The following is a 57,505-nucleotide window of genomic DNA, read 5'->3' as shown; positions in this document are numbered from 1 at the left end:
CTCGCCCTTGAGGTCACCAGCCCGTCGTAGCAGCGCGACATCAGACGTCGACATGCCACCAACCTATGAGCTGCCAGAGTCAGATCGTCACGGGGTGCCTCGTTTGGGTGATCAGTCGGTCAGATGTCGAGCGAGGCGTTCGGCGTTGAGTCCCCGCATCGCGTCCTCGACGGCTTCCGAGTCGGAGAGACCGACACCACGGGCCGCCAACTCCACGGCGATCTGCTTGGCCGGACCCCACGCCGCCGTGTCGTCGAACGCCTCCTCGAACGCCGGAAGGAACGTGTCGACAGCCTCGACCACCGGGCCGATCCACTCCAGATTGACCGCACGGCGTTCTAGGGCGTACCGGATCCAGCGTCGCAACACCTCCGGCAGCGCGGCACGCTGCTCGGCGTCCAGCGCCGCCTTGCGCGGTAGCCAGTCGGCCAGGAACAAGCCGACCTGCCCCGGGCTCCAGCACAGCGGGCCACTGGTCATGTAGCCGTCGCCGTAGTCCAGGAACATGTCGGCTAGCGACCTGGCGACCGTGTCGTCCGCCGGCGCGAACCCGTCCAGCAGCCGTTCCCGTTCCTCATCGCCCATCGGCTGCCAGTCACGGAAGTCCGGCAGGTACGGCCGGCACCGCGCCCAGGCCAGTGCCCGTAAGTCGAGGAAATCCTCGTCATCGTGACGGGGCCACGTCATGTCCGTGCTCCGCAGCGCATCCGCCAGTTCCGCCAGCACGACCTCGACCGGGCACTCGACGGCCGGCATCGGCACCTCGCCGGGCTCACGCAGCCGATCCCAGGTCTCCGCGGCCTCAGGCTGCAGCACAGCTAGCTTGTCCACCAGCACACCGCCGGCGAGGGAGATCTGCGCCATCAACGTGTGCGGCCTCTGCCCGGCGAATTCAACGAACAGCACGTGCTCGCTGTCCCAGACATCCACCGCCCGCCACGCCCGAACCGGCTCGATGGCAGGTACCTCGAACCATGGCGGCGTCGGCTGGATCTCCGACAGGATCTCCAGGGTGCCGTCCAGCAGCGGCAACTCTCCCGGGGCGGCGACACGGCGCAGCGCCGCCACCGCGGCCAGCCCGTGCGGCGACTGCCGGGTCGAGGCCCGCCCCGCGACCTCCAGATGGAAGATCTTCTCCGGCTCGCGCTCGCCGAGCCCCGCGGCCGACCATGCCGCGCCGAGCCAGCCACTGGCCCACCGCTCGACCTCAAGCGCACTGTCCTCGGACACGATCGTCATCGCGTCACGCATTAGCCGATCCGACAACCGCAACTCATGCACCGGGCGCTGCGGGCGCCTCGGCTTACCTCGTCCCGCGGGACGACCACGACTCTTGGGCATGTACCCGTGTACCACATCGAGCCTGTCTCCAGGCTCGAGCGACCTGAGGTTCGCGCAATGCCACATTCGACAGCATGAACACGCAGGCCAGGCATGAAGTGGGCCTGCGGCATCAGAATGCGAAATCTGTGCTGACGGTCGCCAGTGACCCGTTACCGGTACGAACAGCTCGGTCGCGGGCGTCGAGCTGATCAGCTGGCCTCCGTCTCGGCGTCAGGCCGAGCATGGCGGGCTGTTCGCGCCACATCGAGCTGGATGCTCTATGGCCGGGTCGAGTGGCCGCCATGAACCCGGTGGCCGCGTCGTGGACGTTGCCGCCATGCCGGACGCCGGCAGCGGGCCGCCTCGCCGAGGCCGATCGCGCAACAACGGCCTGAGCCTGCGCCACACTGCCTGGCGCCCCAGGGAGCCGTGACGTTCCGCCGTTGCGCTCGTGGTGGCCTGGCGGGAGGCTTTCGCCCTCCTGCCGAATGTCAGAAGTCTGCCATGTTCGTCGCCCCCGCCGGGAGGGTGGCAGAACTTTGACATCGCCTCTCCACGAAGATCGGCGTATTTCCAGGGCTCTCACACTTCGACCAGTCCGGTAGCTACAGAGTTGGAACATTCAAGAAATGTCAGAGTAATGACTTTGGGCCAATCTGCTCTCACCTGCAGCAGCCGGCTGAACCTTGCTGGCGGCACGGGGCGGGGAGCTCGGGACGCCGGCGGCTCGCCCTGGACATCTACATCCGCACGATCCGCCGTGCCGCGACCCCGGCGTCACGCCCCCTTCACCAGGAACGGAGTTCTCATATATGTCCACCACCAGCAAGCGGCTGCGCACGCTTACGGCTATGGGCGCCATCGGGACGACCGTGGTCCTCGTACTCGCCGGCTGTGGCGCCCGAGCCGGCGACGAAACGGCCGGCAGCGGGACGTCAGCGGCACCCAGCTGCGTCGACACCTCCGGCGACACCATCAAGCTCGGCTTCCTCAACTCCCTCACCGGCGGCATGGCGATCTCTGAGAAGACCGTCTCCAACGTGCTGCACATGGCCGCCGACGAGATCAACAACGGCGGCGGCATCCTCGGCAAGAAGATCGCGTACGTCCAGGAAGACGGCGCTACCGACTGGCCCACCTTCGCGGAGAAGACCGAGAAGCTGCTCACCCAGGACTGCGTCGCCGCGATCTTCGGCGGCTGGACCTCGTCCTCTCGCAAGGCCGTCAAGCCGGTCGTCGAGAAGCACAACGGCCTCTTCTTCTACCCGGTGCAGTACGAGGGCCTCGAGTCGTCGCCGAACATCTACTACACCGGGGCGACGACCAACCAGCAGATCATCCCGGCGATGGACTTCCTCGCCGGCCGGGGGGTGAAGAAGCTGTTCCTCGCCGGCAGCGACTACGTCTTCCCGCGCACCGCGAACGCGATCATCAAGCTGTATGCGGCCAAGCTCGGCATCCAGATCGTCGGGGAGGAATACGTACCCCTCGACAAGGACGATTGGACCAGCCAGGTGGCGAAGATCGTGGCGGCCAAGCCCGACTTCATCTTCAACACCATCAACGGCTCGTCGAACGTCGGCTTCATCAAGGCGTACTACGACGCCGGCCTCACCGCCAAGACGACGCCGATCATCTCGGTGTCGATCGCCGAGGAGGAGGCGCCGGCGATGGGCCACGAGGTCACCGGCCACTACGCGTCCTGGAACTACTTCCAGTCGCTCAAGACCGACACCAACCCGAAGTTCATCGAGAGCTGGAAGGCCTACCCCAACAGCAGCGGTGTCACCTCCGACCCGATGGAGGCCGCCTACATCTCGCTGTACCTGTACAAGGCCCTCGTCGAGGCGGCCGGCTCGTTCGACGTCGACGCGGTGAACGCCGCAGCGAAGAAGAACCCCATCACGTTCGACGCGCCGGAGGGCAAGGTCACGCTCGACGGCGACAACCACCACATCTCGAAGCCGGGCCACATCGGCCAGATCAACTCCAACAACCAGTTCGACATCGCCTGGGCCTCCGACAAGTTCATCGAGCCCGACCCGTACCTCGAGGGCTACGACTGGTTCCCGGCCGACATCCGCAAGCAGCTCGTGGACGCAGCGGGCTGATCGCCCGACCCCCACGCGGACGCGGGGTTGCGTGTCGCCTGCGGCATGCAACCCCGCGCACCCGGACCGCGAACATCAGGCAAGCCCCTCCCCCGCCATAGAGAGCGAGAGCACGTGGACGCACTGATAGCACCGCTGCTGAACGGCAGCGCACAAGGTGCGCTGCTCCTGCTCGCCGCGCTGGGCCTCTCGCTCACCTTCGGCCAGATGGGCGTGATCAATATGGCCCACGGCGAGTTCCTCATGATCGGCGCCTTCACCGCCTACCTCGTCCAGCAGGTCATCGCCTACAGCGACCTGTCGATCCCGGTCGCGCTGCCGGTCGCGTTCGTCGTCGCGGGCCTGTTCGGCCTCCTGCTGGAGGTCACCGTCATCCAGTGGATGTACCGCCGGCCCCTCGACACCCTGCTCGTCACGGTCGGTGTCAGCCTGATCCTGCAGCAGGCGGCACTGCAGATCTTCCCGTCCCAGGGCGTCCCGGTGGAGAAGCCCGGCTGGCTCGACGGGCAGCTGAACATCCTCGGCTACGAATGGCCCCTTCGGCAGCTGTTCACCATCCTGCTCGCGGCCGTCTGCGTCGCCGCACTGGCAGCCTGGCTCAAGTACACCTCGTTCGGCCGCCGCATCCGGGCGACAGTGCACAACCGGGACCTCGCCGAGACCTCGGGGATCTCCACACGCACCGTCGACCGCCTCACCTTCTTCGCCGGGTCGGGTCTGGCCGGGGTCGCCGGCGTGGCCGCCTCGCTCATCGGCGGCACGAACTCCCAGATGGGCGTGCAGTACATCATCGCGGCTTTCCTCGTCGTCGCCGCCGGTGGCATCGGCCAGCTCAAGGGCACCATCGTCGCCGCGTGGACGGTGGGCGTCGCTCTCTCGTACTTCGCCTACTGGACGACCGGCAGCTTGGCGCAGGTGCTCGCCTTCATCCTCGTGATCGTCTTCCTGCAGCTCCGCCCGCAGGGCCTGTTCACGGTGCGAACCAGGAGTCTGGTATGACCAAGTTGAAGCCATGGATCTCCCTCAGCGGCATCGGCGTGTTCGCCGTCCTGCTCCTCGCGGTCGCTCCCCTTGTGCTCACCGACCACTGGCTCAACAACCTCGGCAAGTACTGCTGCTGGGCCATCGCCGCCGTCGGCATCGGCCTGGCGTGGGGCCGAGGCGGGATGCTCGTGATGGGGCAGGGGGTGTTCTTCGCCCTCGGCGCCTACTCGATGGCCATGCACCTCACGCTGGAGACCGCCGGCGACCGGATCCCGGGGTTCATGGTGCTCTACGACCCGCTCGCGCCGCTTCCGGTGTTCTGGGAGCCGTTCCGCAGCGCAGGGTTCACCCTGCTGGCGATCGTGCTGCTCCCAGTGCTCCTGGCCGGCAGCCTCGGCTACGCGCTGTTCAAGCGCCGCGTGAAGGGCGCGTATTTCGCGATCCTGACGCAGGCGCTCGCCGTCGCGCTGGCCACCCTGATCAGCTCCACGATCCGCGAGACCGGGGGCGACACCGGGCTCAGCGACTTCAAGTACTTCTTCGGCTTCGTACTGAACGACCCGGCGAACAAGCACATGGTGTATCTCATCGCGGCCGCGCTTCTCATCGTGTGCCTGCTCGCGGTGTGGCAGCTCTACCGCAGCCGCTTCGGTGAGCTCCTTGTCGCCACCCGGGACGCCGAGGAGCGTGTGCGCTTCCTCGGCTACGACCCGGCCAACGTCAAGCTCGTCGCCTTCGTCGTCTCCGCGCTGATGGCAAGCATCGGCGGAGCGATGTTCGTGCCCATCGTCGGCATCATCACTCCGGCCGAGATCGGCGCCGCCGCCTCGATCCTCATGATCGCGGGCGTAGCCTTCGGCGGCCGTGCATCGCTCTTCGGCCCCGCGCTCGGCGCGATAGCGGTCGGATGGGGGCAGTCGAGCCTCGGCTCGACCTGGCCCGACGGCTGGACCTACATCCTCGGTCTGCTGTTCATCGTCGTGATCCTCTTCCTGCCGAACGGGCTGTCGTCGCTGTCGGCCAGATTCACCGCAGCGCGCCCGAGCCCCGACCGACAGCCCGCCCCGGCGATCGTTGCCGCAGAGCTCGAAGAGGTGAGGTCATGACCGACGCTTCGCTTGTTGTCACGGACCTGCACGTCGAGTTCTCGGGCTTCGTCGCGGTCGGCGGCGTCTCCTTCGACGCGTACCCCGGCGAGGTCCGGTTCCTCATCGGCCCGAACGGCGCCGGCAAGACCACGTGCATCGACGCCATCACGGGGCTGACCGGGGCCACCGGGTCGGCGAGACTCGGCGAGAAAGAGCTGCTCGGCAGGCCAGTGCACAAGATCGTCCGCCTCGGGGTCGGCCGCACGTTCCAGACCGCGAGCGTCTTCGACGAGCTCACCGTGTTGCAGAACCTCGACATCGCCGCCGGACGCCACCGTCCCTCGGCCTCGCTGCTGCGGGCCCGGCGGGGCACCGACGCGTCGATCGAGCAGACGCTGGAGGAGACCGGACTCGCCGGCGAGCTCGCCACGCCGGCCGGCATCCTGTCGCACGGCCAGAAGCAGTGGCTGGAGATCGCGATGCTGCTCGTGCAGGACGCGAAGGTGCTGCTGCTCGACGAGCCCGTGGCCGGCATGAGCCAGGACGAGCGCACCGCGACCGGCGAGCTTCTTCAGCGCATCGCGGCAAAGCGGATCGTGCTCGTGGTCGAGCACGACATGGACTTCATGCGCCGCTTCGCCACGCGCGTGACAGTGCTGCATCAGGGCAGGGTGCTCTCGCAGGGCACGGTGGCCGAGGTTCAGGCCGATCCCAAGGTGCAGGAGGTCTACCTCGGCACCGCGGGCGCCCCCACCACGGCCGCCATGTCGGTCGTGCCCGAACCGGCGGCCGGGACGCAGAAGTGGGAGGAGGACTGACATGCTGGAGCTCACCGACATCGAGGCCGGTTACGGGCGCACGCGGGTGCTACACGGCGTGACGGTGCCGTCCGGCAAGGTTGTGGCCGTGCTCGGCCACAACGGCGCCGGCAAGTCGACCCTGCTGCGTCTCGCGATCGGCCTCATCAAGCCGTCGAAGGGCCGCGTGGTGTTCGACCGCGAGGACATCACGTCGCTCGCTCCCAACCAGCGCGTTGCTCGCGGCATGGCGTACGTGCCGCAGGGTCAGCAGTCGTTCGGCCAGCTGACGACGCTGGAGAATCTGCAGCTCGTCGCCGACGGGCGCCGCGGCGGCAAGACCCTCATCGACGCGCAGCTGGCTCGCTTCCCCGCACTGGAGCAGTTCGCCGCCCGGAAGGCGGGCCTGCTCTCCGGCGGGCAGCGCCAGCAGCTCGCGATCGCCCGCGCCCTCATCACCGAGCCGAAGCTGCTCATCCTCGACGAGCCGACCGAGGGCATCCAGCCCACGATCGTCGCCGAGATCGAGCAGACCATCATGCAGCTGGCCGAGGAGGGCATCAACGTGCTGCTCGTCGAGCAGCACATCGGCTTCGCCCTCGAGGCCGCCGAGCGCTACGTCGTACTCGCCTCGGGCCACGTCACACAGACCGGAGAGGGTGGCAAGGCAGCCACCTCCACCGTGCGAGCCGCCATGGCGATCTGAGCCGGCATGACCCACGCCCGCAATGCCGTCGTAACACTGGACAGCGACGATGCCCCAACGCAAGGTGCCTTAGGGGATGCCACTGTGTCGACGGACAACGCGCGCGCGGCCGCAGAGGACAGCCTGGAGGACTACGCCTTCCGCTATGTGCCGCGCACCTTCCGGCGCTGGAGCGCGGCCTCCGTCGGAGCGACCGCCCTCGGGTCCATCGCGTTCCTCGCCGACTTCTCGATCGGCGCGAGCATCGGCATTGACCACGGCACCGCCAATGCCATGCTCGGCATCGTGCTCGCGTCGGTCATCATCGTCATCGTGGGCGTGCCCGTCGCCTACTACGCCGCCCGCTACAACCTGGACCTCGACCTCATCGCCCGTGGCTCGGGATTCGGCTACTACGGCTCCATCATCACGACCGTGATCTTCGCGGGCTTCACCTGCATCTTCTTCGCTCTGGAAGGCGCCATCATGGCGCAGGGTCTCCGGGTGGCGACGGGGATGCCGCTGTGGCTCGGCTATCTCATCTCGACAGTCGTCGTGATCCCGATTGTCGTCCGCGGCATGCGTGCACTGGAGCGCCTGCAGTCATGGACCACGCCCCTGTGGCTCGCCCTCGCCCTGCTGCCGTTGCTGTGGATCGTCGTCTCCGACCCCGAGGCGGTACCCGCCTTCACGTCGTTCACCGGCAACTCCGACGGCTCGATCAGCTTCGGCGCCGTGGTCTCGAGTGCGGCGGTGTGCTTCGCCCTCACCCCGCAGCTGGCGGAGCAGATCGACTACATCCGCGCCATGCCGCCGCGCACGCCGTCGAACGCCCGCTCGTGGTGGACGTCGTTCGCGTTCGCCGGCCCGGGATGGGTCATCTTCAGCGGCACCAAGCAGGTGATCGGGGTGTTTCTCGCCGTCTACCTCCTCGTGAAGGTCGAACCCACTCTCGGGAACCAGGCGACCGAACCGGTCAAGCAATTCGTCGTGATGTACCAGACCCTCCTCCCAGACTGGCTCGCCATCGTTCTCGCCCTGGTGCTCATCGTGGTCGCGCAGGTGAAGATCAACGTGACGAACGCGTACTCGGGCTCGCTCGCGTGGTCGAACGTCTTCACCCGGGTGGCGAAGCACTACCCGGGCCGCACGATCTTCGTGCTGTTCAACCTCGTGATCGCATACGTGCTCATGATGCTGGACGTCTTCACCCTCATCTCCTTCGTGTTGAGCCTTTACGCGAACGTCGTCATGGCATGGCTCGTGACGATCGCCACCGATATCGCGATCAACAAGTGGGTGCTGCGCATCTCGCCGCGTTTCCCCGAGTTCCGCCGCGGCATGCTGCACGACTGGAACCCCGTCGGGCTCGTGTCGGTAGGGCTCGCCTCGGCGCTTTCGCTGCTCGCCTTCGCCGGGGTATTCGGCGCCGCCGTCAAGCCGTTCTCGGTGCTCATCGCTATCGGCGTCGCGGTCGTGGCCACGCCGGCCATGGCTCTCGCCACGCGGGGGCGCTACTACCTGCGCCGCCGCTCCGACGGCATCGACTCCCCCCGGTTCGACGACAACGGCAACCCCTCGGGCGAGCGGCTCCGCTGCCATGTCACCGGGTACACCTTCGAGCGGCCGGATATGCTGGCCTCGGCCGAGAGAGGACCGCACGGCGAAGTGCAGTACGTCTCGTCGCTGGCGCTCACGCTCGACGATTCCGATCACTACGTGCTCCCGCCGGAAGTCACCGGACCCCCGCACCGGGCGGCCGCCCGAAAGAGGGAGACGTGATGGAGGAGTCGGTCGACACCGCGACCGCAATTCTCGCGAGCGCCGCGGTGCTGCTGCGCGAGCGCACGTTCGACGACATCTCCTATCGTGTCCTCGCCGACGAGGTCGGCATCTCGGAGCGCACGATCTACCGCCAGTACCCCACGCGCGCGCACCTGCTCGCCGCACTCTCGAACTGGATCGAGCAGACCTGCTTCCCGCTGCCGCCGTTCGTGACCGTGCCCGATTTCTGCGCCGCCGTGCATGAGCGCTTCCGCGCCTTCGACGCGTCGCCCGCGTACGCGTACGTCGGCGCGCGGGCGTCCGCGATCTCGCCGACACTCGACACCGAGCCGGCCTACATCACGCGTGCGATCGAGGCGATGCTCGACGTGGCGGCGCCGACGCTCAACCGACGGGACCGGCGGCGGGTCGCGGCATCCCTGCGATACTTCTCGTCGGCGATGTTCTGGGCTCGGCTGCGCGCGGGCTTCGACCTGGATGCCGGCGAGATCTGCGACGCGTTCGACCGCGCTGTTGGCACCGTGCTCGCGAGGCTGCCCGACGCGACGTGGGCGGAGCCGTGACCGAGCGTAGCGAGGAAACCAGGAAGCTCAGACTCGAAAGGTCACGACGCCGGGGGAGCGAAGCGGAGGAGGCGGCGTGACCGGGTCGACGGCAGTCCCGGCGCTGAGCGGCACGCAGCGGGCGATCCTCGCCGCCTACACCGAACTGATCGAGGAGCTCGGCAGCGACGACGTGTCGTACCGGGTCATCGCGCGCCGAGCCGGCATCGCCGAGCGCACGGTGTTCCGCAACTATCCCACACGCGTCGACCTGCTGCTGGCGACCGCAGCCTGGATCGAGGCGACGCTGTTCGCCCGCGAGGAGTCGGACTCGATCTTCGACATCCCCCTCGCGATCCGAGACGCGATGCAGCGGTACGACGCGCGGCCGGAGCTCGCACACGTCGTCGCCGAGACGGCGATGCGCGGCGTGAACGGCGCGGCGCCGTCGCCGGGCCGGGCGCAGCTCGAGCGGCTGCTGGATGCCGAGGTGCCATCCCTCGACGCGGCACAGCGCAGGGCGGTCATCGCGGCGCTGTCGCACCTCGACTCCGTCGGGACCTGGGTGACGTTCCGCCGCGAGTTCGGTATGGACCGGCGAGACATCGCCGACGCCGCCGCGTGGGCGGCGGAGGCGGTGCTCGACAGCATCCGCGACCGCGTCGCCCCGTAGCGGGGCGCATAAGCCCAGCTCGCGGGCGGGTTCCGAGCGTAGACGTCTAGTTGGCCGGTGTTTCTCGATCGGTTCTGGACAGTTCGGGCGGAACTGGTCTTGGGTGCCTGTTCATGCCGGCCACCCGTGCTTGGAGAGCCTGGATGAGGACGGGGATCCCGGCGGCGCCGAGCGTCTCTGCTGTAGCGACGAGGCCGGGGATCCCGAGGCTGGCGCCAATGCTGTGATCATCGATCCGGGAGGCTGGGCTGTCGTCCATCAACGTGCGAGCAGCGGACCACACCGAGAGCGGGTGTTGTCCGAACCGCTTACCGATGCGGTCGCCGGTATCAAATCTCCGCGAAATCGGGCGAATCTCGACAATAACCCCCCGGATCGACCGGAGACTGCAACGTGCCAATTGTTGATCTTGCGCCAAAATGTACAAGATCTTTCGTGGGGCGGGCGGGACTCGAACCCGCGACCGAGGGATTATGAGTCCCTCATACACCCCCATCCCCAGCAGGTAATACACCCATTTGGGCCGGTTCATTGGGTGCATGTTGTACGCGCAGTGACGTCGTTTAGCCCCGATTTGCTTCGGATCTGTCCCCCGGGGGACAGGTAGGCTGGCGATCATGGCAGGAAGCATCGAGCCGAAGAACAGCGGCTGGCGGGTGGTGTGGCGCTTCAACGGCCAGAAGCAGCACACCGTGCCTTGGCCCGAAGAGGACATTGCCAAGAAGGCCTTGGGGATCGTGCAAGCCTTCGGCGGCAAGATCACGAAGCAAGATGTCGAGACCGCAATATTGGGCTCGGACCCACGACAGGACGAATCCACCGCTCCAACCCTCCGGGTGTGGTGTGCAAGGTGGTTGCCGGCGAAGACCCGCATCACACCGGGGACGCGGCGCAGGTACGGCCGGCAGTTGGAGTTGCGGATCCTTCCCGCTCTTGGCGATCTTCTGGTCGACCAAATTATGCCAACAGATATTGGCAAATTCCTAAATGATCTGCGAGCCGATGGACTAAGCAACGCAACTTTGACCCGGTACTACTCCGTGCTCCACGGCGCTTTAGAAGCGGCGATCAAAGAAGACCTACTCGAGGAAAACCCGTGCGATGGCACCGACTTCGTGCGTGATCAGATCGCGGATGACGATACCGGCGTCGAGCACCGCGTGTATCTGACTCCCGAAGAGTTTCAGCTGACATTGAAGGCATTTGACAAAGATGCTCGGCTGGTCGTGGAAGTCCTCGCCGAAACCGGGTGTCGGTGGTCAGAAGGCACCGCGCTGGGCGTGCAGCATCTAGTTGCTCCCAGCAAAAACCGCGGGCCACGCATTCGTATCTGGCGCGCGTGGAAGCAGGACGAAAACAATCGCTGGTACCTCGGCTCAACCAAAGGACGACAGAGACGCACTGTTGGAGTTAGCTACGGCCTGTATCAAAAACTAGTAAAGGCCGTCGCGGGACGCTCGAAAGACGCGTTCATCCTCACCGCTCCGAAAGGGGGACATGTCGTCTATGGAAACTTCTACCATCGCCGCTGGCTTCCGGCTATAGCACGCGCTCAGCGTTGCAAAGTACACCCCCCGGCACCCGAGGGAAAGCCGATGGACAGCGCGACCGGACTCTGCTCCGACTTCGGTGGACGCAGGTCCAACGGCAAGCCCTGCGGAGCAAAGGTCGTGCCTGGCTTCACCCGTTGCCGCAGCCACAGCGGACCTGCGCGCGATGCGGTATCAACATGCGACTGCGCCGATGTGCTACACGTTCGGCCCACTCCACACGACCTTCGGCACACGCACGCATCTTGGTTGTTCGCGGATCCCAACGTTGCCCCTTTGGCAATATCGAGGCGCCTCGGCCACGCCAATCTGCAGACCACCAGCGAGATCTACGGTGGCCTGATGCCAGAGGCAGAGGAAGCGGCAGTGAAGGCGATCTCAAGTGCGGTCGGCAGGCGAGAGAGGGCTGAGAAGAATGCATCGCGTCGCACGGAGGTGGGACCGCACCGACCTGACCCGGTGCGGGCACATGCATCGCTGGCCCGGCGACATGTCCGGCGTTCGGTGGTGTTTCGTCAACCTGTCACACAGGCGGCGTAGGCGCGAAGGGCTTGCTAGTCGGACGGAGGGGGTGAGGAGCACCGGCACGCATGGACCTGGCGGAACAGACACACCGCACCGCACAGTCGTTCATGCCGCTCGCGGTCAAGCGGGGTATACATTCCGAAAGCCAATGGGAAACAGCGACCGCTCGGCATTCCCGTCATCTCGGACCGCGTCCAGCAGGCGCGGCACCGTAACGCACTGGAACCCGAATGGGAGGCCCGTTTCGAACCCAAGAGCTTCGGGTTCCGGCCGGGGCGCAGCCGCCAGGACGCTATCCAAGTCATTCACGTGACGGCATGCGGCGCGACCGCGCAACGTCTGTGGGTCCGCCAGCAGGACCGCGAAGCGGCGACGTGGTCGGCCCGGCGCCGATTGATCAACTGGACTGACCAGAGATCGTGTTAGGAGCCTTTAATCACGTGACCTTTGCGCAATGAACTTGCAGTTATGAGGATCGCCGATTCTGTCCGCCGACTGCGGCGAATCTTCGAGACTGATGTGACCCCCCTCCCCGGCGGTGACTGGGGAGAGGGGTCAGCAAAGCATCTAAAGGTCAGGTGATGGGTCGAATGTTCCAGTGCTCGTTAGCGGTGTAGAAGTCCTGATAAGACATCAGGTGGTATCCCGTTTCCTCTTCATAGCCGCCACCACTGACGATTCCTACGGCTTTAACTGTAGGGCCATCGGTTGTGAAAACCGGTCCGCCACTATCCCCCTTTACGGTGCTCTTCTTCTTGTTTTCCGCGAGGATGAGGTCGGAGTAGCATTCCTTCTTGCCACTGTACGTGTCTGGCCTATTCGGCGGGGTGCAGTATCTGGTTTGGAGGTTCCGCCTGTTCCTCCAATTGCAGGATGCTCTCTCGCTCAAGGATCCCGATACGCACACGAGTTGACCCGCTTTCGCCTTCCTCCATCCGGTGACGGGTTTTGTGAATGACTTAAGGTCATCGGTGTATTCGTCCCTGCCGCCATCCCACATGAATCGGTTGGCGTCAGTGCGGATCAACGCCAGGTCCATTTTCGACCATTCATGCGATACCTTGCCGATGGTGCGGCTTCCGTTGCCGTTTTTCCATGTCTGGCCGGGGTATACGCAGTGCGCTGCGGTGAGGATGAACTCCTCGTTGCCATTGGTAACACCGAAGCCTGTCGTGCACTGCACGATATCGTTTTTCCAGTCGGCGTACATGCGACCTCCGCCCGCGAAGGAACTGTGTTTCGTCCCATTCCATCCGTCGTTGTATCGAGTGGAGGGGCCGGATCCCGCCGTGGGGGACGGTGGGTTAGCCACGATCACTTCGATGGGAATGCTGGAGGATGATGCAATGTGGTAGGCGGACGATCGCGGGGCGGCCCCGTCGCTGGTTCCTACAACGATCTTGTTTCCTTCGACGGGGATTTCGATGGTTTGCATGTTCGTGGCAGCATCTCGTTCCATCTCCGAGAAGAGTTGGTCTGCTCGTGCCTTCAGTTCAGTACCTGAGTAGGTGGCTTGGTTGACGACGACTGGCGCGATTGTGCGCGCGTCATCAATGGCTTGCTGGACGTTGCTCGGAACCACGCCCTTCCACCACACAGTCACGGCGCTGTCGCTGAGTTCGATGCTGGTGTACCCTGCCGGATTTTGAGTGTCGACAACGTCCGAGATCTTGTCGGCCGCCTGAATGAACCTCTCTTGTGCCTTCATTGCAGCCGACTCTTCATCGGTGGTATCCGACTGAGCTACGGCAAACGGATACGCGGATATTCCCGAAGGGTTTCCATTGCTGTCCACGGACTGCACATAAAGGGTGTGTTTTCCTGCGGTGGCTGGCGCGATGGAGACCTGGGCCTGCCCCGTGGGGGCGGATTCGGCGTTCACCACGTTTGCGGGAGGGGCGGCGTCGAGTCCGTACTTGTAGTACGCAACGTTTGACATGCCGGCGGGACTGAAGGTGAAGGTTCCACTCAATCCCGGAGATCCGGAAGTCGAATTGCTGACGTAGGTATCCGATGAGATCGAAGGTGCTGTCGTATCGATGGTGAACTCGCACCACGGTGACCACGGCGAAACGCGTATGCCGTCGGACGCCTTGACACGCCACTTGTACGATGCGGCGTTCGTCATGTGGCCAGCTGGCACCAAGGCGCTGGCGGTGTCTTCCACAGCAGTCGAGTAGGTTACGGTGCTGATACTCGAACTGCCGGCAAGGGTCCACCACTCGAACGTGATACTGACGGTCGTGGAATCGATGTCGTAGTAAGACGCCGACAGTTTCGGTGTGGTGGTGTTGATCGACGGACGGCTAGCGCCGGTGGCGCAGGTGCCAGTGGAGTCCTGGATCAACGATGTCGCGGGTTCGGTAAAGGCCCTGGCGAGGTTGGGAGTGGTCGCGCCAGTGACGTCAACGGTGAACTCGCACCAGTTGCTGGGGGCGGCGGAGACTGTGCCGTCCGCGGTGAGGCCGTAGGCACGCCAGGAATAGGTCATGCCGTCGGTCAACTCCTGGCTAGCGGGGATCGCGGCCCGCACGACGGATCCAGAGGTCGAGGTGGTGGCGGTGGTGAGCTCGCCGACCTGAACGCCCTTGGACCACCATTCGAACTTGGCGCCGACGGTGCTGTTGTCGTCGCTCACGACAGCCCCGAGGCTGGGCGTGGTGGTGGCGATGAGCGGCCGGCCGCTGCCGGTGGTGCAGGTGGTCGCCGGGGTGGTGGATACGGCGCCGATGGTGGGCTTGTTGTCGTAGGTGACGGTGACCTGGGGCAACTTGGTGGTGTCGGTGTAGTCGGCGGAGTAGAAGTTCTTCGCCGCGGCCGGATGGGACTCGTCGCTGGCACGCAGGCCCATGTGGCTGACGTCAATGCCGGCGTCAGCGGATCGCTGGAAGAAGCCGGCCATGTTGTTCATGTAGACGCGGCCGCCAGCGATGCAGCCGTTGAGGCCGCTCTTGGTCGCCGAGGAGGCGTCGTCCTTGTATCGCCATTCCGGCTGATTGGTCCACCGGGTCGAGGTGTTCGCTCCACCGATGATCGTCCAGGCTTCCCAAATCTGATTGGTGCACGTGTTGGAGGCCGAATTCCACAGGCTCAACGAGGCGGTCGAGATGTGCTTGCCCTTGAACGCCGACGTGTTCCAGTTCAGATACGCCCGGGCGACCTTGCCGCTCCACGCTCCGATCTGCAGGTACGTCGAGGTGGTCTGGTCAGTGGTGAGACCGTCACGGACCCAGGTGTCGTAGGTGTCGTTGTTTGTCGTGGTGACCACGGGGTCAATCGTCACCGGATAAACGGTGTCCGGATCGGTGAGGAAGTCCATGTCCGGAGTGAGGGCCAGGTCGACCCCGGCGCCTTCGATCGGCGCCCGCTTACCCGTCTTGCGGGTGGCGTTGCGGTGCTTGGCCGTCACCCCGACGCGCCGCTGCACGGCGGGCTCGCCGGTCACCTTGTCGGTGCGGGCATCCCACATCAACGGCTGAGGGGATGACGCCACTACCTCGTTGCTGGCGTCGAGCAGCGTCAGAGCGCCGTCCTTGTCCAGCTTATGGGAGGTGGCGTCGACTCCGGTGATCGGCATTGTCAGCTTCGCGACCTGCGCCGCCGCAGTGCGCTTGCGGACCACGTAGAAGCTCTCGACACCCTTGGGCGTCGCCTCCACGACCAGGTCGATGTTCGGCTTGACGTTGTGGTAGGTCGCCTTAGACCCGGTCAACTCGGGCTCCGGAAGCTTCCCGTCGAAGCCCATGGCCACTTGGTCGCTGCCGGACCCGAGCACGGCGAGCTCGTGCACGCCGGCGACGTCGACCGCGCCGGACAGCCGCAGCTCGTCCGGGTGCGCGACCGGCGCGATGGACCCGTCCGGCTGACGTACCAGCCGCAGGTCGACCGGCACCCACGTGTTGTTCTTGCGCGCCCGGACCGGAGCACTGCTCAGCTCCACCTGAACCTGGCCGTCCGGCAACGCCCACGACTGCGAGGTCTCCGACGTCGCCGCATCGATCAACACGCGATCTCCGCAGTTCTCCGCCATGGCGGTGGCGGCGGCCTCGGTGGCCTGCGTGGCGACGCACGCCAGCGCGGCAGGTTCGACCGGCAAGGCCGCAGCCGCCGGAACAACCTGCAAACATGCCAATCCTGCAGTCATCAGCGACACCGGCAGCGCCAGTACGAGCCGACTGTTCCAGGCGCCAGGCGAGTGCCCGCTCCTGCCGAGCCGTGCCTGCGACAAACGGCCGCGAAACTTGGTGCGAGACCCCACTTCAGTCCTTCCCGGATTCGGATTAAGGGGAGAACCGTATGGCATGAACACTGTGCGTAACGTCTTCTTGACTGCCGCCGGGTGCGCGTGCATCGTAGGGTTCTGTCATGGATTGTCCGTTTATTCCGATTTCTACTGAGTCAATCGAGCCTTTCGGCTGAGGATGGTCCACCCGAACAAACGGTCAGGAAGACCGCCACGCGGCTTTCACAAATTGGTCCGCGAGGACACACATTCTGGCGTCGATGTGATCTGACCCCTATTCGTCAAAGGGAACTATGGCGGTCGCCAAGATCGTTAAGCTTCTTGTCAACGGAAGGTCGGCTAGAATCCGATCACATGCATGCAGCAGGCGATCCCCGCCGTTGCCTGAGGTTGACTATCGAACGATGAGAGAGGCCGCTGCCTTGGCAAAGAAACTATGGTGCACCACTTTGGTGGCAGTCGTGACATTGTTGTCCGGCTGTCAGTCCGACGACGAGACCGCTGGCAACAAGGAACTAGCCGAGGGTGAAAGCTGGGCGGAGCAGCGAGAAATTGCCAAATCCATTTTGGCTCGCTACGACGAAAATCTGAGTCAGTCCAGCCAGTCGCCGGCACCCACGGACACCAAGCCTTCCCGGGCCCCGTCCCCCACCTACCCTGGCAAGAGCATCGACTCAGTCGTCGTCGACCCTGGGACAACGCGGATGAAGGTCACCTTCGCAGGTACGTCCGCTCCAGCGACCGCAGCCTGTGGCGCGGACTACTCCGCCGAGGCCGTCGAGTCCACCAAGGCCGTATTCATCATCATCCTGGAACAGCGCAACCCCTACAGCGGGCTATGCACACTCATCGGTGAGACGCGAACCGCCACTCTTAACCTAGCTCGCCCCCTAGGCGATCGGGCCGTCCTCAATATACCCAAATCTCGACCTAGTGCGGTAACCACGGCTCCTATTGCAGAATGATCGCTCGATATTCGAACCGCACCATACTCATGCCCCTCCTTTTGCGAGTTCGATAAGGGCACTTTGCGCCGGGTGCAGGCCCGATTCGCGACATCGCGGCGCAAGTGGGCCTCAAGCGGGGCTCAATATCGGATCAGCGCATCTCCTGAACGCTCAACTCGCCGGTCGTCCGCGCCGATCGAAAGGCACGCCCGCGCTGCCGTGCCAGGAAGACGCGGCGTCACACAGTGAGGGAACATGCGGACGACATCGGCTGGAAGACGCCTCATCGTCGCCCTCACCGTGATCGCATCCCTGTTGTAGTTCGCCGCCCCTATCAGCGTGCTACTGATCAGCGCAGACGAACGTGAGCAGGTTTCGAAGAACAGCTCGAGATCCAGGGCCCCGGCAAAGTCGCGACTGGTGTCCGAGTTGACGTGGTTGGTGTAGACGCGCCTGGAGTGTAAGTAGCAAGACGGGCATGACCGTTCCGGAAGATCATCGAGGTTTTCGAGGCCTTGTTGATCTATCCGAAGTGAGCCATGCCCGCGATGCCATCATCGCTGATCACCGCACTGTCGGCTGCACCGGCCGGGCACTGCACGCCGAAAGCGCCGGCGGGCTGCTACTGGCCCTGACAGATCTGCCGGATCCGCGCCACCGCCGAGGAATACGCCATGCAGCGGTCGTCGTCGTTGCGGCTGCCGTCTGCGCGGTGGTGGCCGGCTCCCCGTCCTACACGGCGATCGCGGAATGAGTGGCTGACCTGCCCGGCGACACCGCCGTCAGGCTAGGCATCGACGCCGATCGGCGCCCGTCCGAGACGATGATCCGCAGACTGTTACAGGCCCTGGGTCCGCGATGTCACCTACAACGAAGACCGCTCCCAGGTTCGCACTGGCGCCGGCCCACAAGTCATGGCCACGCTCCGCAACGCCGCCATCGGCGCGCTCCGCCTCGCCGGCGTCACCAACATCGCCGCCGCGAACCGCCACCACGCCCGCGATCCGAACCGACCACTCGCCCTACTCGGCATCACCTGACGACTTTGCCGGGGCCCTGGGTGAGGAGCGCTCACTCTGCTGTTGTCCAGCGGCCTGGGTGTTCTGAGCCTCGAAGCCGTCGATGATCTGCAGGAGCGCCGCGCTCTGCGATCTTGTGAAGTTCGGGTTCGCCTTGATGGCCCGCCGAACATCGTCGACGGTGGCGGCGGGCTGTTCCGGGAGGAAGCCGGCGAGGCGACGTGCTTCCTGCGGGTCGAGGTAGAGCTCGCTGCCTGCAGCCTGCGCCGCACGGTTGATCGCGTCGGCGAGAGCGTTGACGAGGCGCGGCTGGGGAGCGCGGGTGGTCGTCTTCCACTGGCTGAATGTGGCAGGCCTCACGTCTGCATCATTTAGCAGGTTTTGCATGGTTAGCCCGAGTTCACCGCATAGCTCCTTGATTCGGAGCCAAAGCGGGTAGGCAACTCCCTCGTTTGAGTGCGACACGTAGCACGTTGTAGCACGGAAAACCGTCGATTGGGAACTGAGACCGAACATCAAGGGCGGTCGATTCGGTTGAGACTAGGTCTTTTCATCCTTAATCGCTGCCCAGCGATGACGTTTCCTTACGGTTCTTTACGGTCTTGTGGTCCTTGATCACCGCCGATACCGTCGGTCCCCGGCGCTCAGAGCACCCTTTGCCTCAGTCCATCGGGGGATACGGCATGCAAGACGAACGGTTTATGACGGTCCACAACATCTGCCAGCGGCTGAAAGTCTCACGTTGGACGGTCCAGCGAGCCATCAAGAACAAGCACCTCAAGGCGGTAAAGGTCAGCGGGGGTCAGGGAGGGTCTGGCGGGCAGTGGCGCATCCGCGAGGAGTCGTTCCAGGAATGGGTCAAGGCCGGCACCCACGCTGAGCCCAAGGCTGGGGCTGGTGCGGGGGCGGAGCGATGAGCGGCGCGAAGACCGTCTCCGCGGTCGGGATCCCGACGTTGCATCGCTTCGAGGACGTCGCCAAGTCCTACGGCATCGAGGTCCGCGCGCTCAAGGACCAGGTACGGGCGTTGCGCGCCGAGCGGGTGAGGCTGGGGACGAAGTGGTACTTCACCCCTGCGCAGCTCGCGGCGTTTCACGCGGCGAGCACAGTCTCGTCCGGTGCCCGGCCTGGGGTGGATCCGCTCCAGAAGGTCCGCGACCGGCTGGCCAACCGAGCGCGCTCAGCCACGGCGCGTCGTGGTGCAGCAGGCCGGAGCGGGCGATGACCGGGCCAGACGGCACGATCCGACTCCAGGGATCTCCCGGCTCCCCCGACCCCGGTAGCCCGACCGGCAATCAGCGTTCTCAACCGCCGCAGTCCTCACTGCGATGTCTCCCGTCAGCGACCTGCGGCGTTCCTACGGGAACAGTGCCGAGGATCGGTCCGCTGACGGCCAAGGTGGTGCAGGCGCCCCCCCGTCGCCTGCACCACCACCCCAATCGCTGCGCCCGGGATCCCCGCAGTGCTCGCCTCAGCCACGCTGGCGTCGCTCGCGGTCCCGGCCGCTGCCGGGCCAGGGGGTTCGCGGTGATCGGCCCAGGCATCGATCGGGATGACAAGCCGGAGCTCACGTTGCAGCTGTTGACGGTCCTCGGCTTGATCATCGACGGCAAGGTGACCCGAGACCAGGCCTACCGATACCAGGCGCGGGGCTACAGCGATGACATCGACGCCGAGATCTACGACCTGGAAAACCGTTCGCTGGTGACCCTTCGCGCAGACGGTCGGGTGGCGCCCACCACGACAGGATCGCTCGTCTGGCGGGCGCGCAGACCGCGGCACCAACCAGCCGGCCGCTGGCGCACCCCGCAGTTCACCTCGGGCGGGGACACGCCTCACTAGCACCGCTGCCCCAGAACCGCTGACACCACCGGTCAGCCCCGTCCGCGCCTGTCGTGGACCGGGGCCGGTGCGGCACGCCCATCTAGCAGTCCGGAAAGGACTCCCACGTGAACATCATCGGACGGGCAATTACTGCCTATTTCACCGACGAGGGAAGCGTCGCGGCCGCCGTAGCCCTGTGGGCACGCCGCCGTCGCGACGGCACACGGCGCACCAACCGCCGCCGTACCGCGAGCGCGCACACCATTGAGCGGCGCCTCGCCGCACGCAAAGACCACGACCTGCACCTGGTTGGCGCAGGGGCCGCAGCTTCCTCGCGTCGGGAGCTGTGACGCAGGCCGGCGATGTCCTCGAGGACGCCTGATGGCTGCACCGGTCGACGCCGATCGGGCCACGATCGCCTGCCTCGCGCTGGTCGCGATCGTCGCAACTGTCGGTGTCGGTTGGGGTGTGCTCGAGCGTCTGCGTGCTGCCCAGTGGAAGCGCATTGCGCAGCAGCGAGCTGCTGTCGCCACTCGACTGAGTTCGATGCTCACCGATCGCGTTGGCGCTGCGGGGAGCCAGTCCACGCCCGCCGACCCGCGTCATGACCACTCGTTTGCCCCGCAACGCGCAGACCCTCCGCGCCGCCAACGGCGCACGCGCGGGGGCGGCGCCCGTATCCCGCTGCGGCACGTGCCGCGCACCCCACGACGAAGGCAATGACGAAATGATCTTGTATTCGGAACATGCCGACGGAGGCCTCGGCGAATCGGTGCCGCCGCTGACCGGGGAGGACCGCTACCTGCTGGCCACGGTATGCCGGCAGGCCAGAGCCAACGGGTGGCGCAGCGGGCACCGCCTTGGTTGGGTCCACCAGGGCCAGGGCGTGGCGGTCTCCGTCGAACCGGGAGCCCTTGCCCTGTGGTGGCGCGGCCCGGGCGGACGTTGGCCCACGCACCCCAGGTCCTACCCCGTCGCCTCGCTCAACGAGGCGCTGCACGTCCTGATCGGCGCAAGGCTGCTGCCGGGCTGGTACTGCGATCACGGCCGCCAGGCCATGGCCGATATCGCCCGGATCTGCGACCGCGCCGCCGAGGACCTTGACCGGCAGGCCCTGGTCACGCTGGCAGGCGACGAGGCGATGGCCGCCCGGGTATGGCGCCAGGCAGCGCGCAGGGCCCGCAGCGTCGCCGGCCTCAGGGAGCCGGCATGAGCCGACGTACGGGTCCTGGAGGCTTTCTGATCTCACGGCGTCGCCAGGGGAACACGACTCCGTACGGCGCGCATGACGAGTTGGAGGCGCCGCTACAGGCGTTCGTGCGCCGCGAGTGCAAGCGCCGTGACCTGCTGCACTACCACACGCATCGGTCGGAGCGTTCCGAGCGCGGGTTTCCCGACAGCGTGATCGTCGGCCCGCGCGGCGTGATGTTCAGGGAGTTGAAGTCCAATATCGGCCGCCCCGATCCCCATCAGCTGCGGTGGATACTGCGGCTGCGGGCGGCCGGCGCGGACGCGGCAATCTGGACTCCGAAGGACCGGCGCAGCGGACAGATCCTCAATGACCTGAACTGGCTGGCTCGCGCCCCGGGCCGGACCAGGACATTGCCCGCCGACCTGGCGAAAACTCTGTACCTGTTCTCCCGGGCCGACGAGGAACCGGCCGCCGGCGCGCACTGGGACGCGGGCTCCGCGCACGTCGACCACGACCGGTGGCACCTGCACGCGCAGACCACCATCCGCATGGTGCTCGCCGCCCTGCCGCACACTCCCGATCAGGTCGGCCAGTGGCTGCGCGAACACCACCTCACCAGCCCTGAGGCCAGCCGAGTGTTCGCCGCCTTACGCGACGACCTCGCCCGATCCGCCACGGGCCTGTCGTGAGCAGCCAGCAACCGGCCGCAGGACCGGCGATCGCCAAGGCCCGGGAACAGCTCTCGCCGGACCGCGGCCATCACGACCTGCCTGGAGCGGCGTGGCTCCAGCCGCGAGGCGAGCCCGCCCGGTCCTCGACTGCCCGCCCTGACCCACTTGCTCTAACAACACCCCGCCCTAGCGCCGCACGAATCCGTCCCGGCGCGCTGCGAACAGGAGCCGACTGCCATGGCCGAATTCCGACTCGCCGAGGTCCGCGACGGCCGGGCACGCTGGGACACCGCCGCACCGATCGACCCGCCGCGGCTGACGCCGCGCCAGCACGCGATCCTCGACTTCGTCCGGGCACACATCACGACCCACGGGTATGCGCCCACGGTGCGGCAGATCGCCGACGGCGTCGGCCTGGCCTCCAGCTCCACTGTCAGCTACCAGCTCGGCAAGCTGGAAGCGAAGGGCGCGTTGCGCCGCGCGGCGGATGTGGTCCGCGGCCTGCATGTCACCGGGTACGCGACGACGGCGAGTGACGGCGGCGGGCTGGCTCTAGTCTCCGGCGGGACACGGTGAGACGCCGCCGGCCACATTGCCACTCGACGAATTCTGATCGCGCATCAGATGTCGACGGTCCCCCCGAGCGCCTTCGCGCCCCGCACGTATCAGTCCCACGGCACAAGGGCGGCGAGAGCTTCCTGGTGCTTCGCGGCGATGGCGTGCTGACCGACGTAGGTACCCAAGCGGTCGGCGAACCCAACGGGGGTGCATCGTGAGGTTCGTCCTGGAGCTGCAGCGAGCCGTATGCAACTCCGCGATGCCTTCCACCGGCCGGCACATCATGCTCACCCTGGCCATCAAGGCCGACTGGGAGACCGGCGTCATCCCCTGCGAGCACAGCCCGTCGCTCACCACCCTTGCCGTCATGACGGGGTTGGCGAAGTCGACGATCGTCGAGTGGCTCGACGTCCTCGAAACCGCGGGATGGATCAAGCGCGACCGCCCACCCAAGGGCAGCCGAGACGAACGCACCGGCTACGTCCTGCTGATCGGCGCCGCGTATGTACCCAAGCCTCAGCGGGCCTCGCGGCGCACCGCCGCCTCCTCCGACCGTCGGCAACGCGGACCACTCAACGTTACCGAAACGGGAAAGTCATCCACCTTTGGTAGTGCGCCTGGCGACCCTGTCCGCCAGGCGGACAGCTCAGACACGGGCGGCTTGCCCGACTTTGGCAGTCCGCCAGGCGGACCAGTCCACCTGGCGGACACCCCCAGTAGTCCGCCAGGCGGTACACCAGCCGTCCGCCTGGCGGATACCGGTAGTCCGCCAGGCGGCCACGCATCTATTAGGAACTCTCCTTCGGAGAGTTCTACATCCGGGAGACGTTCCGCGCGCGCGACCCCCGGCCGTCCCGCCGCCGGCACCGCGGCGGCCGGTCGCCGCCGCGCGACCCGGATCCCGGCGGACTTCGCCGCCACCGACGAGATGATCGCCTGGGCTCGCAGCGACACCCCGAACGTCGGCGCCCGCGAGACCGCCGCCTTCGTCGACTACTGGAGCGGCCAGCCCGGCGAGAAGGGCGAGAAGTACGACTGGAAGTTGGCCTGGCGCATCTGGATGCGTCGCGAGCAGAAGAGCATCGAGCTTTCGCCGGGCTTTCGCGGCACGCCGGTCCAGACCGCCGTCGACGCCACTCCGGCGCCGCGGCCCGACGCCGTCGAGATGTGCGCCGAGCACCGCCAGGCCAAGGCCCACTGCGGCCTGTGCCGGTCGGAGAAGTACCTCGCCCCGTGGGACCGGGAGCCCGCACCGACCGAAGCCGCCCCAGCCGCGACGGGGCCGGACGCCGAACCGGACGCCTGGTGACCGCCATCGCGCGCCACAGGCGCAAAACCTCATCGACAAGAAGCCCTCAACGGACGGAGGTCATCACCGTGACGGACTCGACGACTTGCATCTGCTGTGCGATCTTCCGCCCCGACGCCACCCCACGCACCCCGACCGACGGACCCGTCTGCGCCGTATGCCGGTGGCGGCTGCGCCGCGACGTGGTCGCCATCGGCCGGCTCCACCGCGACCTCACCACGCCGGAACTCGTCGACGGCGACCGGCGGCTGGTCGAGGTGGTGGACGACGAGGGCAACCCGACCGGGATGCACCGATGGGCTGACCCGGCCGCGGCGGTCCTGCCCGTCGGCGCCGTGCCCGCCCGTTCCGGGCAACCGATCGTCACCGGCACCCGGGCACACAGCACCCCGATCGACCTCGACACGATCGACCTGATTGCACCGGCGAACCACGTCACCGTTCACGACCCGTACAACGACCAGATCGGGTACATCTCCGCTGCAACGATCCTCGACAGCTGGTGCCGAGCCCTACACGTCACCGTGTTCCCGTTCGAACCACGCCCCGACGCCACCGTGCCGACCCTCGTCAGTTGGCTGACCGGTGGATTCCCGGAGAGCCGCATGGACAGCGTGTGCAGCCAGTACCCCGCCATCCCCGACCTCGCCGGGGAAATCCGGCGACTCTGCATCGCGATGCGCGGCGCCGCTGGCGAGACCGAACTCAAGCCGCAAGTCCTGTGGGGCGTGCCCTGCCGCCGCTGCAATCTCGTCTCCCATCTCCTCCGCGACGAGGAGTACATCGAGTGCGGAAACTGCCAGTTGTTGCTCACCGACGCCGAGTACCGCACCTGGGTCGCCGAGGCCACGAAGCGGTTCGGGGCTCGGCCCGCAGTCACGAGTCAGGATTGATCGGCCTGGCTGCCAAGGGTTCCATCCAAGATCAACCTTTCCGCCATGCCTGATTACCTTCGACACGGTCCGAGAGACCCCTCAGCGTCCTCCGATCGAGAGACCGGCATTCGCTGTACCAACTCCAAAGCGCCCCCCAGACGAGCAGATCGAGGGCCGCAGCCCTGAACGCCTCCTCGAGGAGCTTCTTGGACGTACCAAGAGTTGCGGCCTCCACCGATTCGGTGGAGGCCGCAACTCTTGAGGTATTACAGGGTCTGACCTGTCGTCACAGCGGCCAGTGCCCCGACACGACGATGACCAGCACGATCACACAGATGATGATCTTCTGCGACGCCGCCACCTGCAGTGAGAACTTTGCCTGACTCTCCATTCACTACTCCCTACAATCATCGATCCCGAGCCCGGGCCTAGCGGTTCTGGAACTCGTACCCCGCCGGAGACCCGCTCCTCAGGGTTGCCACGCCCCAAATGAGCTCCAGCGCAGAGGTGCGAAGTTCGCCTCAACCGCGCGGCAATCATAGCGTCCACACACGATGGGGTTTGGACCGCACCGGCACGTTTCCCCGGATGTTTTGCGGACCCGCCATATTCATGATCAGGATCGCCGACTCCGCCCCCAGTTGGGGGCTGGTCGGGACTGTCGATAATCGAAGACACTAGATCTTCTCCAGTCGCTCCGGATCGACCAAGAACCATCCACCGTGTCGGGACTTCCGTGCCCGCCGGTGTCGTCGTCTGCGCAGCTCAGACGGCCTACAAGAAGGCATGCATTGCGTCAAGCAATGTCTACGGTCGTGCCGTACCCCGGCACCACCGAGAGTTCGTCTAGCACCATTGCGGGGGTACGATGAAGCGTAATGCAACGAAGCCCTTGCATCAGTCACTGAAGTCTGACGAGGAAGTCTTTCGCCGAACGCATACAGTGAAAGTGGTTTGACGCGCCCAATTCTTGTCTAGTCGAGTAGACAAATCTTCGCCAATGAGAACCCTGGAAAGTTTAGTGACAAAGAGTTTCGTAAGAAGGTCTTGAGAGAAATTGGCTAGATGAAAAGGCCGTGCTGGTTACGCACCGACGATGTGCCTGTGGCATGATGGACGCGCAGGGCAGCCTTGCTGACCTGCGCGAACGTCTGCAACCGTTGGTCCCAGCCCGGGCTACGCCAGGACGTTGATGGCCCTTCCGATTGCCACCGGAAGGGCCATCGCCTTGCCAGGGATAGATACGCGCGGCGTGTCGGTCGGCAGCCCGCGTGTCCTACCCCTCTTTACGCGCGTCAAGGGGCTAGGTGCCGTGACAAGCAGGAGAGGACGGCGCTGTCGATAGAAGTCACCGGGAAACCACCGAGATCAGCATGAGGTGACCGTTGAAACGCATGCGTTAACTTTGCGCGATTCCGTTCTTGCGTGTCGGAGCGCAGGTCCTCGACGCAGACCTCCTCGTGCGGCGCCGGGCGCACCCGCCGACTCCAGCACGAACCGGCAGCAGCTGAGCAACGCCCCCCGATCGGGGCGCAGCAGGGGCTGTGGCGACTCAGCGGGGAACGAAGATCAGCCGGTCTTTGATGACGGCTACCCGCTCTGGCGTGATGCTGGAGCAGAACACGACAAGCTCATCCGCGCTTTGAAGCCCACCTGGGCGCTCCCGCGCCACGACGACCTCGGCGGCCTGAGCTGGCGTCAGCTCCAACGCGTGCGCCAGCCAATCCTCGCGCACGTGGTTGACGTCGACAAGCCCGCCGTCGTCGTACTGCCGGGTGGTGATGTCCGGGCGCCCGATGCGTAGCTCGGCGGCCAGTGCCGGTTGCGAGGCTAGGAGCGCCCGTGCTTCGTGGCGGCGCTGCGCCCGCGCTTGCGCTGCCACGATGGCAGGATCCGTACCGAGGTTCGTCCACGGCGCCGGCCCCGCGGCGGCGTTCGCCGCGGCCTGCACCTTGAGCTGAAGCCACAGCACGTGCGCAAGTCCGCCGAACCACGGGATGATGCAGAACGGCACCATCACCCAGTCCGGCAGGCTGCCCTGGTTGGCCTCGGTGAAATTAGTGCCGATCATGAAAACAAGCGTGCTGGCGAGATAGCCGGCGGCGGCGACCTGGTGGCCGCGCGAGCGGAGTTTGACCCCGCCGATCAGCACCATGACGAACGTGCCCATCCCGCAGGTGAGCAGCGGGATCAGGAACCACCACCAGGTGCCCGATGTCCCGGGACGACGGACGGTGAGCGCCGGGGGGATTGGCCGGGAGTCAGGAAGCATCCGCCCATCGTAGGGAGGAGCGGTCTGAACTGGATGACCGTGAATGGGAGCAGTCTGCGTCGCTGCCCTGCGGGCATGCTTTACCTGCGCGCGCCGAGTCGCTTCGGCGGCGTCTTGCGCGATTATGCTTCGGCAGCCCTTGCACCGGCCGGCGGCCTCCGCGCTGCGGTGGTTGATCCCGCAGACCCCGTACACCTTCACCCGTCGCCGGGATCGGCCACGCCGGCCGCCGGTGAGCGGGATGGAGACGCGCAGCGGACCGAGGCCGAAGCCCAACCGAATGCCCATGTCCGCCGTCCTTAGCTGCTGCGTCTCCCGCCCTGCCGTCAGGGGCCTGAACTACTGGATCGGGTAGTCATGAGGAAAGCTGAGATGTTCCGCCTGCACTCTGCTCCGCCGCGCCTCTGCGCGCACTCTCGTAGCTGATGAGAGTGCACTAAGAGCACCCGTGATCAGTGCGCACAGAGAGCGGAAGCAGCTTCGTGAGAAAGGTGCTCCCCCTTGCGAAGTTCTTCGTAGGTGTGGCGGATACGAGCCGCGTTATAGTCCCGCGATGCGATGAGTCCGAGGGCAAGTGCTACGGGACCACCCTCGGTAGTGAGGCTGGCGTCGGTGCAGTGCAACTGATGGCCGGCTGGGAACGTTCCCTGACCCCATTCGACGAGCCGTCGCAGCATGCCCTGTTTCCGTCGATCGCGGCGTGTGACCATGTCGTGTACGAAGCCGATGCTGGCGCCTTGGTGTCGAATAGTCTCGCCAACTTCTGTGAAGAACCACAAATGGCTTACGCAACCAAATTCGTCGCCGATCCATAGCAGTCGACGCCGGTGCAAGCCGTGCTCATCGGCTGAACGGTAGAAGAGCGAACCCCTCAGGTCCGTTGGGGGTTGCAGCCCAGTGGCGTGCCAGATCATGATTCCTCCGATCGCCTTCCTCAGATCAACGAACTGACCTCCCGTAGGGGACGCAACGTATTGGGTCAGGGCTGCCCGAGCGATCGGCGCGTCCTCTTCTGCTGCCGTCCGCGACCGACCCTTGATGAGCAACGTCCTGCAGCGTAGTCAAACTCGCTGGCGCCGAAGTTCCGACTTTGCCAAGAAGAGCGCCGTCCTATTCACGAAATCAACGACGGCGCATGGCGCTGCCAACAATTTCATCAGACTACCGCAACGACTGACGGTGTCGACGTGGGCTGCGGCGTCGAACAATATGTCCGTCATTCCGATTTCCACTATCAGCACGAAGGTCGCTTGCGTAACGGTACGCTATCGAGATGCGCAGTGGGCAGAGCAGGACGCGACAGCAATACCTGGGCGACCTTGGCGAGGCTGAAGTCTATGCCGAGTTTCTGCATCTGGGTGCGAGCATTAACTACCTAACGCAGTCCGACAGCGGGTGGGACCTTCATCTACACCTGCCATCGGATTCTATTGACGTCGAAGACGCGTCGGATCTCCGCGCCTGGGACCTGTCGGGTCGCGTTGCCCATGTGCAGGTAAAGAAGCAGACGTCAACGAAGTCTCCGGGACTGAAGGTGTCAGCAGTCCATGGCTGGATTACTGGCACGCGATCCGGCGTACCGACGTTCCTCTTCGTTGTAGACGGGCAGGGCAATTTCAGGTACGCAACTCCAAAGGCCTTGGCGGACTGGATCGACTTGTCGTCAACCCCAGCCGAGGGTGAATCCAGTACGACCAAACTGTCAATGTTTGATTACTCTCGCACTAAATTCCGTCAGGTTCTGCAAGTGTGGTCACGCTTTCCCAACGCATTGCTTTATAGTGGCGTGATTGATGATCTCGTCCACGGAAACGGGGTTGTGCAACCTGCCGCTGCCATCGATTTGATTGCGGAAGTCGCTCTAGGCTGGCTCAACTCAGCTGGTATCTCATACACCGGACTCGAAGGAGACTGGGACCGGTACGCAGGTGAATTCTATGCCGCCGCCGACTTTCCTGATTTACAGAATGGGGGTGACGAGTATCAGAAATTTCGCCAGGAACTGGAAGAGCGACAAGATTTTCATAACGAAATTGGGTTGCCCGTAGCGACGTATTCGCTGCTACCCGATACTGAGGCAAGTCGAAACGACGCACTTAGAATGTTGCGACTGATATTCAAGACCGCCGCAACGGAGCTTGCATAGCAAGGCATCGCTGGCCGACTGGCGTTACTTGATGATGGCCATATCCGGGATCGAAAGCGCGTTCGGGCACCTCTTCTAACCGCGATCCGGGCGTCGGCTGACCTGCACAGCTAACCCAGTGCGCGCCAACATGCCCGGCCGATCGTGCTTCCGGTGGTCAATCGAACGGCTTGGGTCGGCGGATCCGCCAGTCGCCGTGGTCGCGGTGGAAGTCGTAGACGTGCTCCAGCGCAGCCCGCGCTGAGGGCTCGTCCAGGTACCGCGTGCGGGTCTGTTCCTGTGGCGGCACGCAGACGTCGACGATGAGTTCCCATCCGGGTGGCTGGATCACTTGCTCCAGGCGGACCAGCAGCAGCGGCCGGGTGTCCCGGCCTTCCGGGTGCAGCCAGCCGGCTTCACGCAACTGCGGTGCCCCAACACGACGCGCCATCGAACAAGTGTACGACTAGGCTTCATCTGGGATCTGATGTCCCGACCACAACGTTGGGGTGTTCGGTCAGGCTGCCTGCGCGGCCGGCCGGCCCCTGCCTCATCGTCGTTCGCGTGCAGATACGGGCGCGTTCGCGGCGTTGGCCCAGGACGCCGCAGGTTGGGGTCGAACACAGTTCGACGTTTCCTCAGTTCCGCCCGAGTGGTTCCGACAGTTCCTTCGGTCTGCCCATCCCACTCGAGGAGTCACATGGTCCGCGTCCTGGTCCACGGCGGTCTCGCCGCCGCTCTGGCGCTGGGCGGCGCGGTCGCCGCCACCGCCACCCCCGCCGCAGCAGCGGCCCGGTCCTTCGCCAACTGCACCGACCTGAACGGGACATACCGGCACGGTGTGGCACGTAGTGGCGCGCGGGACAAGGTCCGTGGCAGCACGAAGCCGGTCACGAACTTCAAGGTGTCGACCGCGCTGTACAACGCGAACAAGCGGATGGATCGCGACGGCGACGGCGTCGCCTGCGAGAAGCGCTGACGGTGGATACACGAAAGCCGCATCCTCGCGGGGCGGTCCTGACAGTCTGACGCGGACCCACCCGGGCCCCGGTTGGCCCCACCACCGCGAGACGGGCTGCCAGCTCGCTCACAGAAAGTTGCGACCCGGCATCCACGCGCGTTTTCTGCCAGCACGCTCAACTGCCGATGTGAGTGAAACCCTAAATGGCTCGCGTTCACGGCCGTGGCCCAGTACGTTCCGCGCGTGTCCCTCGTTGATTTGCGCAACGGCTTCCGCGACGGGTACCAGCTGCAATCTGTGCAGGCCGTTGTCATGCAGCGCCTGGCTGACGACCGCGAGCAGGAGGAATGCCGCGTTCTGATGAAGTTCTGGTGGCAACTCGCCATGACTTACCAGGAGGTGACGGAGGCAGATCTGGACCGGCATGTCAGCCCCGCCAAGCGGGAGGCAGTGCAACGTCTCATCGACGCCATCAGGCACTCGCCGGACGCTATAGACACGTGGATCGCCGACGTACCGCAGCGATTCCCGCGCATCCGAGACCGCGGTTACGAGGCGTGGCGCACCAATCGCAACAACTGAGGAACTCACTGCGGGCGATGCCCGCCCATGCCGAGAATAGTGCGTTCCGGCGTTGACCTGCAGGCGAGCCAATAGCCCAAATGAGTTTATCGGCGTCAGCATGATCAGGTGGGGTAAGTCAAGACGACTCGAGACGCGGTTGAGCGGTCTGTATCTGAGGTGTGTTGGACCATGGTCATCAACAGAGACGCGGCAATGGAGTATCCGTGCTTGGACACGAGGCTTTGGTAGGTGTCGGCCAGAACGGGCTCCAAGGGATCGGCTGCTGCCTGACGCTCCTTCAAGCTAGCTCGTATGGCGCTTAATACCGACGGCAGCCGATCGGGACGCATCCAACGTTGCGCCATGCAATGACCTAAGAGGATTCTAAGATTTGAACCGGCGCCATTTGCGTCGCTTGTTATTCTAACAAGACCGAGGGCGGCAGCCGAGACCCAACCGTCGATGTCGTCCGGCCCTTCGTCGGCGCGAAGGTTGAGGGCGGAAAATACGAACTCCATGACTTCTGCCGGGTGGGTCCACGCCGTAGGCCGCGCAACAGCGAATGCTGCTCCGCGTGGTTTCCATCGATCCATTGCTGCAGCGAGATCGAACGTGGCGCGATCGAACCCGAGGTCGGCATAAAAGTTGCTGATGAGAGTCGCCTTGATGGCCGAAAGAAGATCATGAGAGATGCGGTCTTGCGTTTGAAGGTAATCAAGGAGATCCACGGTGCCGAATGTTTGCACACCCATGCTGGCCGCCACGGCACGTAGTACTGTGTCATCGCACCAGTAAGATGTCTTCTCGGTCGCCGCCATGTCGAGTGATGCTAGCCAGTCAAATTGATCAGAGCCTTCGCCGAAGTGCCTCATGTTATGCCAAGGTCGCCGTACAGCGTCCCGGAGGATAGTGCACAACTGCGACGACTGGTCGGCAAGCAGGTCGGCCACGGATTGTTCTGTCATGGAGACCTTTGGGCGGCCGGTTACGGGATCCCAAGTCGTCGACATCGTGGAGCGAAGACCAAGCGACTCTTGGCCTCGTGACGCGTCACGGTAAGCCGGGTCGGTCGCCTGAGTTTGTCCGAAGGAGCCGAGGAGAAGGGAACGTGTCTCGGCGTCGAGGAGGACCAGCGTGTGTGCCGCGGTGGTGTCAAGCACTACAACGCGGTCCAACGCGCTTGCTACGGCTTCCCGGCTCTGCGCCTGCTGGGCGGGGTTGTGACATCGGACGAAGCCGGCAGCGCGGCGCAGAGAAACCTCCGCGTAGCTGAGGCCGGTCGCCGCGGCGACTAGTCCAAGGGGGAGGTGTCCGTCGCCGACCTGCGTGAGAATCTCGTTGAGCGCCTCGTAGCGAGCGCGCAGCTCTGGGGCGAGCGCAGCTAGAGGGTCCTCCTTGGAGATCTGCACAGCTCGGAACACAGTGCTGTCCGGGAACCGTTTTGTGTAATCCGCTGTCGCGGCGTGCAGCGCGGCGAGGTCTTCTTCAGACGGGGCAAGCCCTTGACGTCTAAGGCCATGGTAGATCTGCCCGATGAATACGCCTATCAACTGTTCGTCATCTGGCCAACGGCTCATGGTGGATAGGGCGCGGGGGACGAATTGAGTGCTGATGTCGTGTCTAGCCGCCAGGCTGATCCACGTCATTGCATCGTGTCGATCCCTCGGTGGGGTGGGCTCGCCGTCCGGAGTAAGGGCGTTCCAGGCCGCGTCCAAGTCGCCTCGCCGAATCAGAGCGTGGACAAGTGCCCAGCGAGCTTCGGAGGCATGGGGGTCCAACGAGACTAGGACACGTGCTTGTTGAATTGCCTGGTCCCAGGCGCCGGTGTCGGTGTGGATCTCGAACAGCAGGGCCCGGGCGTTGAATTGTCCCGCCCAGCTGGGTCCGCCCATGGTCAGAGCGAGCTCCGCCGTGCGGGTGGCGGCCTCGAGGTCTCCCGCGTCCCTGAGATTGCGGGCAGCCATGAGCATCAACTGCGGGTCGCTCCAGCGTTCGGCACCGGCTTTGAGTACCTCGGCGGACATCCGCTTTTCGCCTCTGTTGTTGTATCGCTCGGCGAGCTTGACTGTTAGCGAAAGGCTTTGCCCGGCGCCGGCCCGGAGCGCTTCAAGGTTCCCGGTCTCGGCGCTCATGGCCTGCTGGACGATGCGGATCTCGCGCATCATGTTCGGGTTCAGGCGCTCAAGTTCAGCGAGATCTGGAAGCTGCGCGCCGAGCTCGGCCAGTCCCCTGACGGCGAGGAGGATGTCGTTGTCATTGTCCGCCGCGTCTAGGGCGACCCGCCATGCGGCGACCGCCTCGGACGTGTTGCCGCGGTCCATGAGCTCCAGCGCTGTGACCTCGGCCGTGACGAAAGGATTGCCGAGTTCTGCGGCCAGCCCGAGGGCTCGCTCATGCTGTCCCGTCGCGGCTGCCAGCTCGGTGGCCTCCCGTCGTAGTCGGGGGTCTGCCGCCTCGGCCTCGGTGGCCTCCCCTTCGGGAGCAGGATTGATGAGAGCGAGCGCTCGAGCAGTGTTGCCAGCCAAGGCGAGAGCTTTTACCGCGACTAGAATCGCTGCGACGCTGTCGCCCAGCCAGGCGCGGCGGGCATTGCGCGCCTTGACGGCCAGAGCTGCCGCCTGCTCGGAATCGGCAAGCTTGTGGACAGTCTGGCCAAAGCGGGCCCGTGAGAGCAGTAGCTCTGCGGCTAGGATCGCAGCTCCAGCGGCGCCATCGATATCGGCGGCCTCAAGCGCCAACTTGATGCTCAAATTGGCGTTTCCGGCTCGTGCCTGAAGTCGTGCGGACAGTTGAAGCCGCAGCGCGATGTCCGGAGGCGACTGTGTGGTCCAGCTCGCCAACGCTTCTTCTGCCTGTGGCCATTCTTCTCGGTGGATGGCGATCAGGCAACGCGCAAGCGGATGCTGGTCTGTGGCTGCTTCCAGGATGCCTGCGATCTCGGGCGATTCGTCGTCGGCGAGAGACATCACCTGGCGTGACCGCCAGTAACCGTCAGGAAATGCACCTCGCTGTACGCCGGTGGCGAACAGTTGGAAAGCGGTCGCTCCCTGTCCGTAATCGGATGCGAGCTCAGCGAGCCAGCACACCGCGTCGGCAGGGGCGTCGGCGAGCCACTCTGGCGGCTGCTTGCCCCACTGTCGTAGCAGGTCGCCACGGCTGCTTGCCGAGACAACCGCCTGTACCACCTGCTCGATCGTCAGCCATGAGCCACGCAGCTCGACTGCACGCTTTCGACGCCAAGGCTGCAGCGTCCGGACCTGCTCGTTGAACACGCCGGATGCCGAGACGCGGCTGATGATGGAGCGCTCGCTTGCGGCCACCGCTGCTCGCGTCGCGTCGCCGTCAGATCGCGTGTGTCCCACCTGCCATTCAGACGCGATGGCGGCCGCAGTAGAGGGGTCCTGAGCGCGCAGGAAGGCAGCGAAGATGAGGAGAAGGACCTTCTCCGCATCGGCTTGATGCTGTTCGTTGTTTCCTCCAAGCAGCAGTGCCAGGCTCAGGACGGCCGTGGCGACCCTCTCGGCACTACCTAGGCGCAACTGATCTTGAACGTCGGGCTGCGCCATCCACCTCCGGAGCGTCTTCCACGAGAGGGTGATGTCGATCTTGCGAGCCTGCCTGGCAACCGTCCATGCGACTCTCCATCGAATCGTTGCTCGCCCGATCAGCCGTGTAACCGGCCCGGCGGCCGACCCGGCGGCCTTGGCCAACGCGGAGGATACGGCGGGTTCCACACTTACTCCCGATGTTCCAGCTATTTGTGCACATCACCGCCATGATCGAACACAAGCGGCCAAACGAGCCCGATCTGGCGTTCCGCGGTCACCCCGAGGCTAGAACATGGGTACGACAAACACGCCTTCCGCAGTCACCCAAATGAGGTGCGCGGCTCTCATTGCCGTTGAACATGCGCCAGTAGCAGTCAAATCGTCACTGGGCGCACTCGCCAGCCCCGGGCCGTCACTCTCCGTCCGAGGTCCACGCTTGCTCGAACTCGGCCTCAGTGATCTCGAAGCGGCTCCAGTCGTCGCCAGAGTCGTAGAGGCTCGCTTCGCCGAGACCGCCATAGCGATCCTCCGAGTGGCTGGGGCCGTAGCGCAGCACGCGGCCGGCGTCGTACGTCTCGACTTGACGCACAGGCCAGCCGTCATCACCGACCTCGAAATACCAGACCGAGTGGCCCCAGTCGGCGAACTCATCGCCTCGGTAATCGGCCCATCGGCGGCGATAGAAGCGATTCGGCATGGCGGATAGAGTACGGTCGCGCGACGTCCTCTTCTGCCGCGGTCCGTGCGTGCCAGTCGCTGGCCGGCACGTCACGGGCCGTAGCCGGACTTCGCTGGTCGGGTATCCGGACATGCCGAGAACAGTGCGCGTTCGAGAGGCATCGACCACCATCCGCCTGCGCGTGGCTTAGCTCGCTGCCATCCTGTAGCCAGCCGGGCGCCTACTTGCCTTCCGGCAGCGATGATGTCGGCGCGATGATGGCGTAGGCCGAGAGCACGTCGGACTGGTCCCCTTGCAGGTAGACAACGCTCTGCTCAGCGGGCAGGTTGCCTAATCCGTTCACCGTCACCGTTCCGTCGCAGGGGATCTCAGCGGCGGCAAAGGCATCATCAGAAGCGCCGGGTCTGCCGCTGCGCACCTCGACTGACAGCGTCTTGCCCGGAGTCGCCGATGTGCAGGCAGCGTGCACCCAGTACTGCTGTCCGGCACGTGCGTCGCGGCGCAGGGTGGTCTCGGCGGCAGGGCGACCGTCCTTCTGGGTGAGCACTCTTCGAGATAGCTCACCGGCGACGACGGGAGGCGGTTTCAAGCGAACCAGTGGTGTGCCGCCGCTGGTAGTAGCCGACGGAACCTGGGACGGTCGGTTCTCACTGTGGGGCGACGCGGCCGGTTTCGGTTCGAGAGCTGGGTCGTTCGTGCATCCCGCGGTAGTGGCAGCTGCTACTACAGCGAAAAGCAGAGCTTTCGTCCGCGATCTTGACATGTGCTCATCATTCCAAGTTGACAGCGAGCCGGTGACGAGCACACTGATCTGCCGCAGATAAGGCGCGTGGCCCCATGAGGCCACATAACGCAGCGTCACGACACGGCGGTCGCCCTCGGCCCCTCGGTAGGGCCAGTTGGAGCCGTGTGGGGCCGCATCAGGCCGTCAGAATCACGCGGGGCTTTCTGCTTGGGCGATGCGGCTGTCTGCAGTTGGTGAAACGCTCAGACGGCGCATCAACCAATGCCGCGAACGTTTGTGGTCAGGCTGGGCAACGGAAAAGGGCGCCGTCGCACCACCTGAAGTGGCTGCGACGACGCCATGGTCTGCGACGGACGGGAACGGGCCAGCGGTCCGCTGCCGTTCGGATGTGGGTGGCGCGGTTACCAGCGGTAGTCCGCGCCCGGGTGCGCGATGTTGATCAGCATTCCGGTGTGGGTGTAGAAGTTCATCGCGCTGAACAGCACGAAGGCGATGCCGCTGATGGTGAAGCACCAGTAGAGCGCGAGCCATGCGCCGCGACTGTGCCCGTGGGCGGCGGCTGGGAAGAGCAGGCAGCCGAGGGCGGCGGGCCCGTACAGCACGGCGGCGAAGAAGGTGTTCTCGACGATCGGCCATTGGTGCAGCAGCCCGGTGATCGGCTCTTCGGCGGGTGCGGAGGAGATGACGTCGAAGCGCACGATCGCGGCGGTGCACCACGTAAGGATCAGCCCGACGCAGAACACGACCAAGCTGGCCGGTGCCAGCAGCGTGGGCAGGCGCTGCTCGTCGACGGGCTGCTTGGTATGTGCGAGGTGCCATGCGGCGGCGAGCAGCAGGACGCCGAGGATCAGCGAGGGTTCGCCGAAGATCGTGTCGATATAGGTCTTCGCGGGTGCGAGCGGGTGCGTGACGGTCATGACGAAGCCGAGACCGGTCAGGACGGCGCCGAGGACACCGAACGCGGCGGCCCAGCCGCGGGGCTCGCCGGATGTGTGGATGAGCTGCAGCGGGAGGCGTTCGCCGCGGAGGGCGGCGAGGTAGCGAGGGACCAGCAGCAGCGCCGCGCCCGCGCAGACTCCCATGAGCGTGTTGTACATGATCATTTGTATGTGTTCTCCGTCGGGCTGGTCATCGGTGCGGGACGGGGTGGGTCCAGCGCGCGGCCGGCACATCGGTGTGCCGGGCCGCGCGCTGGGACGCTGGCGGGCCGGGGCGCGAGTCTCAGTCCGTGGCCGACTGGGTCACCTCGGCGGTGTCGGCGGGTACGGGCGCGGTGACCTGGGTGCGCTCGAACATGCCGACGGCGACCGCGATGAAGGAGAGCAGGACGGCCTGTTGCTCGGCGGGCATGTCGAGGCCGAAGCCGACGCCGAGTGCGAGGCCCGCCTGGGCGAAGCCGAGGATCGCGGCTTGGATGCCGTCGCGGACCAGGAACGCGACGACCAGACCCGCGGCGGCCGCGGCTGCGGCGTTGACGAGGGTCTGCTGGTCGTCGGTGAGGTGCAGCCAGAACGCGGAGAGCAGCTTGACGGCGGCGGCGATCAGGGCGAGCCACAGCGCGACCTCGCGGCCGAAGATCCGGACGGTGCGTGCGGCCAGCGAGGTTTTGGTCTTGGGGGTGTGCACGGTGGTGCTCCTTTGCGGTGAGGTGGTGGAGGCGCGCGCCACCCGAGTCGGTCGGTGGCGTGGCGGATGACGACCGGGTCGGCGGGCAGGCGTCAGCCGCCGACGCAGGACGCGGGCGCGCGGACGGGCCTCGCGTGCGGCCGGTCGTGGAGATGCCGGGATGGGCTCTCCGCCTGGTCTTGGGCGGAGGAATGCGGCCCGGGCGGCGGCTGTTGCCGCTGGCGGGTTAGGGGGCCGGCGGCCCGGGGTCGCCGTGCTGGTGGGCGATCCGCTCGCCGGTGTCGGGGTTGATGCCGTGCCGTATCAGGTGGGCCTCATAGCGGGCGGCACGGCGTAGCGCGTCTTGCAGTTCGTGGCGGGTCGCGTCGAGGGCGGTCAGGGCGTCGTCGAGGTCTTTGTCGACGCGGGCGTCGAAGCGGGCTTGGCGGGTGTCGGCGACCTCGCCGCGTTTGGAGCGCAGCGCGAACCAGCCGGAGGCCAGTCCGACGGCGAGGGTGACGGCCTGTGTGACCCAGAGCAGTTCGACCGGTGGTGCCCCGCTGGCCGTCGTCGTGGCGAACAGCCATGTCAGGGTGCAGACGGTCGGTGCTGTGGCGGGCATCGGTGTCCCCTCCCGACCTGCCGTGCGGCGCTCCGCGCGGTCCAGCACCCGGCGGCGGCGAGGACCGCGGAGAACACGACGGGTTCGACGTCGTGTACCCGCCCGCTCGTGGCGCAGGCGAGGAACAGCGCGGTGGTGCAGGCGGCGTGCCAGGCGACCAGCACGGTCAGGCACAGCCGCAGCGGCCGGTGCCGCCCGGTGCGGACGGCGTGGTGGGCGGCGGCCTGCCCGGCGAGCGCCACCGCGAGCAGTAGAGCGCCGGTGATTCCGGCGCCGCTGGGCCGCCCGGTGCCGCCGACCGCAGCGGCGGCGATGCCGGAGGCGGCGTCCCCGGCGGCGAGGGCGAGCACCACGATCACGCTGAAGCGCCAGACGGGGTGTGGTGGTGTGGGTGGGCGTGCGGTCAGCGCCGACATGGGGGCGTGTCACCTCCTGAGTGGTGTGGTCGCCGGGTTACAGGTGCACGCCCCAGAGGTCGGCGAGCGCGGAGGCCGCCTCAAATTCGGTGGTCATCGCGACGCGGGTCTGTCCGTCGAGGGAGGTGATGCCCTGGTAGGCGATGGTGATGGTGGGGCCGGTGTCGGTGATGTCCAGCCAGCCGAAGCCCTGGATGGTGGCCGGGGCCTGGTGGTAGTAGCCGGCGGACCAGGGCTCGCCCGGGCCGACGGAGCCTTGCTGGATCGGGGCGCCGCCGGCCTGCGGCATCCGGTACGCGCCGGGCGCCGTACCGTCGTCGGCGCACAGCGCATGCCGATCCCCGAAGATCACGTAGGCCTGGACGTCGTTGGCGGCGATGAACGCGTTGAGTTCGCCGAACTCGGTGCCGTAGGACCCCCACCGCCCGGAGGCCGGGTGGTCGTGGCGCCAGTACATGTTCCCGCAGATGATCTTGACGGGTTCCGGGTCGAGGAGCCGCTCCTTAAACCATGCCTTTTGCTCGGCGCCGAGCATGGTCTTGCCGGGGCCGTCGGGGTCGGTCTGCGGGGCGCGGTAGGAGCGGGTGTCCAACTGAATAAAACGGATCCGGCCGATGACCCAGGAGTGGTAGCCGCCGCGGCCGTTGCCCGCCGGCAGCGGGTAGGTGGGGAACACCTGCCGGTACGCGGCGGCGACCAGGGGCCCCGCGGCGGCGGTGCGGTCGGAGGTGTCGCCGCCCCAGTCGTGGTTGTCCCACAGGTAGTTGAGCGGGACCTGCGCGAGGTGCGGCGCCATGCTGGCCGAGCCGAGCGAGGTCATGTGCTGGTTGAGGATGTCGGCCGCGGTGGTGGTGGGTCCCCAGTCGCGGTAGTGCAGGTCGCCCATGTGCACGCCGAGCAGCGGCCTGCCGTAGGGGCCGACGTGTTTGAGGATCGCCGCGTAGGTCTGGTCGGCGGGCACGGTCCACTGGCAGGAGCCGAACCACACGCTGTACGACGCCGGCAGTCCGGCGGGCGGGAAGGTGCGCGCCTGACCGCGGCCGGTGGGCAGCAGTTGCCCGTCGGCTTCGACGCCGTAGTGGTAGCCGGTGTCCGGGGCTAGGCCGGCGATGGTGAGGCGCACGATCCCGTCGGCGTCCGGCTGCGCGGGCGCTGAGGCGAGCGGGGCCGCAAGGTCCGCGCTCGCCGAGACGAGCAGCCGGGCCGTGCTCGCCCCGGACAGCCGGTAGACAGCGCTGAACCCGGTGTCGGTGACGGCACCGGACCACGGCCCGGTCAACAGGGTCGCCGCGGAGGCGATCGCCGGCCAGCCGGTGCGCGAGAAGTCGACGTCGTCGACGACCACGGCGAAGCTGGGCAGCCCGGCGCGGATCGCCCCGACCTGGCATTTGAGTGTGCCGCCCGCGCCGAGGGTGTTGAGGGTCGCCGTCGAGGTCAGGGTTTCGGCGATGCCGCCGTCGCCGCCGAAGATCGCGAGTTGGGCTTGCCCGACGGTGGCGGAGGTGATCAGGATGGCCAGGCCGATGTCGACCCACTGTCCGGCGGTGATCGCCGTGGTGGTGGCGGCCAGGATGGTGCCGGCGCCGTCGCGCAGCTGCAGGCGGCCGGTGTTGATGATCCGGGCCTCGGCGAGGAACGCCCCGCTGCTGTCGGCGAGAACCAGCACCCGCATGCCCGGGGCGTCGGGCGGCAGGACCGGCAGTCGCACCCGGGCGCGGCCGTAGATCTGCCCGGTCGGGGCGCCGGGTAGCGAGGTGCTGCGTTCGGCGTAGCAGATCGCCCCCGAGGTGCCGGTGAGCAGTTGCAGGCAGCGGCTGCCGCGGTAGGGGTTGGTGTCGATGACGGTGGCGCCGCCGCTCACCGGGCCGGTGATGAAGTCGAACCCGGCCGCCGCGGTGAGCACCCCCAGGGGCAGGCCCTCGAATGTCGCGACCGCCATCATGCCGCCCTGGTGGCGAGGACCTGCACGACGAGGTGGGTCCAGCCGGCGCCGGTGTCGATGTCCGCGGTGAGGTAGTCCTCCGGGGCCAGCAACACGAGGTCGAGGGGCACGACCTTGCCGGAGGTGTAGTCGCCTGCCGCGATGACCGGCCGGTTGCCGGGGGTCGAGAAGATGCTGGTGCCGTTGCGGTTGACGTCGATGATGGTGTCGATGGTGGGTGGGCTGCCGACCGAGGCGCGGACGGCTGCGACGAGCAGCGTCGCCGCGGTGTCGTTGTAGAGCCGGGCCCGGCCGGTCGCGGGTGCGGTGGCGGTGCCGGGCACGCTGAGCGGCGGCAGGATGAGCCCGAGGTCGTCGGCGCCCGGGTCGGTGGTGACCATCAGGGCGCGGGGCCCGGTGGCGGCCTGCGCCCACATCCGTTTGACCCCGTCCGGTCCTTGCAGGGGTGGGATCTGTCCGACGGCGCGGCCGCCGACGACCCCGTCGGGGGTGGAGGTGATCGTGGTGGTGGGTTGCCCGTCCGGGCCGATCAGGTCGGTGTGCTGGGTGCCGCCGACCTCGGCCGTCCAGAAGGTGATGGCGATGTCGCCGACGACCTGGGCGAGGTTGTCGATGTCGTTGATGCCGTCGACGGTGGCGAACGTCCAGTCCGAGACGCCGCCGCCGAACGGGAAGCGTGACATGGCGACCTCCCTTTCTAGGCGACAGGCCAGGCGGCCGCGGCGAGTTGGATGTACTGGCCGGTGTTCAGCCCGGTCACGACGAAGTCGAGGGTCACGGGACCGGCGGCTTTGATCCGGACGACGATGTGTGCGCCGGAGCTGCTGGAGATGCCGATGGTCTCGATGTCGGCGCGGGGCCGGAACCCGGCGGGCAGCGTGCCGACCGTGGCCTGCGGGGTGGACACGGCGATGTTCCCGCCGGTGCGCCGGGCGGACAGTTGCAGGAACGCGATCCCGTTGACCCGGTACAAGTGGTTGACGGCGTTCACCCAGCCGCCAGCGAGGGGAAGGCTCGAGGTGCCGCCGTCGTCCTGCATGACCGTCCACACGGTGCCGCTGGATTGGTAGCTGCGGCCGGTGTCGGTCTCGCGGATCTGCCGGCCGGGGGCGTGCGGTGGGCGTGAGGTGGACTTGCAGAGGATCTGGCCGTCGTCGCCGAGGTACCAGGCGCGGGTGGTCAGCAACGTGAGGACGCCGCCTGCGACGCGGACCTCGGCCAGGGGGATTTCGTACCAGTCCGTGGGGCCGGTGCCGACGAACGGTGCCGGGGCGGTGGCCGCTGTTCCGGTGCGCACGGCGGTTCCGACGCGGTAGCCGTCGTCGCGGAACAGGCGCAGCACGACCAGGTCGACGCGTGCCGGGCCGGACAGGCTCGGCGTGTAGACGATCGGGGTCAGGCCGCTCGCCCATGGAAACCCGCGCAACAGCCCGGTGAGGCTGGCCCGGATGATGATCTGCCCGCCGGACACGCTGACCGGCGGTGCGTCGCTGGGGTGGCCGATCAGCCCGTCGGGGGCCTGCGGGTGCGCCATTGCCTCGTACTGCGCCTCGGTCAGGTTGCCGGTCGCGGAGAGCGGGGATTCTTCTGCCATGCGGGTGCCTCCAGCACCGCCCGGGGCCGGGCGGCGCACGATCGGGACGGCCTGGTCCGGGAGCGCCGGACCGGCCTTTACAAGGGAGTGAGGGGCTCCGCCAGGTCGCGGCGGCGGCGACCAGCCGGTCAGGGCCGGGCGGGTTGCACCGTGCGTTCGAGGCGACCGACGCGGCTGTCGATGTCGCGAAGGCGTATGACCCAGGCCGGGTCGTAGGAGGCGGCCTGCGACCCGATGGTCGAGGTGACCACCTCACCGGCGGTCGCGTACGCCTGCAGATGCACCGTCTGGACCCGGTCGGTGACGACCTCGCCGGGCCACAACTCCATCGCGACGGTGCTGCCGACGTCGTAGTGCACGCCGTAGCGCTGCGTCGGGGTGTCCATCGTGGTCGCCGCGAGCCGGGCGGACTGGCCGCCTTCGGCCAGGGCTTCGTCGCCGGCCTTCTGCAGCTCCGCGACGGCGTCGTTACCCGGCCTGCTGACCAGGGTTTCGACGCGTCCCCACGCGGCGACGGAGGCGGGGTCGGTGCGTTCGAGGACGAACCGGTCGGCTCCGGCGCCCTGCCCGCCGACGATCGCGGCGCTGACCTTCGACGACTCGACGGTGTAGCCGACGTACTTCACGTTGCCGAGATCGAACGAATACCGGACCTCGGCGGAGCGGTCGTCGGGCCGGTACACCTCGAACAGGATCTGCCGGTCGTCCTGCCGGGTCCGGAAGCCGAGATCCCCGCCGCTGGCGGCGGTGGTGCGCAGCACGTCGGTCACGACCTCGAGGCGGGTCTTGACCGTGACGGTGGAGCCGATCCCCGCCGTCGCGCCGAGGACCAGCTGCGGCACCCGCCGCTCGGGCAGGGCGCGGGGTCCGGCGTTGAGGTCGACGAGCGTGCGCATCGCCTGTTCGGCGTTGCCCGTGAACGTCCACGCCTCGACGTCCTGCTGGTCCGGGGCTTTGCCCGGGTTGGGGTAGGTGATGCGCCCGGCGATCCAGGCCAGGTCGTCGGCGAACGTGACCGTCAGCTTGCCGTCGCCGCCGTTGGCGCCGTCGTCGGAGCGCTCGTACAGCCGCTCCTCGATCGGCCCGGCCAGCAGCACCCGGCCCGGGTAGTCCACCGCGGGGTCGGGGCCGCGGATGACCACGACACGGTTGCCGGTCTGCATCTGCTCGCGGATCCACGGGCTGCCGGGCATGACGGCCTGTCCGCTGCCGGGCTGGTTGAACCGCAGGCTGACGTCGATGCTCGTCCAGCAGACGATCGGGTCACCGACGATGGTCAGGTTCCGGTCGGTGACCAGCAGCGTGTACTGCATTACGCCCCCTCGAAGCGGGGACGGAAGGAGAGCGTGAGCGTGGTGCCGGTGCCGGCTCCGGCGACCGACAGGTTGACCGGATTCGGCCCGGGGCGCAGCGGCCACAGCAGCGCGCGCGGCCACGACAACGCCCCGGCCAGGGGCTCCCCCGCCGGGCCGCGCACCGTCGGCCGGTTCGTGGTGATCGTGACCGTCTGCCCTGCGGCGAGGGGGTAGGTGAGGGTGAAGCCGCCGCCAGCGCCTGGGTTGGTGGCGGTGAACGCGCTCGCCGGGCCGGTGAGTTGCCAGGTCGGCCAGGCGTCGACGTCGCCGGGGTTGTCGATGGTCATGTCGCCGAGGACCCGTGACGTCGACAGCGACGGGTACGGGCGCAGGAACGGCCGCCCAGGCGAGTAGTCGTAGCGGTAGGTCAGCGGCTGGGTGGCCCGCCAGTAGCCGTCCGGCGCCATCAACGTCAGGACCGGGGTCGCGGACACCCAGTTCTGGCCCGGTTCGCCCCGGAAGCCGTCCTCGTACCAGCACTCGATCTCGCGCGCGTTGTCCTCGCCGTCCGGGCGCGCGACCCGCAGAATCCCCGGCGCCCGCCGATGCGTGGTCATCGTGAACGCGCGCATCAGGTTCCGGTACCGGGTCAGGAACTGCAGGTGGGTATCGCCGTGGATGTGCAGCGGCCAGGTGATCCGGCGCGGCTGCGCGCGGACAAAGCGGACCTCTTCCCCGCCGCGCGACAGCGGATCGGTGACGAGCTCGACCGGGGTCGCGCCCCATCCGGCGATCTGATCAGTGGTGAAGTACCCGAGCTCATCGTCGGTGTTCGACAGCTGCCAGACCTGACCGTCCGGGTCGGTCCAGGTCGCGTCGATCGTGCCGATGTCCTCCGACCACACCTCGAGGTCGTCAACGGACGGGACTTCGGGACCGGCGACAAGGTTCGCGCCGACGGACAGCGGCATCGCATCCCCCCTCGCCCTGGGTCTGCGGACCGGAACCGAGGCGTGAGGGTTACTCCCCGTGGCCAGCCGGAGGGCCAGGCGCAAGTCGGGGTCGCTGTCGGCCAGAAGGAGCATGTCCCCACGGGAAGTCCTGCGAGGGCGGCCCCTGCGAGGTGACCCCAGAGTCGACCGCGATGCCGCGTCGGACGCGGCGGCCGCCGTGGAGTTCGTGGAGCTAAATGCGCCGCGGACACGGAAGCGCATCGGCCCTGAAACCGTTGGATTCCGTTGCGACATGCCGCTGTCGGTGGGGCCAGCTCAACTCGGCCGCTGCGAAAGGGGAGGCTGGCGCAGGTGCACGCAGTCCGCGTCAAACTGACGGAACGGTTGACGCCACCGGTCCTGCCATGCTGCCGGCCTTTGACGAGTTGGCCGCCCGGGTGAAGCGAGGTCGACCTTCTGTGGTGCACGTGGAAAGTTCTGAGTCGGCTGGTGTTGGCTTCCGTCGGCGCATCGTCCGAACGGCGGAGCATAAGCGATTCGAGGTCAATTAGCGGCAGCCAGTGACCAGAAGTATCGACTTCCACGTCGTATGGTCTGCAACCCAACTGCTACCTATATTTCTGTGATGTCCCGATTTATACGCCAATTCCTCACCCGTCACGCGCCGCCGAGCGGCTCTCGACGTGGCGGGTCAGGTGCTTCCTTCTCAAAGCGACGGCTGTCAGCCGTCGCTTTTGTCTGTGCGGTTACCACCTCAACACAGATGTTCGTCAGCGCGCCCGCCGTCGCGGCGGCAGCTCCGGTCGTCACCAGCCCTGGCAACCAGGCCAGCGGTGTAGGTAGCGCCGTGAGTCTGACGATCAAGGCGACTGGTGGTACCGCCCCGTTGTCTTGGACGGCCACCACCCTGCCGGCCGGCCTGACCATCAACAAGACGACCGGTGTCATCAGCGGCAGCCCTTCGGCGACCGGTAGCTACGCGACGAAAGTGACCGCGACCGATGCCGCGAAGCTCGCCGGCACCGTCTCCTTCACCTGGACCACGGGAACCGCACCAACGGTTGCGAACCCCGGCGACCGGGCGAGCACGGTCAACACCGCCGTGTCGGTAACGAGTGCGGCGACCGGCGGCACCAAGCCGTACACCTGGTCCGCTACCGGCCTGCCGACCGGACTGTCCATCAACGCCTCGACCGGCGCGATCACCGGGACACCGTCACAGACGGGCAAGTTCGCCACCACGGTCACCGCCACGGCGGCAAACAAGATCGCCGGCAAGGCTTCCTACAACTGGGATGTGGCCACCGCGCTGACGGTGACGAACCCGGGCACCCAACAGGCCACCATCGGTACGTCCTTCTCCAAGACCATGACCGCCGGTGGGGGGACCAGCCCCTACACGTGGTCGGCGACCGGTCTGCCCGCCGGGCTGACGATCAACGGCTCTACCGGTGCAATCTCGGGAACGCCCACGAGTGCCACCACCACCACCACAACGGCGGTCACCGCGACCGACGCGGCCAAGCGCACCGGCACCGTGTCGTTCACGTTCACCACCGCGTCGGCACCCACTCTGACCAACCCGGGACCGCAGACCGGCACCGTCGGCACGACGATCTCGAAGACGTTGACCGTCTCGGGTGGGACCACCCCCTACACGTGGTCGGCCACCGGCCTGCCCGCCGGACTGGCCATCAACGCATCAACCGGGGCCATCACCGGCAAGCCCACCTCGGCCGGTGAAACGAACGTGACCGTGACCGTCACCGATGCTGCGAAGCGGGCCAGCAGCGCCACCTTCGTGTGGACCATCGGCTCGGTACCGACGGTGACCAGCCCTGGTAACCAGCGCACCCCCGTGGGCCAGAGCACCTCGCTCACGCTGGACAGGATCGGCGGCACCGCTCCGTACCGGTGGTCGGCGACCGGCCTGCCCGCCGGACTGACCATCAACACGAACACCGGAGCCATCACCGGCATCCCAACCACGGTCGGCACCTCCACCACCGCGGTGACCGTCACCGACGCCGCCAGCCGCACGAACACCGTGTCATTCAGCTGGGTCATCGCTCTCGCGGTCAGCAACCCCGGCATTCAGAAGGGCACGAAAGGCACCCCTCTCGCGCTTTCGATGACCGTAGCCGGCGGGAAGGCGCCCTACACGTGGTCCGCCACCGGCCTACCCGCCGGGCTGACCATCAACACCTCCACCGGAGCCATCACCGGGACGCCGACCAGCACCACCGCCTACACCAGCAAGGTGACGGCCAGGGACGCCTCCGGAAACACCGGCGACACCACGTTCAGCTGGCAGATCGCCACACCGATCACGATCGCCTCCACCAACATGTTCGCCGTCGTCGGCGTCAACACCCACGTGGCGTTGGAAGCATCAGGCGGCTCCGGAACATATACCTGGTCAGTCACCGGCCTTCCGGCCGGGCTACGTCTGGACACGACCACAGGCCTCATCACCGGCACCCCGGATGACATCGGCCAGGATGACGCCTGGATCCCTGTCACCGTCACGGCGACCGACACCGCAGGCCGCACCAGCAGCCTCGACAACGGCGTCCGCGTCGACCGGCGCATCGCCATACGCACCGGTACATATGGCTCTGACGGAGACTGGTTCTCGATCAGCGCCTACGACGTGGGTAGCTACTCGGTGCAGATCCTGGACGTCACCACCGGACAGGTCTTCGCTGCGCAGCAGACCAACGGAGACTGGACAGCCCGCCTGCCCTACAAAGCTACAGGCATCCATACATTCACAGCCCGCCTCGCCACCTCGGACGGCACCGCCATCCAAGCCACCAGCCTGCCGGACTCTTTCGACTTCTCGCACCCGGCCCCGTACAACCCCCAGTGGCTGAAAAGGGATCTGGGCTACAACCTGGAATATCCCAGCAGCGGCGCTGTCGACCACGTCGAAATCCATGCCTACGCGCTGACGTATCTGACGACCAGCACGTTGTACCTCGAGATCGAAGACGTCACCACTGGCGAGATCCTCGCCTCGTGTGCATCCGGCCATCAGTGCGACACCACCGTGACAGCCGACCGGGCAGCCCACCACATCACCGTCGGATACTCCACCTACACAAACGGCGTCCGCGAGCGGAAGAGCTCCATCAACGTCGGCCCGATCGACTTCGGTCCCTGGTGGGTCAAGGCGGTCCCGTACGTCATCGGTAACAGCACGGGCGGCAGGTGGGAAATCCACATGGTGACCAACCGGAGCCCGGGGAACGATACCTACAGCCCGAGCTACTACCGGATTGCCGCGTTCGATGCGACAACCTCGGCGAAACTCACCACCGGATGCAAAGTCGTCAGCCCGAGCGGCGACCTCTCCCAGATGAACATCTCGCCCGAATACCCATACACCGACGAGAACGGGGAAGAGTACTACCGGCCCGCCTGGCGTCCAGACGCCCCGCCGGTCTTCCGGTGTATCGGGAGCTTGCCCTCGCCAGGCACACTCATCAATTACCGCCCGTTCGATCCGACACACCCCGTACAGGTCACCATCAACTACGACACGACATTCGCGTGCACGCTACAAGGCCCTGACTGCGGAACCGAACTGGTTGCATCGGCCGTCACCTCCCTGGCCGGCGGAATCGAATGGCAGAACGTCGACGGAGCGACTTGGCGCGGCGGAGACCGTCCTCTCATTCCCCGCAGCGACATCAACGAATCCGAGATCCCTTCGGCAGACGCGACCCCGTCGAGCATCTCCCTGTGGTGGGCCCTCCTCAACGGCCGGCAGCGGGAATACGCACTCCAGACCTACCCACAACGGGTGCGGCATCTCGACGGGCTTCCGGCCGCCGTCCGGGACAAGGCCAACAGGCAGTACCTCATGGATCTTCGCCACTCATTGACCGCAGAGAAAGCCACATACATCGATAATCCGGCGCGGCAGGACCAGGTGAGCGCCATCGACGTGAAACTGAACCGGATCGAAAGGACCTTCGCCGCACTGACTATGCTGTCGGACCGAGGTGATACCGGGTTCCTACTCGGTATAGACCTGGAAGACGATGGCAAGATCATCATCGCGGACCAAGACCCGGACAAGGCCCGCCATGCCGCAGTATGGGTTCCCGGCTTCACTACGACCATCGACAGCTCACTGCAAACCGATCCAGAATCCAACCTCTATCGCATCATCAACCTCAAGGACAGCGCCGATCTCATTACTCCCGCGGCGAACGATGTCTCCACGATCATGTGGCTCGGATACGATGCCCCTGACCTCGGTTCCATTGGAGGCACTGTCTCCGTGGCCCTCTACCACCGCGCGGAAGAGGGTGCGGAACCGTTGACCAGGTTCGTCGACGGGTTACGACTGGCCCACAGCTCAGGCGCCTACCACCTCACGGTCTCAGGCCACTCCTACGGATCCACGGTGGTTGGTGAAGCCGCCCGCAGCGGGAACCTGCGCGCCGACGACATCTTGGTGGCCGGCAGCCCCGGCATGCACGTCCACAATGCCTGGGAACTGATGATCGACCCGAAACACGTGTGGGCCGGTGCCGCCTGGAACGACCCGGTGGCGGTGAGCGGTTGGGGTGCCATCGCGTGGGTCCACGACATCAGCCCGCACGTTGAGTCTTTCGGCGCCAACCGGTACGTCGTCGACACCTCCGGACACAGCGACTACTGGACGCCTGGCTCAACGAGCTTGAAGAACCAGGCCAAGGTAATTGCGGGCCGGTACACCGATGTCAGCCTGGAACACGGCGATGCGCCGCCGAGTATTTCCTGACGTAGGGTGAGGAACGAGTACCAGGTCCGCGACTGGCGGGCCTGGTACTTCTCGTATTGCCCCCTACCCATGTGGCGGGTGGACCCGGCAACGGAGAGTCTCACCCCCGGTCGCTCGGAACCGGGCATGAAGATTCTCGCGGGCATCGCTACGCGAGCGCCGCAACTGTTCCTGCCATCAGAGCACCGAAGACGTGAACGGCTGAACGGTGAGGCCAGGCGAATCGAGAGGTATATGCCCGGTTCTGAGAGAGCCGGGCGCAAACACCCCGGCCGTTCGCATAGCTGCCGCGGGGGCAGACCCCGCCGCACCCGTCACCAACTCCGGCGTGGGACGAGCGCTGACGGCAAGAAGCAGCGAGCTGTAGTCGTCACCTAAACATTACTCCTGACAGAGGGACGTGGCGTACGATGTTGAATGTGGCCGATCTCCGCCGGAAGGCTCTCCGAGTCGCAGCTTGGATAGCGCTGGCTGCCATGACGTTATGGCAGATGTTTACTCTTCTGTTGGCGCTTCTCATCTACGCTTCGACAGAACGTTGCACTTATTCCGATGCGGCAGTCTGCACCACCGTCGGGAGGCTGACCGCTATTGGGGCAGCTCCCGTTAGCGCCGCAATTGGCATATTGCTGCTCGTTCGCTGCCTCACAACAAGGCGCCGTTACGTATTGTATATTGTTCTGGGAATTGCGATTCCCGTTGCGGGCTACCTCGTGTCGCACGCACTTGCCCTTGGCGCTCCGGGTGCCTAGTGCTGCTCTGTCACGGCCTATTCCGCGGCGGCGTTTCGGTTGCGGAAATGGGTTGGCAGGGGAGGCGGGCGCCAATGAGGCGTGCGAGCGTGCCCGGCCTGGGTGACACGAGGTCGGGACACACACGCGGCCGGTTCAGCGGGATCGGTAGACGCGGTTCAGAGCGTCCTCGCGATCCTGCAACGCCCGCAACCGGGCCGGGGTCAGCGTCGAGTCGCGGAACTGGAACAGGTACTGCGCACCGGTCCGGGGCTCGGCGTGCTGGTTGCCTGCGCTGAGCTGTTTCCATTGGCTGTCGGTGAGGACCGGTTCGGGCCGGCCGGTGCCGTTGGCGACCACCGACAATCCCGGCGGCAGGTACCCGCCGTCGTCGTACAGGGCGGGCAGGATGCCGCCGTCGCGCAGTGCCCAGTGCACGTGGTTGTAGTGGTTGGCGGCGACGGCCCCGCTGTAGACGTGCGGTTCGCCGTTGTGGATCTGCCGCCGCCCGGCCGGGGTGAAGATCAGCTCCCGCGAGTCGGGGAACGCGTCGTGGATCCAGTCGAAGACCCGCATCAGCGGGGGCACGTCGACGGCCCGGCCGTGCTCGCCGTTCGCGGCGTCCATCCCGTGGTAGGAGCGGTTGCCGGTCACGGTGATCGCCCCGGGCCGGTAGCCGCTGATCAGCGGCAGACCGGGGAACGGGCCGTGCAGGATCCGCATCATCTGCGCGGAACCGATCCCGCCGCGGCTGGACCAGTGGGGGCCGTCGCCGGTGAACAGCCGCTTCACTCGGTCGATGACCGCGTCCAGCAGCCGGGCCGGGACGGCGGTGACCGCCCGGCCGATCATGCTGGTGCGGCCGGGGACCAGGTTGAGCAGGTCGTGGGTGACGCGGCGCAGTACTCCGGCCGGGTCGGTCAGGACGTCCTTGAGGCCGGTGAGTGCGTCGCCGGCCTGCTTGCGGACCTTGCTGAGCAGGTCCCCGAACCCGTCACCGGCACCCGGCCCGCCAGGGCCGGGTGTGGTGGCGTGGGTGGCCAGGTAGTCCTGCACTCCCGCGACGCCGCCGGTGCGGGCTGCCCGGTTGATGCCGTCGACCCAGCCGGTGCCGAGCGCGGCGGTGCCTTCGGGGCGCAGGATCGCCTCGCCGCCGGACAGGTCCAGCATGCCGCCGGTGGCCGAGACGAACCGGTGGACATCGCGGCCAGGGGTGTAGCCGGGCAGGATGCCACCGTCGGCGAACTTCACCGGGGGCAGCTTGTCGTTCCAGCTTGCCGGCAGGTCGATCCGTACGTCGTCGGGCTTGACGTGAAACGCCTTCGCCAGGGTGTTGTAGCCCTTCAGCAACCCATCGTTCAAGACCGTTTCCACGATGAAGCGGATCGGCGTTTTCGCCGCGTTGACCAGCAGCGCGAACGCGGTCGCCAGTACCGCCAGACCCTGCTTGAACCGCGGAGCCACGTGCACGGCGATCACGTCACGCAGGTAGTCGAAAAACGGGCGGATCCGGTCCCAGACCGGCTTGACCCCGGCAGTCCAGAGTTGGCCGAAAACGAACGCGAGCGCCTTCGCTCCGATCTGGACGATCCCGGCCAGGACCTGGAACGCGGCACCGGCGACCTTGAACGCGACTCCGATGGCCTCGAAGGCGGGTTTCACGATCGCCGAGTACAGCCAGCTCAGCGCCGGTCCGACGATCTTGGTGATCCACCAGCTGATCGCGGAGAAGATCGGCCGGCCGATCGTGGACCAGAACCCGGAGACGGCCTGCCCGATGATCGCGAACTGGGTCGCGAAGACCTGCGACAGCGGATACAGGAAGTTCGTCCACAGGAACGCCGCGGCGTCGCCGATCGCGGCGAACGTGGGGGCCAGGATCTGCTGCCACAGCCAGGTCAGCCCGTCCGCGTACAGCTGCACGACCTGATCGACCAGCGTGCGGAACGGCTCGACCGACTGGTACAGCGCGATCACGCCGGCGGCGATCGCGGCGACCCCGGCGACGATCGCGCCGGCCCACCCGAGCGAGATCGCCGAGGTGACCGCGGCGAGTACCGCGATCCCGGCGGCGGCACCGGCGATGGCCCCGACCAGGACCTCGAGGGTGTCGATCGGAATCTTGTTGATCCACTCGAACAACATGGTGAATCCGTCGACGACGGCGGAGCCGATCGGCGCGGCCGCCTCGACGAACCGGATCCCGGTGATCGCGAGCTGCTTGAGCAGGTCCAGGACCGGCGGCGCGTTCTCCCGCGCGTAGGCGAGGAACCGTTGGAATCCCTGGTTGGTGTCCAGGGTGGTGGCCCAGTCCGCGAACCGCTGGGTGATGTCGAGCAGCCCGTCGGAGACCTCGCCGGTCAGCGGGGTGAACGCCATAAACAGGCCGGCCATCCCCCGGGCGATGTTCGATCCGGCGGTGAACAGCTGTTCGATCGTCGGCACGGCCGTCGTCTCGATGTAGGAGAACAGCCGCCGCCACGTCGGATCCTTGAGCTCGTCGACCGCCCTACGGGCGAGCGCGCCCAGCGCGTCGGACACCTGACCGACGAACGTGATCACCCGCGGCAGGGCCGGCAGCACCGCGGTGATCGCGGTCTGCAGACCGGACAGCAGCCCGTCGGACGCCGCCGAGCGCAGCTGGTAGAACTCGTCGCGCAGCCCGAACACGAAACGGGCGAACTCGCGGCCGGTCGGTGACAGCTTGCCCATCGCGGTCTGGACGTTGTCCATGGCGGCGCCGCCGGCCACCCCGGCGCTGGTGTACGCGCGGGCCAGGGCGCGTTGCGAGGAGATGAGCTGCTGCTGCGCCCCGGCGAGGGCGTTCGCGGCTTGCCGCTGCTGGCTGGTCTGCGCCGCGACCTCATCGGCCACGCCACGTTGCGCGGCCGCCACCCGCTCAGCCGAGTCCGCCACGCGCTCCTGGGCGGCCCGGACCCGGTCGGAGCTGTCGACCTGCGCCTTCGCCGCGGCTTTGCGTTCCTCGGCGAGGCGGTTCTGCTGCACGCCGAGTTGCTTCTGCTGCAGCAGCGCCTGTTCGTAGGTGATGCGGGCCTGCTCGCGTTCCTCCTTGGTGGCCAGGGGGTTCGCGATCAGGCGGTCCAGCGCGGCCTTGGCGTCAGCGACATCGATGGTCGCCTGGCGCTGCCGCAGCGCGTTTTCCTCGATCGCCATGGTCAGGTCTTCGAGTTCGCGGCGGGCCTGGCGGCGGGCTTCCTCGCGGGCCGCGGTCAGGTCCTGGAGGGCGCGTTTGTGGACCAGCAGCGTGCGGGCCAGGTTGATCTCAGCTTCTTCGAGGTCGCGGGCCGCGCGGCGCTGCGCTTCGGCGTTGCTGGCCCGCACTGCGGCCAGGCCGCGTTCGGCGGTGGATACGGCGTCGACGGCGCCGGCCACCTGGGACTGCGCCCGTGACAGCGACGCCGCCGACGAGCCGGCGTCGTCGTCGGCCTTGAGGAGCGCGGAGACCGCGTCGCCGATCCCGGAGAAGCCGAGCGCGAGAACCCCGACGGCGATCGTGGACGCGGCGGCGGCGGTGCCGATGAACCCGATCGCCGTGCTCGCCGCGGCGGCGGCCGGCACGATGGCGGTGCCCAAGGAGGCGCCGGTGGCGATCAGCAGCCCGAGCCGGCCGAGGTTGACCTGGGTCGCGTCTCCGAGCCCCGCGAGGGAGCGCAGGCCCCGGTCGGCGTCGACGTCGACCTCGACGTGCGCGTCCTGCCCGTCGAGGTGCTCGACCATCTGGTCGACGGCGGCGAGTTCGGCGGCGCCGGCGGCCGCGTCGAAGCGGAACCGCACGTCGGCGTCGGCCCGCGACAGCTCCTGCAACTGTTCCCGCAGGTGCGCGATCGCGGCCAGGGCCACGGTTTCGTCGATGTCGATGCCGACCCGGCGGCCCGCGAGGGCGGCGAGCTGGCCGCGGATGCCCGCGATGGTCAGTTCCGCGTCCGTGGAGTCCGCGTGGATGTCCAGCACCGGAAGGCGCTGCATGGCGTTGCGGATCGCGGTCTGGGTCTGGCCGGAGAACGTGCGGGCGAACGCGTCCGCGGCCTGCTTGGCGATCCGCTCCGCGTCGCGGGCCGCGTTGGCGGCGGCCTGCTGTGCGCGGCGCCGCGCGTCGGCCTGCTGCTCGGCGGCGGCCTTCTCCGCCGCTTTGCGTGCGGCGTCGGCTGCGGCCTTCGCCGCGGCGTCGGCCGCCTGCTGGCCTTCGGTCTTGACGTCGTCGAAAAATCCGAGCAGTTCGCGGCGGGCCCGGTCGGTGTCGGCGTTCAGCTCCACCGAGGTGTTGCTGTCGGTGATCTCCTGCAGCAGGGCCTTGAGGCGCAGCATCGCGGCCATCGCCGCGACCTCGTCGATGTCGACACCGATACGCGTGTCGTGCAGCCGGGCGAGTTCGTCGCGCAACGCGTGCACGGCCCGGTCGGCGTCGGAGGAGTCTGCGGTGAGCTCCACCTCGGGCAGCGCCCGAAACGCCGCCTCGATTCGCTTGTGGAACGCCGTCGCGAAGGTGCCCGCCAGCCCGGCGCCGGTGCGGTGCAGGTCCGGGCCGGCGGTCCGGGCGGCGCGCTGCGCGGCCTGGCTGAGCCCGGCCGGCAGCGTGTCGTCGAGCTTCTTGCCGAACTGCCGCGCGAGCCCGTCAAGGCCCTTGGTGATCTCGCGGTCGATGAACCGGAAGGACGGTACGACCTGCAGAAACGCGGTGCCCGCGTGGTAGGCCATCACCGCCCCCAGCTGCCGCAACGCGGCTACGGCGAGACGCGACGACGGCTATTGGGCCGCGGGGACGGGGTCGCCGGCGGCCCGGCTGCTCCGGCGTGCGGGCGGGCGGGGCGGGGCGGGTTGGGTGCCGTTGGGCAGCAGCCGGGCGACCAGGCTGCGGTGCTGCACGCGGGCGCGGCGCTTGCGCACCCGGTCGGCGGCGGTCCGCGGCCGCGGATACGCGGCGATCTTCGGTGGCTTGCCGCCGGCGGCGGCGGTTACCGCCTGGATCAGCTCCCCGAGCCGGTCGTAGGTGTGCGTGGCCATCTCCAGCTCCGGGCTGAACTGCGACATCGCCGCCGCCAGCCGCCCCGGCCCGGCCGGCGGCCGATCCAGGAGTTGCTCGGCGAGCTGCTCGTCATCGCTCAGCGCCTCGACGAAGTGGCTGTTGCGCGGCAGCGCGTCGATGACGTTGAGCAGCCTGCGCCACCGGCGTTGCTGCCACAGCGCGTGCAGGTCGAGCCCGTGCGGCAGCAGGTCACGTTCGATGGCCTTTCCGTAGCGGGCCAGCAGACCGGCGAGGCGCTGGTCATCGGCCGGACTAGCGCACAGCCCGTAGTGGGTGCGGTAGGTGCGCACCAGGTGCCGCATCCGGTACTCGGGCAGCGCAGCCACCAACGGCCGGCTGTCGGGGTAGACCAGCAGCTGTAGGAATAGCCGCCGGTCGCCTGTGCCGGCGGCGACCGCGCGCCACGACGCCGTGCGCGGATCCCGCAGCCGGACCGGCCGACCGAACGCGCGGACCCGCAGCCGGCGGTGCGGTCGCTCCGCGTCGACCTCATCGAGGTCGAACCCGTACGCCGGTGGGTCAGGGCGCGGGGACACCGTCAGGGCTGAGGTTGTAGTGCGCCCGGTAGTCGCCCAGCAGCTTCTCCAGGCGGTAGATCTCCATCCGGTGAGCCAGCAGCGTGGCCCGCTGCTCCGGGGGCAGCAGGGTGTGCATCATCAACCGGGGTTTGCCCTGCGCCGCGTCGAGCTCCTGCCAGTCGGTGTCGATCTGATCCATGAGCAGCCAATTGCGGCCCTTGTAGGTGAACCAGAACGGCTTCGGCCGATCGGTCGGGCGTTCGTAGGCGTCGAGGTCGCACACCACCTCGACATCTCCGTCCCCGAGGACCGGCGCGACATCGAGGACCGCGCCGGCCAGGGTGGTGGTGTCGTCGTGCGGGGTTACAGCAGTCATCAGGGAAACTCCTCACGGATCGGTACGGCACGCGGCCGCGCCGGGTCAGCGGTTCTTGGTGGTGGCGCCGGCCCGCAGCTCACGAGCGGACGCCGGTTCGGCAGCGGGCGCAGGGGCAGGCGCCGAAGCGGTGCCGTCGAGCTTGGGCAGCCAGCCGTCGAAGGCCAGCGCCACCGCATCCGACGCGGTGTAGGCGATGCGCTCGATGACTTCACCGTCAGCGCCGGCCTTGACGTACGCACCCAGCGGCGTGCCGTCGCTGCCGGACGGTGACAGCCCTGGCCCTCGGTTCACGGCCATACGACTCCTTCTCTCTTGTCCCGGGGATGCGGGGATGGCGACAGGCTTGGAGCCGACGCGCGTGGCCACCCATGGCGGTTACGGGGTGGTGGGCTCTCGGTCGAAACCCATGGAGGCGAGCAGGGCAAGCCATCCCGGCCCGGCCCAGTGCCAGCGGTGCGAGAACCCCACCGCGCTGTCCTTGTATCCGGTGAAGGTCATCGGATACTGGATCGGGTCGTCGCCCTCGCCCATGTTCTGATCGCCGAACTCGGTGATCCGGGCCCTGGGCATGTACCGGCCGAAGTAGATCTCCCCGGCCTCGACCTCGTCCACGAACAGACCCAGCACCCGGTAGTACCGCGGCTTGGGCCGGTCCGGCTTGGCGATGGCGACCTCACCGCTGCCGGCGGTCGCGCGCAGCGCCGCCACGTCAGCGCCCGTGAACAGGCCGATGACCTGCTTCTTCGTCTCCTGCGCGTTTATCGCCATCGTGATCTCGTCGCTGGTGACGTCCTCGCGGGTCGACTCGACCGACCCGAACGAGCGGACCTTCGTCGTCTCCGTCGTGCGGGCGAACGCTGCCGCGTCGGTGCTCAGGTGCCCGAGGTCGCCCCACCCGGCAGGCAGCGGCAGCAGTTCCCCACCGGTGGTGGTCAGGGCACCCAGTGAGGGCACGCTCTCCGGCGCGACGAACACGCTGCCGTCGAGCGCCTTACGGATCAGTTCGGCCTTTTTGTCTTGCAGGGCCGCGTACGACACGCAGCTCACCTCACAGACGAGTAGCCGCCCGGCACGAGGCTCGGGCGGAAGTGGAGGAGGGTGGCGGTGCGCGGGTCAGCGCGCGGGGGCGCGGCGGCTGACGAGCAGGTATCGGCCGGTGAACCGGCGGATGCCGGGCGCCCACGGCAGCTCGATCGGAACGGCGTCCACGCCGACGCGGTCGACGCGGCCGTTGCCGGCGCGCAGCCGCTGCCCGGTCAGGAATTCGTGCACGCGGGCGGCCAGTTGCTCGCCCTCGGTGTAGGTCTTGTGGAAGACGTCGACGTCGACGCGGGCGTGGTCGCTGAGCCGGTCGCTGTGCCCGCCGGTGCGGGTCACCCGGGCGAACGGCAGCCGCTGTGCGAGGTCGGCCGGGGTCTGCGTCGCGACCCGGCCCGCGCCGATCAGCGGGGTCAGGACCTCGATGAGCAGCACGTGGACGTCGGGGAATCGGCGCGTGAGGTCGGCGAGATCGCTCATGTGCCGCGCCCGAGGACGTCGATCCAGTCGAGAACCTTCGCGAGCACCCGGTGGGGGTCGACGGTGGGAGTGCCGACCTCGACGAGGATCGCGTGATCGGACGTGTTGGCCAGTTGCGCCGTGACCCGGGCCATCGGCGGGCGGCCGATGTCGGTGACGATCGTGTCGACGATCTCCCACGAGCGCTCGTAGTCGCCGGTGTCGCGCGGCGAGATGAATTCGGCGTACGGCAGCGCCGTCGCGGCGATGTCGTGCACCGCGTGGCGTAGTTCCGGGCCGACCGCGCACGCGGCGATGCCCTTCTTGTCGAGCACGAAGCGCACCCGCACCTCGACCATGCCCGTCACCCCCTGGCCGTCCGGGTGGGATCCGGCCGCGCCACCGGGGTGCATGGGTCAGCCGGTCGTGCGGCGGACCGGGATCTCGGTCACGGTGTTGAGCCACTCCCGCGGGGTGCCGGCCACCTCGTAGAGCAGCCCGCGGACCCGGACCTGATCCTGGGCGTCGACCCGGGTG

Annotated in this window: 52 protein-coding genes, 1 tRNA gene and 1 pseudogene (2 of these 54 cut by a window edge); 27 read left to right on the top strand and 27 right to left on the bottom strand. The window is 66.9% G+C overall.

Annotation, left to right across the window (positions count from 1 at the left end):
• On the bottom strand, positions 1-54 hold the 5' end (the start) of the coding sequence (locus AB0B58_RS21170) for a hypothetical protein (RefSeq protein WP_360225866.1). Its footprint begins 648 nt before the window's first position; only the first 54 of its 702 coding nucleotides appear in the window; its start codon is at positions 52-54; its stop codon lies off the left edge, out of view.
• Positions 55-111: 57 nt separating this feature from the next.
• Positions 112-1,251 carry a hypothetical protein gene (locus tag AB0B58_RS21165; RefSeq protein ID WP_360225863.1) on the bottom strand — a complete coding sequence of 380 codons (1,140 nt, stop codon included), beginning with the start codon at positions 1,249-1,251 and terminating at the stop codon, positions 112-114.
• An 884-nt stretch (positions 1,252-2,135) separates the two neighbouring features.
• On the opposite strand from AB0B58_RS21165, the gene urtA reads away from it, so the two are divergent.
• From urtA to AB0B58_RS21125, 8 genes are all read left to right on the top strand, one after another.
• Complete coding sequence (gene urtA / locus AB0B58_RS21160; protein WP_360225860.1) at positions 2,136-3,434, top strand: urea ABC transporter substrate-binding protein; 1,299 nt, start codon at positions 2,136-2,138, stop codon at positions 3,432-3,434.
• A 114-nt stretch (positions 3,435-3,548) separates the two neighbouring features.
• Positions 3,549-4,433 (top strand): urea ABC transporter permease subunit UrtB, encoded by an 885-nt coding sequence (urtB, locus tag AB0B58_RS21155; protein WP_360225857.1) that lies wholly within the window; start codon positions 3,549-3,551, stop codon positions 4,431-4,433.
• Positions 4,430-5,524, top strand: a complete 1,095-nt coding sequence (gene urtC, locus AB0B58_RS21150; protein ID WP_360225854.1) for an urea ABC transporter permease subunit UrtC — start codon at positions 4,430-4,432, stop codon at positions 5,522-5,524. Before urtB ends, urtC begins: the two co-directional genes overlap by 4 nt.
• The gene (urtD, locus tag AB0B58_RS21145; protein ID WP_360225851.1) at positions 5,521-6,324 is read left to right on the top strand and encodes an urea ABC transporter ATP-binding protein UrtD; all 804 of its coding nucleotides are present in this window, start codon (positions 5,521-5,523) and stop codon (positions 6,322-6,324) included. Before urtC ends, urtD begins: the two co-directional genes overlap by 4 nt.
• Position 6,325: 1 nt before the next feature.
• The gene (locus AB0B58_RS21140) at positions 6,326-7,009 is read left to right on the top strand and encodes an ATP-binding cassette domain-containing protein (RefSeq protein WP_360225848.1); all 684 of its coding nucleotides are present in this window, start codon (positions 6,326-6,328) and stop codon (positions 7,007-7,009) included.
• A 6-nt stretch (positions 7,010-7,015) separates the two neighbouring features.
• Positions 7,016-8,770 (top strand): hypothetical protein, encoded by a 1,755-nt coding sequence (locus AB0B58_RS21135; protein ID WP_360225845.1) that lies wholly within the window; start codon positions 7,016-7,018, stop codon positions 8,768-8,770.
• Positions 8,770-9,336 (top strand): TetR/AcrR family transcriptional regulator, encoded by a 567-nt coding sequence (locus AB0B58_RS21130; RefSeq protein WP_360225842.1) that lies wholly within the window; start codon positions 8,770-8,772, stop codon positions 9,334-9,336. The genes AB0B58_RS21135 and AB0B58_RS21130 overlap by 1 nt, the downstream gene beginning before the upstream one ends.
• Before the next feature lie 76 nt (positions 9,337-9,412).
• Positions 9,413-9,988 (top strand): TetR/AcrR family transcriptional regulator, encoded by a 576-nt coding sequence (locus AB0B58_RS21125; protein ID WP_360225839.1) that lies wholly within the window; start codon positions 9,413-9,415, stop codon positions 9,986-9,988.
• A 436-nt stretch (positions 9,989-10,424) separates the two neighbouring features.
• Here the strand turns inward: AB0B58_RS21125 and AB0B58_RS21120 are convergent.
• A tRNA-Ile gene (locus AB0B58_RS21120) sits at positions 10,425-10,488 on the bottom strand.
• 117 nt (positions 10,489-10,605) lie between these two features.
• Between AB0B58_RS21120 and AB0B58_RS21115 the strand changes: the two genes are divergently transcribed.
• On the top strand, positions 10,606-12,078 hold the full coding sequence (locus AB0B58_RS21115; protein WP_360225836.1) for a site-specific integrase: 1,473 nt from the start codon (positions 10,606-10,608) through the stop codon (positions 12,076-12,078).
• Positions 12,079-12,198: 120 nt separating this feature from the next.
• Positions 12,199-12,489 (top strand): reverse transcriptase domain-containing protein, encoded by a 291-nt coding sequence (locus tag AB0B58_RS21110; protein WP_360225922.1) that lies wholly within the window; start codon positions 12,199-12,201, stop codon positions 12,487-12,489.
• Between the two features lie 148 nt (positions 12,490-12,637).
• Here AB0B58_RS21110 and AB0B58_RS21105 read toward each other — a convergent pair whose 3' ends face one another.
• Complete coding sequence (locus tag AB0B58_RS21105; RefSeq protein ID WP_360225833.1) at positions 12,638-16,207, bottom strand: trypsin-like serine protease; 3,570 nt, start codon at positions 16,205-16,207, stop codon at positions 12,638-12,640.
• A gap of 503 nt (positions 16,208-16,710) precedes the next feature.
• On the opposite strand from AB0B58_RS21105, the gene AB0B58_RS21100 reads away from it, so the two are divergent.
• From AB0B58_RS21100 to AB0B58_RS21090, 3 genes and pseudogenes are all read left to right on the top strand, one after another.
• A complete protein-coding gene (locus tag AB0B58_RS21100; protein WP_360225830.1) occupies positions 16,711-17,271 on the top strand; it encodes a hypothetical protein in 561 nt (186 codons plus the stop codon).
• 460 nt (positions 17,272-17,731) lie between these two features.
• Positions 17,732-18,007, top strand: coding sequence for a transposase family protein (locus AB0B58_RS21095; RefSeq protein ID WP_360225828.1), 276 nt, complete (start codon positions 17,732-17,734; stop codon positions 18,005-18,007).
• A 94-nt stretch (positions 18,008-18,101) separates the two neighbouring features.
• Positions 18,102-18,293 (top strand): annotated as a pseudogene (locus tag AB0B58_RS21090) (ISAs1 family transposase); the annotation flags it as partial.
• Here AB0B58_RS21090 and AB0B58_RS21085 read toward each other — a convergent pair.
• A complete protein-coding gene (locus AB0B58_RS21085; RefSeq protein WP_360225825.1) occupies positions 18,276-18,659 on the bottom strand; it encodes a hypothetical protein in 384 nt (127 codons plus the stop codon). The pseudogene AB0B58_RS21090 and the gene AB0B58_RS21085 sit on opposite strands and share 18 nt — an antisense overlap.
• 296 nt (positions 18,660-18,955) lie before the next feature.
• Between AB0B58_RS21085 and AB0B58_RS21080 the strand changes: the two genes are divergently transcribed.
• The 9 genes from AB0B58_RS21080 (at position 18,956) to AB0B58_RS21040 (ending at position 24,719) form a co-directional block, all read left to right on the top strand.
• Entirely contained in the window at positions 18,956-19,189 is a 234-nt protein-coding gene (locus tag AB0B58_RS21080) for an excisionase family DNA-binding protein (RefSeq protein ID WP_360225822.1), read from the top strand.
• Positions 19,186-19,497 carry a hypothetical protein gene (locus AB0B58_RS21075; RefSeq protein ID WP_360225819.1) on the top strand — a complete coding sequence of 104 codons (312 nt, stop codon included), beginning with the start codon at positions 19,186-19,188 and terminating at the stop codon, positions 19,495-19,497. The genes AB0B58_RS21080 and AB0B58_RS21075 overlap by 4 nt, the downstream gene beginning before the upstream one ends.
• Positions 19,498-19,799: 302 nt before the next feature.
• Positions 19,800-20,114 carry a hypothetical protein gene (locus AB0B58_RS21070; protein ID WP_360225816.1) on the top strand — a complete coding sequence of 105 codons (315 nt, stop codon included), beginning with the start codon at positions 19,800-19,802 and terminating at the stop codon, positions 20,112-20,114.
• Positions 20,115-20,221: 107 nt separating this feature from the next.
• Complete coding sequence (locus AB0B58_RS21065; RefSeq protein WP_360225813.1) at positions 20,222-20,446, top strand: hypothetical protein; 225 nt, start codon at positions 20,222-20,224, stop codon at positions 20,444-20,446.
• Positions 20,447-20,700: 254 nt separating this feature from the next.
• Complete coding sequence (locus AB0B58_RS21060; RefSeq protein WP_360225807.1) at positions 20,701-21,309, top strand: hypothetical protein; 609 nt, start codon at positions 20,701-20,703, stop codon at positions 21,307-21,309.
• Positions 21,306-21,977 (top strand): hypothetical protein, encoded by a 672-nt coding sequence (locus AB0B58_RS21055; protein ID WP_360225804.1) that lies wholly within the window; start codon positions 21,306-21,308, stop codon positions 21,975-21,977. The genes AB0B58_RS21060 and AB0B58_RS21055 overlap by 4 nt, the downstream gene beginning before the upstream one ends.
• A gap of 219 nt (positions 21,978-22,196) precedes the next feature.
• A complete protein-coding gene (locus tag AB0B58_RS21050) occupies positions 22,197-22,535 on the top strand; it encodes a MarR family transcriptional regulator (RefSeq protein ID WP_360225801.1) in 339 nt (112 codons plus the stop codon).
• Positions 22,536-22,731: 196 nt separating this feature from the next.
• Positions 22,732-23,826 (top strand): hypothetical protein, encoded by a 1,095-nt coding sequence (locus tag AB0B58_RS21045; protein WP_360225798.1) that lies wholly within the window; start codon positions 22,732-22,734, stop codon positions 23,824-23,826.
• 68 nt (positions 23,827-23,894) lie between these two features.
• Positions 23,895-24,719, top strand: coding sequence for a hypothetical protein (locus AB0B58_RS21040; RefSeq protein WP_360225795.1), 825 nt, complete (start codon positions 23,895-23,897; stop codon positions 24,717-24,719).
• Between the two features lie 1,534 nt (positions 24,720-26,253).
• Here the strand turns inward: AB0B58_RS21040 and AB0B58_RS21035 are convergent.
• A complete protein-coding gene (locus AB0B58_RS21035; protein ID WP_360225792.1) occupies positions 26,254-26,973 on the bottom strand; it encodes a hypothetical protein in 720 nt (239 codons plus the stop codon).
• 626 nt (positions 26,974-27,599) lie between these two features.
• Here AB0B58_RS21035 and AB0B58_RS21030 point away from each other — a divergent pair.
• Positions 27,600-27,788: a hypothetical protein gene (locus AB0B58_RS21030; protein WP_360225789.1), complete on the top strand. Its 189-nt coding sequence runs from the start codon at positions 27,600-27,602 to the stop codon at positions 27,786-27,788.
• A gap of 458 nt (positions 27,789-28,246) precedes the next feature.
• Complete coding sequence (locus tag AB0B58_RS21025; protein WP_360225786.1) at positions 28,247-29,119, top strand: hypothetical protein; 873 nt, start codon at positions 28,247-28,249, stop codon at positions 29,117-29,119.
• A gap of 157 nt (positions 29,120-29,276) precedes the next feature.
• Here the strand turns inward: AB0B58_RS21025 and AB0B58_RS21020 are convergent, their stop codons facing one another.
• Positions 29,277-29,549, bottom strand: a complete 273-nt coding sequence (locus AB0B58_RS21020) for a hypothetical protein (RefSeq protein ID WP_360225783.1) — start codon at positions 29,547-29,549, stop codon at positions 29,277-29,279.
• Positions 29,550-29,798: 249 nt separating this feature from the next.
• On the opposite strand from AB0B58_RS21020, the gene AB0B58_RS21015 reads away from it, so the two are divergent.
• Positions 29,799-30,077 (top strand): excalibur calcium-binding domain-containing protein, encoded by a 279-nt coding sequence (locus tag AB0B58_RS21015; RefSeq protein WP_360225780.1) that lies wholly within the window; start codon positions 29,799-29,801, stop codon positions 30,075-30,077.
• A gap of 225 nt (positions 30,078-30,302) precedes the next feature.
• On the top strand, positions 30,303-30,641 hold the full coding sequence (locus tag AB0B58_RS21010; RefSeq protein ID WP_360225777.1) for a hypothetical protein: 339 nt from the start codon (positions 30,303-30,305) through the stop codon (positions 30,639-30,641).
• A gap of 104 nt (positions 30,642-30,745) precedes the next feature.
• Here AB0B58_RS21010 and AB0B58_RS21005 read toward each other — a convergent pair whose 3' ends face one another.
• The 12 genes from AB0B58_RS21005 to AB0B58_RS20950 form a co-directional block, all read right to left on the bottom strand.
• Positions 30,746-34,357 carry a PIN domain-containing protein gene (locus AB0B58_RS21005; RefSeq protein WP_360225774.1) on the bottom strand — a complete coding sequence of 1,204 codons (3,612 nt, stop codon included), beginning with the start codon at positions 34,355-34,357 and terminating at the stop codon, positions 30,746-30,748.
• Positions 34,358-34,583: 226 nt separating this feature from the next.
• Positions 34,584-34,868 carry a hypothetical protein gene (locus tag AB0B58_RS21000; protein ID WP_360225771.1) on the bottom strand — a complete coding sequence of 95 codons (285 nt, stop codon included), beginning with the start codon at positions 34,866-34,868 and terminating at the stop codon, positions 34,584-34,586.
• A 202-nt stretch (positions 34,869-35,070) separates the two neighbouring features.
• Positions 35,071-35,397 (bottom strand): hypothetical protein, encoded by a 327-nt coding sequence (locus AB0B58_RS20995; protein WP_360225768.1) that lies wholly within the window; start codon positions 35,395-35,397, stop codon positions 35,071-35,073.
• 599 nt (positions 35,398-35,996) lie between these two features.
• Positions 35,997-36,692 (bottom strand): DUF981 family protein, encoded by a 696-nt coding sequence (locus AB0B58_RS20990; RefSeq protein ID WP_360225765.1) that lies wholly within the window; start codon positions 36,690-36,692, stop codon positions 35,997-35,999.
• 124 nt (positions 36,693-36,816) lie between these two features.
• Entirely contained in the window at positions 36,817-37,221 is a 405-nt protein-coding gene (locus AB0B58_RS20985; RefSeq protein WP_360225762.1) for a hypothetical protein, read from the bottom strand.
• Positions 37,222-37,447: 226 nt separating this feature from the next.
• Complete coding sequence (locus tag AB0B58_RS20980; RefSeq protein ID WP_360225759.1) at positions 37,448-37,822, bottom strand: hypothetical protein; 375 nt, start codon at positions 37,820-37,822, stop codon at positions 37,448-37,450.
• Positions 37,789-38,238 carry a hypothetical protein gene (locus AB0B58_RS20975; protein WP_360225756.1) on the bottom strand — a complete coding sequence of 150 codons (450 nt, stop codon included), beginning with the start codon at positions 38,236-38,238 and terminating at the stop codon, positions 37,789-37,791. Before AB0B58_RS20975 ends, AB0B58_RS20980 begins: the two co-directional genes overlap by 34 nt.
• Before the next feature lie 37 nt (positions 38,239-38,275).
• Positions 38,276-40,177 carry an alkaline phosphatase D family protein gene (locus tag AB0B58_RS20970; protein WP_360225753.1) on the bottom strand — a complete coding sequence of 634 codons (1,902 nt, stop codon included), beginning with the start codon at positions 40,175-40,177 and terminating at the stop codon, positions 38,276-38,278.
• A complete protein-coding gene (locus tag AB0B58_RS20965; protein WP_360225750.1) occupies positions 40,177-40,863 on the bottom strand; it encodes a hypothetical protein in 687 nt (228 codons plus the stop codon). Before AB0B58_RS20965 ends, AB0B58_RS20970 begins: the two co-directional genes overlap by 1 nt.
• Positions 40,864-40,877: 14 nt before the next feature.
• Positions 40,878-41,774, bottom strand: coding sequence for a hypothetical protein (locus AB0B58_RS20960; RefSeq protein WP_360225747.1), 897 nt, complete (start codon positions 41,772-41,774; stop codon positions 40,878-40,880).
• 128 nt (positions 41,775-41,902) lie between these two features.
• Positions 41,903-43,087, bottom strand: a complete 1,185-nt coding sequence (locus tag AB0B58_RS20955; RefSeq protein WP_360225744.1) for a siphovirus ReqiPepy6 Gp37-like family protein — start codon at positions 43,085-43,087, stop codon at positions 41,903-41,905.
• Complete coding sequence (locus AB0B58_RS20950; RefSeq protein WP_360225741.1) at positions 43,087-44,040, bottom strand: phage distal tail protein; 954 nt, start codon at positions 44,038-44,040, stop codon at positions 43,087-43,089. Before AB0B58_RS20950 ends, AB0B58_RS20955 begins: the two co-directional genes overlap by 1 nt.
• A gap of 745 nt (positions 44,041-44,785) precedes the next feature.
• Between AB0B58_RS20950 and AB0B58_RS20945 the strand changes: the two genes are divergently transcribed.
• Positions 44,786-48,799 carry a putative Ig domain-containing protein gene (locus AB0B58_RS20945; RefSeq protein WP_360225738.1) on the top strand — a complete coding sequence of 1,338 codons (4,014 nt, stop codon included), beginning with the start codon at positions 44,786-44,788 and terminating at the stop codon, positions 48,797-48,799.
• 887 nt (positions 48,800-49,686) lie between these two features.
• On the opposite strand, the gene AB0B58_RS20940 is transcribed toward AB0B58_RS20945, so the two are convergent.
• The 8 genes from AB0B58_RS20940 to AB0B58_RS20905 form a co-directional block, all read right to left on the bottom strand.
• Positions 49,687-54,246 carry a hypothetical protein gene (locus tag AB0B58_RS20940; protein ID WP_360225735.1) on the bottom strand — a complete coding sequence of 1,520 codons (4,560 nt, stop codon included), beginning with the start codon at positions 54,244-54,246 and terminating at the stop codon, positions 49,687-49,689.
• 48 nt (positions 54,247-54,294) lie between these two features.
• Positions 54,295-55,110: a hypothetical protein gene (locus tag AB0B58_RS20935; RefSeq protein WP_360225732.1), complete on the bottom strand. Its 816-nt coding sequence runs from the start codon at positions 55,108-55,110 to the stop codon at positions 54,295-54,297.
• On the bottom strand, positions 55,094-55,468 hold the full coding sequence (locus tag AB0B58_RS20930) for a hypothetical protein (protein ID WP_360225729.1): 375 nt from the start codon (positions 55,466-55,468) through the stop codon (positions 55,094-55,096). Before AB0B58_RS20930 ends, AB0B58_RS20935 begins: the two co-directional genes overlap by 17 nt.
• A 45-nt stretch (positions 55,469-55,513) precedes the next feature.
• The gene (locus AB0B58_RS20925; RefSeq protein WP_360225726.1) at positions 55,514-55,768 is read right to left on the bottom strand and encodes a hypothetical protein; all 255 of its coding nucleotides are present in this window, start codon (positions 55,766-55,768) and stop codon (positions 55,514-55,516) included.
• A gap of 78 nt (positions 55,769-55,846) precedes the next feature.
• Positions 55,847-56,509, bottom strand: coding sequence for a hypothetical protein (locus tag AB0B58_RS20920; protein ID WP_360225723.1), 663 nt, complete (start codon positions 56,507-56,509; stop codon positions 55,847-55,849).
• A gap of 75 nt (positions 56,510-56,584) precedes the next feature.
• Entirely contained in the window at positions 56,585-56,989 is a 405-nt protein-coding gene (locus tag AB0B58_RS20915) for a hypothetical protein (RefSeq protein WP_360225720.1), read from the bottom strand.
• Positions 56,986-57,327: a hypothetical protein gene (locus AB0B58_RS20910; protein WP_360225717.1), complete on the bottom strand. Its 342-nt coding sequence runs from the start codon at positions 57,325-57,327 to the stop codon at positions 56,986-56,988. The genes AB0B58_RS20915 and AB0B58_RS20910 overlap by 4 nt, the downstream gene beginning before the upstream one ends.
• A 57-nt stretch (positions 57,328-57,384) precedes the next feature.
• Positions 57,385-57,505, bottom strand: the 3' end of a protein-coding gene (locus tag AB0B58_RS20905; protein ID WP_360225714.1) for a hypothetical protein. It continues 197 nt past the right edge of the window; 121 of the gene's 318 nt are visible here — the last part of the coding sequence; its start codon lies beyond the right edge, outside the window; the stop codon is at positions 57,385-57,387.

This window comes from Actinoplanes sp. NPDC049118 (assembly GCF_040648555.1).
Taxonomy (GTDB): Bacteria; Actinomycetota; Actinomycetes; order Mycobacteriales; family Micromonosporaceae; genus Actinoplanes.
Note: the sequence above shows the minus strand (reverse complement) of the source record. Positions and strands in the feature narration are given on the sequence as shown.

Excerpts from the sequence above, each read along its gene's own strand:
- AB0B58_RS21165 (WP_360225863.1), bottom strand. The coding sequence starts at position 1,251 with ATGCGTGACGCGATGACGATCGTGTCCGAGGACAGTGCGCTTGAGGTC.
- urtA (WP_360225860.1), top strand. The coding sequence starts at position 2,136 with ATGTCCACCACCAGCAAGCGGCTGCGCACGCTTACGGCTATGGGCGCC.
- urtC (WP_360225854.1), top strand. The coding sequence starts at position 4,430 with ATGACCAAGTTGAAGCCATGGATCTCCCTCAGCGGCATCGGCGTGTTC.
- urtD (WP_360225851.1), top strand. The coding sequence starts at position 5,521 with ATGACCGACGCTTCGCTTGTTGTCACGGACCTGCACGTCGAGTTCTCG.
- AB0B58_RS21140 (WP_360225848.1), top strand. The coding sequence starts at position 6,326 with ATGCTGGAGCTCACCGACATCGAGGCCGGTTACGGGCGCACGCGGGTG.
- AB0B58_RS21135 (WP_360225845.1), top strand. The coding sequence starts at position 7,016 with ATGACCCACGCCCGCAATGCCGTCGTAACACTGGACAGCGACGATGCC.
- AB0B58_RS21130 (WP_360225842.1), top strand. The coding sequence starts at position 8,770 with ATGGAGGAGTCGGTCGACACCGCGACCGCAATTCTCGCGAGCGCCGCG.
- AB0B58_RS21115 (WP_360225836.1), top strand. The coding sequence starts at position 10,606 with ATGGCAGGAAGCATCGAGCCGAAGAACAGCGGCTGGCGGGTGGTGTGG.
- AB0B58_RS21105 (WP_360225833.1), bottom strand. The coding sequence starts at position 16,207 with ATGACTGCAGGATTGGCATGTTTGCAGGTTGTTCCGGCGGCTGCGGCC.
- AB0B58_RS21100 (WP_360225830.1), top strand. The coding sequence starts at position 16,711 with ATGAGAGAGGCCGCTGCCTTGGCAAAGAAACTATGGTGCACCACTTTG.
- AB0B58_RS21095 (WP_360225828.1), top strand. The coding sequence starts at position 17,732 with ATGACCGTTCCGGAAGATCATCGAGGTTTTCGAGGCCTTGTTGATCTA.
- AB0B58_RS21085 (WP_360225825.1), bottom strand. The coding sequence starts at position 18,659 with ATGCAAAACCTGCTAAATGATGCAGACGTGAGGCCTGCCACATTCAGC.
- AB0B58_RS21080 (WP_360225822.1), top strand. The coding sequence starts at position 18,956 with ATGCAAGACGAACGGTTTATGACGGTCCACAACATCTGCCAGCGGCTG.
- AB0B58_RS21075 (WP_360225819.1), top strand. The coding sequence starts at position 19,186 with ATGAGCGGCGCGAAGACCGTCTCCGCGGTCGGGATCCCGACGTTGCAT.
- AB0B58_RS21060 (WP_360225807.1), top strand. The coding sequence starts at position 20,701 with ATGACCACTCGTTTGCCCCGCAACGCGCAGACCCTCCGCGCCGCCAAC.
- AB0B58_RS21055 (WP_360225804.1), top strand. The coding sequence starts at position 21,306 with ATGAGCCGACGTACGGGTCCTGGAGGCTTTCTGATCTCACGGCGTCGC.
- AB0B58_RS21050 (WP_360225801.1), top strand. The coding sequence starts at position 22,197 with ATGGCCGAATTCCGACTCGCCGAGGTCCGCGACGGCCGGGCACGCTGG.
- AB0B58_RS21035 (WP_360225792.1), bottom strand. The coding sequence starts at position 26,973 with ATGCTTCCTGACTCCCGGCCAATCCCCCCGGCGCTCACCGTCCGTCGT.
- AB0B58_RS21030 (WP_360225789.1), top strand. The coding sequence starts at position 27,600 with ATGGCCGGCTGGGAACGTTCCCTGACCCCATTCGACGAGCCGTCGCAG.
- AB0B58_RS21025 (WP_360225786.1), top strand. The coding sequence starts at position 28,247 with ATGCGCAGTGGGCAGAGCAGGACGCGACAGCAATACCTGGGCGACCTT.
- AB0B58_RS21020 (WP_360225783.1), bottom strand. The coding sequence starts at position 29,549 with ATGGCGCGTCGTGTTGGGGCACCGCAGTTGCGTGAAGCCGGCTGGCTG.
- AB0B58_RS21015 (WP_360225780.1), top strand. The coding sequence starts at position 29,799 with ATGGTCCGCGTCCTGGTCCACGGCGGTCTCGCCGCCGCTCTGGCGCTG.
- AB0B58_RS21000 (WP_360225771.1), bottom strand. The coding sequence starts at position 34,868 with ATGCCGAATCGCTTCTATCGCCGCCGATGGGCCGATTACCGAGGCGAT.
- AB0B58_RS20990 (WP_360225765.1), bottom strand. The coding sequence starts at position 36,692 with ATGTACAACACGCTCATGGGAGTCTGCGCGGGCGCGGCGCTGCTGCTG.
- AB0B58_RS20980 (WP_360225759.1), bottom strand. The coding sequence starts at position 37,822 with ATGCCCGCCACAGCACCGACCGTCTGCACCCTGACATGGCTGTTCGCC.
- AB0B58_RS20975 (WP_360225756.1), bottom strand. The coding sequence starts at position 38,238 with ATGTCGGCGCTGACCGCACGCCCACCCACACCACCACACCCCGTCTGG.
- AB0B58_RS20970 (WP_360225753.1), bottom strand. The coding sequence starts at position 40,177 with ATGGCGGTCGCGACATTCGAGGGCCTGCCCCTGGGGGTGCTCACCGCG.
- AB0B58_RS20965 (WP_360225750.1), bottom strand. The coding sequence starts at position 40,863 with ATGTCACGCTTCCCGTTCGGCGGCGGCGTCTCGGACTGGACGTTCGCC.
- AB0B58_RS20960 (WP_360225747.1), bottom strand. The coding sequence starts at position 41,774 with ATGGCAGAAGAATCCCCGCTCTCCGCGACCGGCAACCTGACCGAGGCG.
- AB0B58_RS20955 (WP_360225744.1), bottom strand. The coding sequence starts at position 43,087 with ATGCAGTACACGCTGCTGGTCACCGACCGGAACCTGACCATCGTCGGT.
- AB0B58_RS20950 (WP_360225741.1), bottom strand. The coding sequence starts at position 44,040 with ATGCCGCTGTCCGTCGGCGCGAACCTTGTCGCCGGTCCCGAAGTCCCG.
- AB0B58_RS20945 (WP_360225738.1), top strand. The coding sequence starts at position 44,786 with ATGTTCGTCAGCGCGCCCGCCGTCGCGGCGGCAGCTCCGGTCGTCACC.
- AB0B58_RS20940 (WP_360225735.1), bottom strand. The coding sequence starts at position 54,246 with ATGGCCTACCACGCGGGCACCGCGTTTCTGCAGGTCGTACCGTCCTTC.
- AB0B58_RS20930 (WP_360225729.1), bottom strand. The coding sequence starts at position 55,468 with ATGACTGCTGTAACCCCGCACGACGACACCACCACCCTGGCCGGCGCG.
- AB0B58_RS20925 (WP_360225726.1), bottom strand. The coding sequence starts at position 55,768 with ATGGCCGTGAACCGAGGGCCAGGGCTGTCACCGTCCGGCAGCGACGGC.
- AB0B58_RS20915 (WP_360225720.1), bottom strand. The coding sequence starts at position 56,989 with ATGAGCGATCTCGCCGACCTCACGCGCCGATTCCCCGACGTCCACGTG.
- AB0B58_RS20910 (WP_360225717.1), bottom strand. The coding sequence starts at position 57,327 with ATGGTCGAGGTGCGGGTGCGCTTCGTGCTCGACAAGAAGGGCATCGCC.